The following is a 57,671-nucleotide window of genomic DNA, read 5'->3' as shown; positions in this document are numbered from 1 at the left end:
GGACGCATCACGCGAGGGAACACCCGGGCTTTCCTTGGCGCTGATGATTCGATTTCACGCCGCCCTGGTAGTTCGCGAGCCGACGATGGTTCCCATTTACCAGGGACAGCAGTCCGCGCTTCCGCCTGAGGAACGCGAGCGTTTCCGGCGACTTCTGYGTTCCTACCTGGCGATGTGGACCAACGCGCTCTTGGAGCTGAACCCCGCTCTCGCTCCTGGTGTCGCGCGGACCACCGTGGTCGCCGCCTTCGGGACGATGAACGGCATCGCCTACCACTCAAGCAGCCTCTCTCCTCGCGCGCTCGAGCGACTCGTCGCCGAGCTCGCCTGGCGCACCCTCGGACAACCACAGCTGGCGCCCGCCACCGATGCGCCTGATCCCGCTCGTGTGGGCCCGGTTCGGCCAGAGAAACTCAGGCCGAACCGGACCAGTTGACGTCAGATGGTCAGAGCCACTCCTGGAGTACCTCCTCCGTGTGTTCACCCGGGCGGGGCGCGCCGCGGGAGACGGAAGCGGGCGTCCGGCTGAACCGCGGCGCAGGCGCGGGCTGGATGAGTCCGTCGACGTTCTGGAACACATCTCTCGCCATGTTGTGCGCATGGGCTGGGGCGTCGCGCAGCGACAGCACCGGGGTGCAGCATGCGTCCACTCCCGCGAACGTCTGCATCCACGCGTCACGGGTCCTCGTCCCGAAGATCGCCGCGAACCGCTCGCGGAGCGCCGGCCACCGCGTTCGATCCCACTGAGGTGCCGCGGCCATGGAAATTTTCAGACCAGCCAGCAAAGCGGCGTAGAACTGGGGCTCGACGGCGCCGACGGCGAGCCACTGCGCGTCGGCTGTCCGATAGGTGTTGTAGAAATGCGCTCCCGAGTCGAGGATGTTGGTTCCGCGTTCGTCGGACCAGAGGCCCCGGCCAAAGAATTCGTACACGGACGTCATCAACAGCGCGGTGCCGTCGACCATCGCGGCGTCCACGATCTGGCCCTTCCCAGAGCGCGCGGCCTCGACGAGCGCAGAGACTACACCGAGGGCCAGCAACATAGCGCCGCCGCCGAAATCGGCGACGAGGTTGAGCGGAGGCACGGGGCCGCTGTCAGCTGTTCCCACGGCATGCAGCGCCCCGGTGAACCCGAGGTAGTTGATGTCGTGACCTGCGGACTGGGCGAGAGGGCCGGTCTGGCCGAATCCGGTCATTCGGGCGTAGACCAGCCTCGGATTACTTTCTGTGCAGACCTCGGGGCCGAGGCCCAGCTTCTCCATGACCCCGGGCCGGTACCCCTCCATGAGAGCGTCAGCCCGACAGATCAACTTCAGCGCGGTGGCTCTCCCCCCGGGAGTCTTGAGATCGGCGAACACCGACCTTCGACCGCGGCTGATGACCTCGGTGAGGTCGACAGAACCGTCGGGTGCCGGGCGTGCGGGACGGTCGATCCGCACGACGTCGGCCCCGAGGTCGCTGAGCAGAAGTCCGCAGAACGGCACTGGACCGATCCCGCCCATCTCGACGATCCTGAGCCCGCTCAACGGGCCCGAACGCACCGCGGTCACCGACGCGACCCGAAGACGGGCACGCGTTTCTCGGTGAAGGCCGCCAATCCCTCGCCTGGATCACCGGCAGCAAGGTGCGCTTCGGTCAGTGTCAGCTCCCGCCGGGCGGCCAGGTCCCAGGTAACCTCGCCGCCTTCATTGACCATTTGCTTCATTCTCGCGAGGCCGGACGGACTCCGCGTCGCCAGCGTGGCCACCAGCGCCGAGGTCACCGTGTCCAGCTCCTCAGCCGGCACGGCGCGGTTGACCAGGCCCAGCTGGTGGAGCTGCTCACCGGTGAAGGCCTCGCCGAGGAACAGCATCTCCTTCGCCCGGTAAGGCCCGAACGCCCGAGTCAGGGCATTCGCTCCGCCTATCGCCGGCAGGAGCCCGAACCTGGAGTGCCCGTCGGCGATCCTGGCCGTGGTTGCGGCAAGAATCAGATCACAGCAGAGCGCCAGCTCCAACCCACCGGCGACACAGTGACCATTAATCGCTGCGATCACAGGCTTTGATAGATCTCGAATCGAGCGGAGTACCTTGGTCAGCGGCTGTAGAAAGTACTCGACAATCGCCGCCGGGCTGTCCAGTGACTGAATGAACCTGAGGTCGGCGCCGGCGCAGAACGCATCCTCTGTGCCGGTCACCACGACGGACCGAGCCCGGCTGTCGCGCTGCGCCGTATCGATGGCTGTGCCGAGGTCCGAGATCAGGTCAGGGTCTAACGCATTGCGTCGCTCGGGTCTGGTGAGAATGATCCATGCACCGCCGTGCCGGATCTCGTACCGCAGCGTGCCGAATTGGCCGTCGGACATGCTCAACCGTCGATCAGCTCGAAGCTGAAGTCGGTGATACGTCCCTCGGGGCTGTCGACGAACTTGACCCTGACGCGCGTTCCTGGTGCCATGAGAAGCATCGCGGCGTCCAGATCGGAAAAATCAATTCCGTCGACATAGTTCGCGATCGCAGAGTCGACGCCGTCGAGTCGGACGAACGCGATGGCGACCGGCGGAGGTCGCTTCCCTTCGAAGCCGCGCACCACGATGGTCGAAGCCTCGATGGTGCCTTCGCTGCCGGCCTCCTTCCAATCGTCGCAGGGCTCGAAGGTACGTTCGCAGAACGCGCGTGGCGGCAGGTAGCTCATCTTTGATGCAGAGCAGTGAGAAGCGAGAATCCTGCCGTCCCGCAAGCCCTGGAAGAACTCCCCGGCGATCTCGCCGACCGCGTAGTCGTAAGTGAGGATAATCTCGTCATGCACTACCGGGTGGAGATCGCTCCTGTTTGTGTTCATCCGAGCTCCTCGCTATTTGTGGCGATCATCGAAGGTCGTCGCCGAAGACGGTGAAATTTGCAAACTGTGCCATCCCGCCGAGTGCGGAGGAAATGGAACGGTGAACTCCGGAAACCTGTAGATCGCCTGCGGTGCCCATTACCTGGTTGGCCGCCTCAATGGCCCTGATCAGCCCGGTGACCCCGATCGGATTGCTGCACAGGGTACCGCCGGACGGGTTGACCGCGACTGCTCCGCCGTGCATGTCCCACATACCGTCGGCATCAAGGAGTGCGGCCTTGCCCTTCTCGCAGAATCCAAGCTGCTCGAGTTGCGCGTACCCGAGCAGGGTGTACGGGTCGTAAAACTCTGCGACTTGGATCTGGTGAAGAGGGTCGGTGATGCCGGCACGCCGCAGGGCTTCGGCCCCGGCCGGGCCTGCGACGCCGAGCTCGCCGCAGTCGGAAAACGCGGTCGGCACCATCCTGTCGCCCAGCCAGTAGGTGTCCGATCGACTGCCGATCCCGTTTATGAACGCCGGTCTCGACTGGAAGGCCTCGATGATCTCCGCGTTCCCGATGACCATCGCGGCGCTTGCTGACGAGCGCGGGCAGATGTCGTAGAGCTTCAGCGGATAGGCGATCATCGGTGACGCCATGACGTCGGCCACGGTGATGTGACCCTTGAGATGCGCGTTCGCATTTGCTGTGGCATTTCCTCGCTGCCGGACTGCGGCCCGCGCTAGATCCTCCTGTGTGATCCCGTACTTGGCCATGTATCTGCTGCACATCAGGCCGACTGTAGTATTGGTCGACAGCGGCATATCGCGTTCGTAGAACACGTCGAACGTGAGGTTGAGGATTTCCTGAGCGTCAGGCGTCTCATCGAGGCGTTCGGCGCCGACGATGAGGACCGATCGGTACATTCCTGAGCGCACGAGTGAATATCCGGCGTGGACTGCCGATCCACCTGTCGATCCGCCGGTGTGGACGCGGAAGAACGGCTTGCCGGCGCTGAAGACGTGATCGATCGACCAGCGATCCGCGTCGGCCACACCCATGAAGAACGTCGGCGCCATGGAGAAGACAACGGCGTCGATGTCATCCGGTCGCATGCCGGCGGCCCTCAGCGCACCGGCTGCGGCCTGCTGTGCCTGCTCGACGTAGGTGACCTCGGGGTGCCGTGACCTGGCCGGCGTCTGGAAGGTTGAGATCACTCCCACTGGAACCTCTTGGGCGACCGTGGTCACAGCTCACCAACCCCGTCCATGATCACGAAAACGTTTCCTTGCTGGGCAAAACCGTGACAGCTGTGGGCGACGGCCCGACGGGCATCCGGCACCTGGACAGCACCGGCCCGCTGGCTTACCTGTAGTACCGCCTCGACCGCGTTGACCAGACCGGTCGCTGTCGCCGGATTCTGCGCGTACACACCCCCTGAAGGAGAGATCACCGCCTGACCGAAGTCGAGGCCGCGGACGTATGCGGCCTCGTGGAACACGGTCGGGCACTCGAGCTCGACGATGTCGGGCGGCCGCGTGGCGCCGGCCATCCGGGTAGCCGCCGCCCATGACGTGCGCGCCGATCCGAGTGCGGCGAGTCGTTCGCGGTCGAGCCGGTAGGAGTCGTTGGCCCAACCGACGCCGGAGATTCGAGCCAGGAGACGATGGCCCCTGTTGCGAGCAACCCATCTGCCGGAGGCGACGACGAGACAGGCGGCGCCGTCGGTGAGAGCTGCGCGATGCGAGCCGCGGATCGGCGTCACGAGGTAGTCGGCGTCCGCCACCTCCTGTGCAGACGGAACGGCTTCGCCCAGGCCGCGCGGATTGCGTTGAGCCCGTCTGTAGCCTGCCCGCACACGATCGGTCAGCTCGGAGGTGCCGATGGCGAATTCCGCGGTGACGGCCTGGGCGAACAACGCGTCGGCGGCCTGGTCGTCCAGCCCGAGGTCACGGGTGAAGAAGGGATCGCTGCGCAGGTTCATCACGGTTGGGAAATCGGTTTTCGACGATTTGCACCAGCTGGCTACGAGTCCGAGGTCGAAGTCGCCGGAGGCATGTCGGGCCGTCGCGAGGCAAAGCGCCGACAGCCCTGCGTCGCTGACTCGGATCTCATCTGTCTGATACGCCCCCGCTGGGGCTGCCATGAGCATGCTCGAGATAGGACGTCCGTCCAGCTCGTCACACGCACCCAGGGTGACGTTGTCGAGGTCGCGACGGCGGACGCCCGCATCGTCGAGGGCGGCTCGAGCGGTGTGGTAGACGAGTTCCTCGAGCCGTACATCGTCACGTCGTGGCGCCGGCGGAGCCATCGCGACACCGAGAACGAATACATCAGGCAAGGCGGAAGTCCTCCCGGAATGCGGACCGATATTGATTCACGTGCCCGCGACGCGCCGATCGTGTCCCTGCCAATGCGGCTCGCGTAGGGACCGACGCATCAGCTTGCCGACTGGCGAGCGTGGCAGCGGATCGCTCTGGAACTCCACTCGCGACGGCTTCTTGTATGAGCCGAGTCGTTCCGCGACCAGATCCTTGATGTCCGTCGCATTAACCGTCGCGTGCTGGGCGACGTTGCACACGGCCATCGGGGTCTCGCCCCAGACCGCGTGCGGAATACCAAATACCGCGACCTCGAGCACTTCCGGATGGCTCGCGATGACGTTCTCGATCTCGCCTGGATAGATATTGAAGCCGCCGGAGACGATCATATCATTCTTGCGGTCAAGAAGGTAGAGATATCCATTGGCGTCGATCCGCCCGATGTCGCCGACGGAGATCCAGCCGTCCCTGATGCGCTGGGTCGTCTCCTCGGGAGCGTTGTAGAACTCGGTGGCGGAGGTGTCACTGCGTACCCAGATCTCGCCTTCGCCACCTTCGGAAATCGGGTTGCCGCCGTCGTCGCGTATCTCGAGTTCGGCCCACGGAAAGATCCGGCCCGCCGCGCGGAGCGGCGTCGAGCCGGACACGTCTGCGAACCATTCACGGGGGCCCATTCCTGCTGTCGGACAGGCCTCGGTTCCTCCGTAGAGTTGCCAGAGACGGGTGTCTCCGAAAACCGCCCGTGCTCGGCGGATCGTCTCCTCCGAGATGGGGGCCGCGCCGACGAACAGGACCTTGAGCGCGGAGAATTCCCTGCGTTCCACACCTGGAACCCGTGTGAGACGGCTGAGCAGCGTCGGCGGCACGAACGCATAGGCGATGCCTTCGCGCTCGAGTACGTCGACTACGTGCTCCGGGGTGGTGTCGTTGGGAATCACCTGTGTCCCGCCTGCGGCCCAGACCGGGAGCAGGGTATATCCCGATGCGTGGGAGATCGGCCCGACATGCAGGATGGGATCCCCCGCGCTGGGGGCGGGGAAGAGATAGAACCAGTCGCGGGCGCCACGCCACCATCGCTCGTGCGTGAACGCGACCGCCCTGGGCAGTCCGGTGGTCCCGCCGGTGTGCCGGATCACGAACAGGTCGTCCGGGTGCACCACCGGGTTGGGGTCGATCGGCGACTGCTCGGAGAGCCAGGCCTCATAGCTGTCATCGTGGATGATGACCTGTTCAAGCGTAGGGACAGCCTCGAGCACGCCGTCGAGTTCATGTGCGTGTGCCGCGTGGACGATCACCGCCCGGGCTCCGGTGTTCGTCAACATCTGGACATGACTCTCGACCCGATTCCGCAGATACAGCGGTACCCGGCATAAGTTGGCCGCCGCGGCACCGAGATACATGTCGATCGCGGCGATGCTGTTGTTCTCGAGGACCGCTACCTTGTCTCGCTCCTTGATCCCCTGTGCTGCCAACCCGTTGGCCAGCCGGATCGCTCGGTCCCAGGCTTGGCCAAAAGTGATCCGCTGTTCGCCTTCAACGATCGCAACACGGTGCTCGTTGTGCCAGACACTACGTCGTAAGACGGTCCGAACGTCCATGGAAGTCACCCATCACTCGTCGGTGAGTCTGGCCAGAAGGTTAACCGCTGTTCGCATAGACGGGAAGAGCTTCGGTAGGAGACGGGCTGCGCCCCTGCGGTCGAGTCGCTGGTCCGCGGCGGACTGATGATCGGGGAGAGAGCAGTTTCGGCGGAGCCGCCGGCGATCCGCTGGTGGCATGGCTGACCCGTACCGCATGCATGGCGCGCCGAGCAGCGGACCGGAGTACGAGCGCGGTGAGCTCGGCGGTTGCGGCGAGCCGGGAGTGCGGCGTGGACTACTCCCGTCGACACGGCGTCCACCCGACTCCAGCGGTCCTGATCGATTCTGCGACCAGCGACTTCCAGGTCCGCTCCCCTGGGGCGCAGCCTCCGCCCGACCGGACGCCGCTGTCCCGATATCCGGGACGCGCGTATCACCGATCTGCTCACGAGGCCTCTAATTTGTCGAGGAGGCAAGCGGAGCGATCAAGGTGGGAGGCGGTTGCTTGAGCACGGCGCCAAGGGCTCACGGGGGACGAAAGGTGGAGCCACGAATGGGGCCGGTGACGCTGTGAACTCCGGGCCCTGGATCTGCGTGTGGTTTCTGCCTCTCTCCGTGATCGACCGCGGGCGGCGTGCCCCAGCTGATTGAGATTCCGCTGTGGAGAAATGTGGATGGCTGGCCGGAGCGTTGGCGTCGCGCCGGTCCGGAGTTTTTGTCCGTGCCAATTATTCTTGCCGGTGCCTCCTCGGGTGAGCTTTAGTCTGTCGGGGTGGCCGACATCAGGGGGGTTGTTTCAGTGGCAGGGTCTGATGGAAGTTTCTTATTCGGTGCGTCGCCTCCTTTGCGGGTAGTCGCGACGGTGATCAGTGCGGCGACGCTGGCGCTGAGTCTCACGAACTGCCGGAGCAACGAAGAGGAGAGTAATTCCTGCCCGCTTCGGGTGCCCGGAGTGACGTCGACGGAGATCGCTATCGGTGCGGTCCTCAGTGACACCGGGGTAGTCGCTGGACCTACAGAGGGATTCCGGGCCGGAATCGATGCGCGTCTGGCGCTCCAGAACAAGGATGAAGGTGGCGTATATGGTCGCCAGATTTCCTATGAATGGCTGGACGACGGTTCCAAGCTGAACCTCAACAGGGTCGCGAGCGAAAAATTTGTGAACGACGGCAAGGTCTTTGGATTGATTGAACCGCCGATCACCTCCAGTGATTCGATTCCCCTGCTCAGCCAGAAGGGAATACCGGTCACCGGCCTCGGGGGCACCCCCTACTGGAGTGACGCAAGTAACATGTTCTCATGGTACTACGTCGGCAATGGTTCTTCCACGACCTGGGGTGAGTACATACGTAGCATGGGAGGTACCCGTCTCGCGCTGATCACCTCGTCGTTGAAGACCGCCCTTGCGGGCGTCAACCGCCAGTTGCTCGCGAGTCTAAAGGCGAGTGGAGTCGAGATCGTGAAAATAATTGATCTCGACAATTCTCTCCACAATTACCGCGCGCTCGCAGAGCAGATCAAGGCGGCCGACGTCGATGCGATTGCAGGGGTGTTGCTGCCTGAGGTGGCAACGCAGCTGCTGCCGGAGTTGAGGCAGATTGGTATTGGACTCGGCGGGAATCTGAAGGTCGTGCTTTCGGCGGCAGGCTACGATTTAGACCAGCTCGGCTCGGGTGCACAGGCCCTTGTTGGCGTGTCGCTTGCGACCGGGTTCAAGCCGTTCGAGCTGAACACGCCGGGACAAGTACGATTCTCGAAGGCGATGGTCGACTATTCTCCGGAAGTCCGGTCCACAGCAGAGGACAGTGCGATCTACGGTTGGCTYGCCGCTGATCTTTTCATCCGAGGCCTCGAGGTCGCCGGTCCCTGTCCGACTCGGCAGTCGTTTATCACGAATCTACGCCGCGTGACTGACTATGACGGCGCCGGGCTGACCCCGGACGATCGGATCAACCTCTCGACCAACTACCGCGAGACATCCACCTGCCACCAGTTCGTTCAGATTAGTCCCGACGCCTCTCGATTCGCACCAATGAACGAAGGCAGGCCTTACTGCGGTACCGCGATCAGCCCGCAGCAGACAGACATGCTGGTTGGGACGTCGTGAGCTCCGCGGATTCCACGGCGGAAGAGTCGAGGAGAGGCCGAAGTCGGAACGTCCGCACCTTTGCCAGCTGATCGACCAGGCGTCTGGCGCTTTCTTTGAAGGCGCCGGAGTCATCGGGCTGGATCAGACCGGTGTGGACAGTGTCGTCGTCGCCCAGCCGGTCGTGGGCGAGGCGATGTCGGCCGGCCTGGCCGCTGCCCTCGACGGCGGCGGCCCGGGCGCGGGCGAACGGCGGGCGCACCCAATCCAGCCGGCTTACCGAGGGCGGAGGTACCGCCTGTGAGTTCGCCTCCCTTCCAGCGGGAGTCGGACGTGCGGCAGGTGTGGCAGGTTACAAACGGGAAGACTCGACGGAGTTTTCACCGGATGCTAGCCTGCGAATCGAATGTTAGCGATGACTAACCGGATTTGCGTTGTGTGAGCGTTCACTGAAACTCCAGGTCGGAGGGTCAGGTGGGCGCTGGTCACGACGCGCTCGGGATGCTTTTTGTGTTCGACGGATGGCTGGTCGGAGTCGTGCGGTCCTGACCGCATCGTTTGTGTGGTGTTCGTAAAGTACGGTCTCTCGCCGGAAAAACGCTGAGTCGAGCCCGGCGAGAGGAGCGAGCGGCTTCCATGAATACCACTGCCAGTGCCGTCTGGTGCGCAAGGGCCCGCGGGACGAGAGCAGGGAAGAAGGCCAACGGTGGAGACCAGTTTCGACCTGTACCAGCTGCCGGACGAGCACCTCGCGCTGCGCGCGGCGGTCCGTGACCTCGCTGACAAAGAGATCGCTCCGTACGCGGCCGACGTGGACGAGGAGGAGAGATTCCCGCGGGAAGCCTGGCAGGCCCTGACGAAGGCCGGTTTCGCGGCCGTGCACATTCCGACCGAGTACGGCGGCCAAGGGGCCGACGCGGTCGCGGCGTGCATCGTGATCGAGGAGGTCGCCCGCGTCTGTGCGTCCAGCTCGCTGATTCCCACGGTGAACAAACTCGGCACCACCCCGATCATGTTGTCGGGCTCGGAGGAGCTGAAGAGGCAGGTCCTGCCGTCCATCGGAGCCGGCGAGGTGAGTGCCTCCTACGCGCTCTCGGAACGGGAGGCCGGTTCTGACACCGCATCGATGCGGGCCAGAGCCAGCCGCGACGGTTCCGATTGGATTCTCAACGGCACCAAGTGCTGGATCACGAATGCCGGTGTCTCGACCTGGTACACCGTCATGGTGGTCACCGACCCGGACGCCGCCCGCAAGGTCGACGGCATCTCGGCCTTCGTCGTGCACAAGGACGACCCCGGCTTCGAGGTCGGTTCGAAGGAGCGCAAGCTCGGTATCAAGGGGTCCCCTACTCGGGAGATCCATTTCGTCAACTGCACGATCCCCGGTGATCGGATCATCGGCGAGCCCGGCACGGGTCTGCGCACCGCGCTGCGCACCCTCGACCACACCCGGCCGACCGTCGGCGCGCAGGCCGTCGGCATCGCGCAGGGCGCGCTGGACGCGGCGATCGGCTATGTGAAGGAACGCCGCCAGTTTGGCCGCCCGATCGCGGACAACCAGGGAGTTCAGTTCATGATCGCAGATATGGCGATGAAGATCGAGGCCGCCCGCCAGATGGTCTACGTGGCCGCCGCCCGCACCGAGCGCGGCGAGCCGAACCTCGGGTTTATCACCGCCGCGGCCAAGTGCTACGCCTCCGATGTCGCCATGGAGGTCACCACCGACGCCGTCCAGCTCTTCGGCGGCGCCGGCTACACCCGGGACTTCCCGGTCGAACGAATGATGCGCGACGCGAAGATCACCCAGATCTACGAAGGCACCAACCAGATCCAGCGCGTGGTCATGTCCCGTCAACTTCTCAAAGGCTGATCAGGTGGTACACCGCGAACGGGCGGCGGATGGGCCCGGAGAGCCCGCCGTTGGAGCCCGTCAGCTGGGCTGAGATCCGATCGACTGGCACCGTCGGCTCCACCGCTGATGAGGGACGTCGCGTTGCCGAGCGCTCATCGGCGGGCTGTCGAGGCGAATGACGAGACACTCTGCGTTTCGCGTTGCCGAGCCCTCTACAGCGCAAGGGAGGCCTCGGCCTCTCTCCCGGCTGGGACGGGGCCCGCGGTGGCGCGTGCCGGGAGCAGGAGGCAGAGCGGGACGGCGGCGGCGGTGAAGGCGACGGTCCACCAGAAGGTGTCGGCATAGGCGCTGGCGAGAGCGCCGGCGGTGTGGGCGCCGCTGGCGGTGTGCTGGAGGATCATGGCGAGCACGGCCGTGCCCATGGAGCCTCCGATCTGCTGGGCGACGCGGGTGATGATGCTCGCGTGAGGGATCTCCTCGTGACCGAGGCCGACGTAGGCTGCGCCGGTGAGCGGGATGGTGGCCAGACCCATGCCCGCGCCGCGGATGAGGAGCGCGGCCATGAGCAGGATGTTGCTGGTGTCAGCGGTGACGAACGCGAAGGGCACCGTGGCGACGGCGACGGCCGCGAAGCCGGTGAGGGCGACCCAGCGGGGCCCGAAGCGGTCGGTGTATCTGCCGGCGATGCCACGGGAGAGCAAGGTTCCGACGCCTTGTGGGATGAGCAGGAGCCCGGCCCCGAGGGCGTCCTCACCGCGGACCTGCTGCCAGTAGAGGGGAAGCAGGAGCATCGCCCCGTAGAGGGTCGCGCCGGTCAGGAATCCCAGTGCGGATGAGGACGCGAGGGCTCGGTGGCGGAACAGGCGCACGTTGACGACAGCGGCGCCGGCGCGGGGGRGAGCCCAGGCGATGAAGGCCGCGACCAGGACGAGCCCGGCGAGCAGTGGCACCAGGACCTCGGCGCTGGCGAACCCGCCTGCCTMGGTCACCTGGGAGAGGCCGTAGATGACGGCGGCGACACCGGGGGAGAGCAGGAGCAGCCCGACGGCGTCGAGGCGGGTGCGGCTGCCGGGGGCGGGCCGGTCGTCGGGGAGGTTGCGCAGGGCGAGCCAGCCTCCGACGACGCAGAACGGGACGTTGACGAGGAACAGCCAGCGCCAGTCGGCGAGATGCAGGATCACTCCGCCGAGGACCGGGCCGAGGATCGGGCCCAGCGTGGCCGGAAGAGTGATCGTGGCCATGACCTTGCCGATGTTCTGGCCCCGCACGGCCTGCATGATCAAAGTGATCATGAGTGGCATCATCACGCCGCCACCGATGCCTTGGACCACGCGGAAGGCGATGAGGCTCGGTGCGTCCCAGGCGAGCGCGCACAGGATCGAGCCGGCGAGGAACACGCCGAGGGCCGCGATCCACAGCCGCTTGCCGCCGATCGCGGACTGGGCCCAGCCCGCGATCGGAATGGTGACGAACATCGCGAGCAGGTAGCCGGTGCTGACCCACTGGATGCTGGAGATCGAGGCGTGGAGCTCGCGGCCGAGGTCGTTGAGCGCGACGCTGACGATGGTGGTGTCGAAAACGACGGCCAGTGCGCCGACGATGATGGTGAACGCCATCCGCCACACGGCGGGGTCGATGTCCGCGGTCGCGGTCGCGGCCGGGGTCTCGGTCTGGCCAGTACTCACAGGCAGCCACCTAAGATACAGAGGTGTTTCCTAGCGACTTCGAGGATAGGTCGCATCTATAAGACACACAACTGTGTCTAGTGGGAGTGGGGGAAGTCATGACCGAGCGGCGACGCGGTGCGGCCCTCGAGGCCGCTCTGCTCGAGGCGGCCTGGGACGAACTGGCGGAGAACGGCTACGCCAGCTTCACGATGGACCGCGTCGTCCAGCGCGCGGGCACCAGCCGTCCGGTGCTCTACCGCCGCTGGCCCGACCGACGTGCTCTGATCCGAGCTGCGATCGTCCACATCACCAGGCGCAACCACATCGAGACGCCCGACACCGGCAGCCTGCGCGGCGACATCCTGGCCGTCATGCGCGAGGCCAACGCCACCCGCCTCCAGCTGGCCACGGCCATGAGCGTTCACCTCGCCGGGTACTACCAGGAGACGGGCACCAGCCCCGCCGACCTGCGTGACGCCATCACAGCCGGCCGGGAGGGATCAACCGAGGTGATGTTCACCCGCGCCGTAGCTCGCGGCGAGATCGAACCCGACCGGCTCACCGACCGGATCAAATCGCTGCCCTTCGCGCTCCTGCGCCATGAGTTCCTCATGACGCTCGCTCCGGTGCCTGACGAGACCCTCGAGGAGATCGTCGACACGATCTTCCTGCCGCTGGTGCGCCGCGGCGCACCAACCGAGGTCTGAGGCCCGAGACACGGGCAGTCGGACGGTGCCGGGATCCTACGACCGGTTCACTCGCCGGTGAACCGGGGCTGGCGCTTCTCCAGGAAGGCGAGCGCGCCCTCGCGCAGGTCCCGAGACGACGGGCAGCGGGCGATGGCCTCGGTGGCCAGCCCCCGGGCCGCGGACTGATTATCCTGCCCGGTGCCCTGACCGCGCACAGCCCGGATGGACGTCTTGGAAGCGCGTACCGACAGCGGGGCGTTCGCGGCGATCATGGCGGCCACCTCGTCCACGACCGGTCCGAGATCGTGCGGTTCCACGACCCGGTCGACCAGCCGAATCGCCAGGGCCTCACGGGCCGTCAGGCGTCGTCCGGTGAACAGCATGTCCCCGGCGGCCGCCGGGCCCACCGTCTCAACGAGGGCGGCAGTCTGATCGAGTGGGTAGCCGACCCCCAGCCGAGCAGCGGGGATACCCAGGACGCTCTCGGTGTCCGCGAAGCGGAGGTCGGCGCCGAGCGCCAGCGCCATGCCCGCCCCCAGGCAATAGCCATGAATACGGGCGATGATCGGCATCGGTAGCGCCGAGAGCTGGGCGAACAACCTGCTCGCCGCCGCGTCCACGATCGAGAAGGCTCCTTCCTCAGGCCCGGTCGCACCGTGCGCCGGGCGGCGAAACTCGCCGATGTCGGCGCCGGACGCGAACGCCTGGGTACCGGCGCCACGCAGGACGACGACCCGTACTGACGGATCGTCACCCAGCGCGCCCAGGGTCCGCGCGAGGTCGGCCATGAGCGCCGCTGACAGCGCGTTGCGCCGGGCCGGATTGCTGAACTCGACGGTGGCGACGGCGTCCCGGATCTGTGTCCGCACCTCCGCCGGCGTCTGCGTGGCCGTCATCGCGACTTCTCATCGACGAAGCGGTTCCGCAGCGAGCCGACGCCCTCGATACGGACCTCGAACTCGTCGCCATGGCGCAGCAGGACCTTGGGGTCGCGCACGAAGCCGACGCCCGAGGGGGTTCCGGTGAGGATGAGGTCACCGGGTTCCAGAGTCATCACAGTGGTGATGTAGCTGATCAGCTCGGGGATGCCGAAAAGGAGACTGGACGTGCGGTCGTCCTGCATGACCTGGCCGTCGAGCAGACCAGTGATCGCGAGGTCAGGACGGCTTCCGCCGAGCTGAACGGCGGGCACGACGACGGGGCCGAGTGGCGTCAGGCCGTCCCACGCCTTGCCCGCGGTGCGCTGGGCGGTGTGGAACTGGAAGTCGCGTACGGACCCGTCGTTGGCCGCGGTGTATCCGAAGATGACGCTGCCGGCTCCCTCCGCCGGCACCCGCCGTGCGCGGGCGCCGATGACGACGGCGAGTTCGCTCTCGTAGTCGACCTGGTCCGACTCCGGCGGCAGCGGTACCTCGCCGAAGGGCGCGGCCAGGCAGGTGTGCCACTTCGCGAACAGATCCGGGTAGGCGGGGCCGTCCTGTCGGCCTCCTTCACGCACGTGGTCGAGGTAGTTCTGGCCGATGCAGATGATCTTTCCGGGTCGACCGACGGGGCTGAGGATCCTGTCGCGGGCGGCGTCAACGCACGCGCCGGCGAGGATTGTCGCCGGATCGCCCGAAGCGGCCTCGATCAGCGCGGGTAGATCATCGAAGGTCTGCCCGCCGACCAGGGCGAGGTGTGCCTGAGGATCGCCGTCTCGCCACAGCACGGCCACGGGACCCGCGGCGGTGAGAACGCGGGTGAGGCCGAGGCCGTCGGTCCAGACGGGTGACGTTGGCTGCGTGGTGCTGTCCACTGCTGGGCTCTCCTGGGGTGCGTGGCGGTGGCTCATGTGGGGCTGTTCGTGGCGTGCGGCTTCAGCCCGCTCCGCTGGGGCTCGTCATCACGGCTGCAGGCGCCGACGACGCCGCGCTCGATCAACGTGGAGATCCGTTCACCGTCGTATCCGAGCCCGGAAAGCACCGACAAGGTGTCCTGCCCGAGCGCGGGAGCTCGGCCACGGGCACGTGGCGCTCCGTCGGAGACGATCGGCGTGTTCACCACGGTCGGCTGGCCGAAGCGGTGCTCGTCATGCTCGAAGAGGCCACGCACGGCGAACTGTTCGTCCGTGAGAATCTCGCCGATGCGGTTGACCGGGCCGCAGGGGACACCGGCGGCGCGCAAGGTGTCGATCCAGTGGTCGCGGGTGGCGGTGGCGAAGCGCCCCTGGAGGATGTCGGCCAGGGGCGCACGGTGGACGAAGCGTTCGTACTCGGTCGCGAAGCGGGGATCGTCGGACAGGTCGATGCCGAGCACGCCGCAGAGGGCCAGCCAGGCGCGGTCGACCGCACCGATGACCAACGTCGCGCCGTCCGAGCACGAAAAGGCCTCGTAGGGTGCGGCCAGGCGGTGAGCTGTGCCCAGCGGAGCGGGTTCGACTCCGGTGGCGACGAAGTCGGCGACCTCCCACAGCGACCACGCCGCCACCGAGTCCGCCAGAGCGACGTCGATGTACGCGCCGCCGCCGCCGGCTCGCGCCCGCAGCAGCGCGGCCAGCACGCCGATGGCCCCCCACATGCCGGTGCCCACATCGGACACGGGGAATCCCGCCTTCGCCAGCTGTCCGTCCGCGGACCCGGTGACTGACATCATGCCGCTGTACGCCTGCGCGATCAGGTCGATGCCCTTCGCGTCCCGCATGGGTCCGTACTGACCGAAGCCCGAGATCGAGCAGTAGACCAGGTCCGGGCACTGGGGCCGGAGATCCTCGTAACCGAGGCCCAGCCGGGCCATCGCGCCCGCCCGGAAGTTCTCCACCAGAATGTCGCTGCGCTGAGCCAGCTGACGCATGATCGTGGCACCCTCCTGGGACTTCATGTCCACAGCGAGGCTTTTCTTGTCACGGTGGACAAGGTCGAACGGGATCGGTCTGCGCTCAGGCCCCAACCGGCGCCCGCGCAGGTTGTCCCCCGTCACGGGCTCGATCTTGAGGACGTCGGCGCCGAGATCGGACAGGATCGTCGTGCAGTAGGGGCCGGCCAGCGCCCCCGTGACGTCGAGCACCCGCACCCCCTGCAGGAACGGCGTGCCGCGCTGGGCGGGAGGTGCGGTCGCGGACTGTGGAGTCGTGTCCTGCGTAGGTGCTGGCATACTCTCCTCCGGCCGGTAGGTGGTCCGTATTACGGACCGATGGACCGTAATGGGGACCGGTGGCAAAGTAAGGCGGGCGTCCCAGGAGCGTCAAGCGATCGGTGTCCGATGCACCGTTTCCAGAGCGGCCGGGCGCCGCGAGCCGACGCGGTCTCGTGCCTACGGAATTCAGGAGGCGGCATGGCCGGTGACTTCCGCGATCACCTGTACTCTCCAGAACACCCTCGGCTGAGTGACTTCCGCCAGTGCGACCCGTACACCTACGTCGACGCGCTGCGGCGGGTGCCGCCCTTCGACGAGGTACTCGAGGCGTGGACGAACCTGTTCGAGTCCACCCGGTTCCGCGGCATCACCGCCGACGGCGACCTCACACCGGGGCTGTTCACCGCGGGTGGCGACGAGCGGGCACCGACCGCGCAGGCGGTGCGAGCCGCGAGCGTCTTTCTGGAAGCCCTCAGTCCGGACGAACGCGAGCGTGTGCAGCATCCGCTCGACAGCCGGGTGTGGCGCGCGTGGATGAATCCGGAGATCTACCTCAACCGCTTCGGGGTCAGGCTGGAGGAGACACGCGAGGAGGTACGCGAGTATGCCCTCGAACTCGTCGCCGCGTGCCTGAGCCCCACCGGCTACCGCAAGGTGCGCGATCTCATGGCCGTCAACGGCTTCCTCGGTGAGCTCGTCGAACTCCCCGCGCTACTCAACGAGAACAGCTACAACATCAATGTTTTCGGTACTCCGTCGGCGGAGGAGCCCTGGGGCTGGAACCTGTGGGGACATCACCTCGCCGTCAGCTGCCTCCTGATCGGTGGCCAGCAGGTTCTCACGCCGGTCTTCTTCGGAGCCGAGCCGAACGCGGTCGACGCCGGGGAACACGCCGGCCTGACCCTCTTCGACGAACAGGAGCACGCGGGACTCGCCTTCGCGCGGAGCCTCACCGGCAGCCAGGCCGAGCGGGCGGTCCTTTACCACCGGAAGCGCGACCCCGAGATGCCCCCTGGGCGGCTCCACCCCGGGGACGAGCTGCACCTCGGCGGCGCGTTCCAGGACAACCGCGTCATCCCGTACGAAGGCCTGCGCACGACCGAGCTGACCCCTGAGCAGTGCGAGGCGTTGGTCGACCTGACGGAGCTCTTCCTCGACTACCAGCCCGAAGGCGTCCGGCAGGCGCGTGTGGCCGACATCCGCCGCCACCTCGACGAGACGTACTTCTGCTGGATCGGCGGGCGGGGCGACCAGGACCCCTTCTACTTCCGTGTGCAGAGCCCGGTGATCCTCATCGAGTTCGACCACCATGCGGGCATGTTCCTGGCCAACCCGGAACCGGAGAAGTTCCACATCCACACGCTGGTGCGTACTCCGAACGGCAATGACTACGGGGTGGAGCTCGTGCGTCAGGTCACCGGCGCGCCGCATCGGCTCGACGGACCAGCCTGATCCGGCCGTGAGCGATGCCCGGCCGACCGCCTCGGTCGGTCCCGCGGTCGTCTCGTAACTCGGCAGGCGCCGAGCGTGTCGCCGAAGGTCATGTCCAGATCGCCGGCGGGTGAGTCCGGGAAGCCGTAGCTCGCCGACCGCGCCAGGAGCAGGGCGGACGTCGACCGAACGGGTCGCACGTCGGGTCGCGGACGACCCGGGCGTTCACGGTGAAAGGTGTACCGGAAAGCGGGATTCGCATTGCCGCGCGGGCTGATCTCCTCGGTATCCTTCTCGCGAAGGTCGTATAGACGGGCGAACTCCCTCCGAATTGGCGCTGTCGCGGGATCCGGGAACTTTCCTGTTGAGCACCAGGCGTCGACGATCGGCCTGCTGCGACCCTTCTCTGTCGACTGGCCACGGACCCTGGTCGCCGATCCAGATGACGAAATTCAACCAGAATCTCGGGGGAGCTTCGGTCGTGGTGTTCCCGGACACGTGGACTGCCTCTGAGTGCGCCCTGGGTGTTTATCCCGGACGGAGGACCTGGACCACCAATGACATTTTGTCGAAAGTTCTGTAGTGGGCTGTCCGCGGTTCTGATACCGGTGTTGCTGGCCACCTGCGGGGGCGGGAGTGCTGACGATGGTGGCTCCGCGGAGGCGGGTTCGAACGCCAGCGGATCTCCAGTCTCCATCGGGGTCATCGGCGCATACTCGGGATTCGCGGCCTCGACGGCCGGTGGGGGAGCCAGGGCGACTGACGCCTAGGTGAAGTCGCTCAACGCATCCGGCGGTCTCGGCGGTCACCCGGTAAAACTGATCGTCAAGGACGTCGGCAGTTCGACGACCGGTGGTGGGATCACAGCGGCCAAGGAGCTGATAAACCAGGACCACGTTCTGGCGATCATCGACCACGATCTCCAGGACTCGAAATGGGTCAAGATAGCTGAGGCGGCGAAGGTTCCCGTGATCGCCGGCACTCCCGGCCAGGGAGCGCTCATCTCGCCGAACACCTTCCCGGTCATTCCTTCGACGATAGCGCTGGGCTATGGAACCTTCGGCTCGGCGAAGCAGCTCGGATCGACCTTCGGATTCGTGTATGCCAGTGAGTTGGCGGCTACTTTCTCCATCGACACCTACAAGGCATTTGCAAAAGCAGCCGGCGTGTCGATGCCGGTCGCCCTGGCTGTCTCCGCCACGTCGCCGGAATACACCGCGGTGTGCCAGCAGCTGATCGACGCCGATGTCGATTCCTATGAGGTTGGAGGGGCCTCGGCGATGATTGAGAAGATTGCCCGCCAATGTCATCAACAGGGGCTGAAGGCGCCGCAGGTCCTTCTCGGGGCCAGTTTCATCAAGAGCTGGTTGACTGACCCGGCCTTCAATAATTCCATTGTCGAGGACATTGGACCGGGCGCGTACGACTCGGACCTTCCGGGGCAGAAGGCCTACCGGGCGGCCCTCGAGCAGTACGAGAAAGATTTCGTCGGACAGGTCACCGACAACGCCTTCGCCCAGAGTGGCTGGACGGCGGGGAAAATGATCGAGGTCGGCGTCGGAAAGATCACCGGAGATCTGACCCCGGTCAAGCTGCAGAGCGCGCTCTACACGATCAAGGGGGAGACGCTTGGCGGCCTGGTCCAGCCCACCACCTACACCGCCGGGCAGATCACGACAAATTCCTGCTGGTTCAACTGGAAGATTCTTGACGGGAAGTCGGTCCCTGTCAACGACTCGAAGCCCTTGTGCGCACCCGCTGAGGTGATCAAGCCTGTGATCGAACGGGTCGCGAAGGCGCTCGGCGGCTGAGGCCGGAATAGGGCTCGATCGCCCGCACAATGGCGAAAAGAACTGTGGCCAGAATGTCGGGTGACATTCTGGCCACAGTCATTGTGTGCGACCTTGACCTGGCAGCCGCGAGCGGGCGTCGCTGATGATGCCGCAGGGCTGCTCCTCCTCAGGCGCGGGCCACCTGGTTCAGTCCTCGCCTGAGGAGATCGACGGTCCTCGCCCAGGCGGCGGCCGCGGCCTCCGGCTCGTACACCGACGGCTCGGTGCCCTGGAAAAGGAATCCATGATTCGCCGCGGGGAAGACGTCCACCACCGCACGGTCGCCGAGTTTGTTCAGCTCGTCAATCAGCGGCTGCTGTGTCGCGACGGGGGAGATCTGGTCGGCGCCTCCGAAGGCTCCGTATATCGTGCCCTCGACCTCCCTGACCAGCAGATGCGGTGAATCTGCCCGGTCAGTCACGGTGAGAAAGGGATGCATGAATGAGCCGGCAGCGAAGACGTCGGGATTCCTGGCCATTCCGTGAATCACCGTGCGTGCGGTATGGCAGAATCCGATGCAGCCGACCGGTCCCTGGTCGGTGGCCGGATTCCTTCGTATCGCGTCGATCAGAACGAGGGCGTCAGAGACCATGATCGCCGGCGTGGTCCGGTCGATGATGCCGAAAAGGCGCTCCCGCTCGGAAGCGCGCACCGAGGGGTCGCTCATGTTGAAGCTGATCTCTTCGCCCTCGCGGTGGTAGAGATCCGGAGCGGCGGCGAAGAAGCCCTCCTCGGCCAGGTCGCGAGCGACGGAGTAGATCTCCTCGCCGAGTCCTGGCCCATGGTGGTAGCAAAGAACGACGGGGAACGGCCCAGGTCCCGCCGGCCGCCAGGTGCGTGCGCCCATGGGGCTGACTTCGGTGTCTGCGATGACTCGGCTTTCGATCAACAATTTGATCCCCATGCTGGGTCGAGATCCGTGATTGGGGCGGCCGCGGTGTCGATCCCCGCGGCTCGCAACGAAGCGGCGAAAGTCAAGTGACCGTCGGGGCCACATCGCCGGTGTGGCCCCGACGGTCACGCTTTCGCCCCGCCGGAGGATGGCTAGGCCGCTACCTGTGGGTCTGCTGGTCGGCTGTCTCTCGGATGACGCCCTGCGCGATCAGGTCATCGGTCCGGGCTCCCAGCCCGAGATCCTCGATGACGGCCCTGCTGTCGCATCCGGGAGGACCGACCGGCGTCCCGAGCCTCATCGGGGTCAGTGAGAGGCGGGGAGCAGGACCGATGAGGGTTCCCCGTCCGATGTCGCGGAAGTCGACCTCCTGGACCAGACCGTGACCGCGAGCCCAGTCATCGGACATCACCTCGCTGAAGGTCGCGGCGATCCCGGCACCGATGCCGGGATCGCCGCCGTTCAGCTCCGCGACCCAGGCGCTCGCCGGCTTGCCCGCGAACCGTTCGGCGAGTTCGGCTTCGAGAGATTCGGGCGCGACCGTGTCGACTCCGTCGAGCCCCGCGACCGAGGCCAGCACGGACAGATCGGTCGACGGCTTGACGGAGAGGTAGAACCAGCGGCCGTCACTGCCCTTGTAGACGTGCTCAAGCGGGCTGTAGCCCCGGAAGTCCAAGCCGCCGGGGTCGTCCCAGTCGCGTGCCCGGTGGTCAATCATGTAGGGCGTCTGCCAGGTCACACAGGTCTGGGCGAGTGAACTGCCCACGAACTGGCCAACGCCGGTACGCATCCGATGAAACAGCGCGACCATGATCCCGAAGGCGGCCAGCTGCCCGGTGCCGCTGTCGTTGATGAGGTGGAACTGCATGTTCCCAGCCGGTGTCTTACTGAATCGCAGGAGCGCTCCGGTGACTGCCTGTCCGATCTCCTCATGCCCGCGGTACTCGGCGCGAGGCCCGAATACCCCGTGAGCCGASACCCTTGAGTAGATGACGTTCGCGTTGTATTCACGGATTGCCTTCTCGCCGACTCCCAGGCGATCCCCGACCGACTGAGAGTAGTTGGTCGAAACAATGTCGGCGCTCTCGGTCAGCCTGTAGAAGATATCAAGCGCGCCGGGCTTCTTCAGGTCGAGCAGTGTCGTACGCTTGCCACCCTGGGTCTGGTAGTGGAGCGTGGTCATACCTCGCCAGTTGGGGTTACCCACATGAACGACCTCGGCGCCGAACTCCGCGAGCAGGCGGCATGCCGCCGGGCCGGCCAGAAGCACCGTCGTGTCGACCGCACGGATGCCTTCCAGCGCGGATCCAAGCGGTATCGCCTCGCCCCCCGGGACCGTTGCCTCCCGGCGCGACCCACCGGATTCCAGCTCCGCGAGTATCTCGTTCCGGTCCGCGTCCAGCTGGTGCCTGGAGGTCGGCGTCGCAGGAGTGGCGGTCAGCGTCACCGGGCTGCCGGCCTGTTTCGTGACCCCCAGTTCCGGGTCCACCAGCTCCACCGAGCCGCCGATCGCGTGCGCCTGCACGTCGTACAGGAGCCATTCACGGCTCGTACGGATCACCGTAAGGTCGGCGATGAGGCCGACCTCGCGCTCCCAGTGGTCGGCCGGCTGCGTCATGAATGCCGCCGAGATCTCCGCGGTCATACTCTCGACGAGTTCCGGATCGGCCTGGATCCGTTGGACTCCGGCTTCGAGGAAGCCGAGGGCCTTCCAATCCTCGTACTTCCCGACCAGCTTGCCGAAGTCGGCGACCTGACGCCCTTCCAGCCAGGTGATCCGTACCCAGCGACCGTCAGCGCACTCATAACTGCGTGCGATGGGGTAGATCGAAGAACTACCGAACCCTCTGGGGGGCGCGTGCCCTGTCTTGCTTCCCGGCGGAATGTCTCCATAGACGCGGGTCAGTTCATAGGTCGCGTCGTAGAGTGAGACCTCGATCCGCTGGCCCAGCCCGCAGCGCTCTCGAGCGATCAGCGCCGCGACCACGGCGTTCACGGCCGTGAGAGCACCCGAGACCGACGCCAACGGGAGAGTGTTCACGACCGGAGCGGCGCTCCAGTCCAGGTCCTGTGGCGGGTAGAGACCGGCGACTGCCGCGACGACGCCCTCGCTCGCGTAGCAGGTCGCTCGCGGGTCGTCGGCGGCGAAACCCGGTATCGAGCAGTAGACGAGGCCGGGATTACGCGCCAGTGCCTCGGCCGAACCGAGACCCAGCCGATCCATCACTCCAGGACGGAAGTTCTCGATCAGCACATCCGCGGAGTCGACCAGCTTCCGGGCGATCTCCGCATCGTCGGGATCCTTGAGATCAAGGGAGATGCTGCGCTTTCCTCGCTGCAGGATCGCGTTGCAGTCGTTCTTCCAGACCGGACCGCCGGGGGGATCAACCCGGATCACGTCCGCTCCGTAGTCCGCCAGTAACTGGGCCACCAGCGGACCGGCGATGTACTGGCCAAAATCGATCACTCGTACACCGGAAAGCGCGTGACCTTCCTGCTGTGCCATAAGTRCCACCTCCATGGCGGGCTCTCGTCGCGACCAACAATCAGGCCGGACAGGGCGTGGCTCAGCTGTAGATCGGGGAACCCGACCTGCCGGAATCCTGGGCCAGCCAATACCGGCCTGGACCCATCTTCGGGCGGCCTCGATACCGTTTCCGAGGACAGTGGTTCCCGCGCGAAGACAGATCCGTCTCTATCTGGTCGCTGGTAGATGATTCTTTGTCAATGAACCGGAGTGCCGTCGTGAAAGATCGACACCCAGGACGTGGGTAGCTTCGTCGACATCGCGGTCGCCGTGCCTGCGCCGATGGCTGGTAGCGGCAAGAACATCTCGCGTGGTGGAGGAGGTGGAGAACGCTACAGATCGCTCCGCGGCCGTCGCATGCCGCGAAATTTTGGGCAGAAGTACAGCCGCCGAGGAAGCAGTAGCTGAAGGTATGCTCCGGATGCCTGGTCCGCCGAGATGGAGCCGATGATTCCCTCCGCGCCGCGCCCCCTCAAGATGCTTTCGCTGGGCTGGTCCAGGTTCCGCCCGCCCAGCACTGGCGGCGGGTCTCTCTCAACTCGATCAGCCGCAACGAACCCGCGCATGTCGATGCTGCTCGGCCGGCCCCAGGCGCACCTGCGGCACTGAACGTCTGTGCAGGTGCACATTAGGTCTGTAGTTCGCGCCCGGTCAAGTGATCGCGTTCGGTTGGCCGTCGCGATCGGTGAGGCGATTGCCGCCCGGACCTCGGGAGGGCGCCTGCGGCGATCTGGCGCTTGACACCGGCGATGACGTGGCTACGATCGCTGCACAGTTGTTCAGGGTTTCTGTCGGCTTGGCCAGTGTGCCAGCCGGCGTGCCAGGAAGTCGCGTAGCTGGCTGGCGAAAATCACACTCCGTCATCGACCGGCGATCCGTGGTCAAGGCCGGTCATCGACCACTGTAGGGAGAAGGACAGCAGCGATGATCGAGAGCTGGGGCTTCTACATCATGACCCCCGAGGACTACGTCCGCACGGCGGCCGAACTCACGCCGGCGGCCATGGAAGACGCGTTCGAGCACTGGATGGACATCCTGGCCCGGACCGAGGAGTGGGGCTTCGACGGCCTCTCGTTCGCCGAGCATCACTTCCTCCCGGACTCGCTGATCCCGTCGCCGCACATCGCGATCGCCGCGCTGATCAGCAAGACGACACGGCTACGTTTCACAACCGCGGGAAGCGTGTTGTCCTTGCATCACGGCTGGAGGTACGCGGCAGAGGTGGCGATGTTGCGTTACCTCTCGAAGGGACGGTTCGAGCCCGGCGTCGCGCCCGGCTCCGGGCCGACGGAAACGATCCTGGCCGGATACCCCGGCGAGGAGGCTCGGCCGCGGTACGAAAGCGGAGTCACCCTCCTTGAGCTGGCACTGACTGGAAAGCCCGTCACGCTTCACGACGACTTCTACAAACTGGACAACCTCGAAATCGTGCCCCGCTGGGAGCCGACAGGACCGCAGGAGCCCGTCTGGGCGACCGTTCTCTCGCCCGAGTCGGCGGTGAGGACGGCGGAGCGCGGCTGGAAGCTCCTCACCGGCTGGGTCCCGATCAACATGGCCAGTGCCATCGCGGCGCGCTACTGCGAGGCCGCGGAAGCGTGCGGGCACTCGACTGATCCGTCCATGCTCGGCCTGCGCAGGCGCGTCTTCGTCGCCGAGACCGACGCCGAGGCGCGGGAGAAGTTCGAGGCGGCGCAGAATCTTGTGCCTGTCCTGCTGCGCATGGAGGGCAGCCAGATGGAGCTCGCCGACCCGCGCATCCGCAACCTGCTCGACAATCCCGAGGACTACGTGATCGGCTCGCCGGAGACGGTAGCGGAGAAACTGATTGATCAATGTCGGGTGGGCGGCTTCGGCGCGCTGTTCGCCTGGGCGGACTTCGCCTCCTTCCGCTGGGCGGATCTGGCCCGCTCACACGAGCTCTTCGGCACGCGGGTCGCTCCGTTGCTGCGCTCCGCGCACGTCGACTCGGCCGCAACACGTACACGCGATGCCGAGACTGACGAGGCGGCGGCGCTCGCCTTTCAGGTGAATCGGGCGGGGGTTCAGGGTGATATCACCCAGGTGCGACGTGGCGGTGCCTAGGTGCGAGCCAGCGACTACCGGGGCCGAGTTGACTTTTTTTGATTTGGAATTCGTCACCGACTGAAGGTGAGCCGCAATGATTGAAGATCGCCTTGTAGTGCGAACGGTTGACGGCTCCATGTCGGCACGCATATGGCACCCCGACGAGACCGGGCCATTTCCTGTAGTCCTGTGCTATCATGCAGGGCCTGGCCTCGGAGAGAACATCTACTCGGTAGCCCGTCGTTTCGCCGAGGAAGGCTATTTAGCCGCAGTCCCTGACCTGTATTATCGCCATGGTCAGGAAGTAGCGTTCAACATGGCTGAGGTCATGAAGCCGGACAGTGCGGAACGCGCCTGGTTCGACAGCATCATCGACGCGACCACGCCCGAGCGTATGGTTGCCGACTCGGTGGCCCTCGTACAGGCTCTTCGGGAGGGCTCCGCGGCTGCTGCCGGCCCGTTCGGATGTATCGGTTTCTGCCACACGGCCCGAACCGTGATTCGCGCGATGGCCGAGCACCCCGATGTCTTCGCCGTCGGTTCCATTCTGCATCCGTCCTTTGTCGTCACCGACTCGTCGGACTCGCCGCATTTGTCGGTCAAGGACATCAAGGGTGAGATCTACGCTGGATTCGGCGGCGTCGACGTCCTCGCGCCGTTGGCGGAGCAGGAGCCTATGATCGCGGAGCTGGAGAAACTCGGCTCGCGGGCCACTGTCGAGATCCATCCGGCGGGGAATCACGGGTTTCTATTCCCGGGTACCCCGGTATACGACGAGAACGGCGCTGCGGCCGCATGGAAGAAGACGCTGGAGATCTTCGGTCGGCGGCTGAGGTAAAAGAGTTCGAGACCAATGCCGCGTCGAGATCCATGGTGATCACAGTGTGAACCTCGTGAGTGCTGCTGCCGGTGCGGGGCCTTATCTGTTTGCAAGCCGATATGGCCCCGACTCGGCGGTGCCGCGCTGTCGCGCCTCGGACCTGCTGGACGAAGTCACCGGCTGGAGCGCGCCGTCCCGAGTGTAGCGAGGGCCGCCAGCGGCCGCTGGGGCGGTTGGTCGAGGCGCAGTTCTTCGACGACACGGGCTTCGCCGAGGACAGCTCGGCCTCGGCCGGGGGGGCGGACGTACTCCGGAGCGGTCGGGAAGGTCGGGAACCGTGAGGTCGGCGGCTCCTCGGAATGGATGTTCGTGGCGCTGGACCGGCCACTGTTCCTGCCCTTCTCGTGCGACGACGCCGTACTCGACGACCCGGACGATGCCGTGGCGGGTGCGTGCTCGCATGCCCGGGCGTTGTAGTGGACGACCGCTGATCGCAAGCGCATCGCGGCGAGGTGCCGAGAGACCCCATCAGTCCGAGACGATGACCCGTTCGACGCTCGTTCCCAGTGTCTCTTCAAGGTGCCGGTCTCGCGACCGGCGCCTCGCGACGCGCCATCGCGCGGCAGGACGATGGTCCGCGTCGGTGCCTAACACGATCAGCGGAGCACGGTTCTGCCTGCAGACACGGGCCAGCAGCGAAGTCGACTGGCCCGTGAGTTCGAGCCAACGGAGCGGTACTCCCGACAGACTGGCCAGAGTGACCGCGCGGTCGCGCAGCCCTGGGTCTTCGCGGAGGGCCGAGAGCATCTGCGGTGGAGTGATGGGAACAACCAATCCGTCCGGTATGAGCCAGGAGGCAACCGAGGGCGGGCTGAGGTGGACTAGGAGCAGATCTGTCCTGAACCGCTCGGCGTGTACTCCGGCAACGAGTACGACGGGAAGGTCACGTAGGGACTTGATGACGGCCACGACCGGCCCGGGATGCGGCTTTCGGTCGCCCCCGAGGTCGGGAAAATCCTCGGTCGTGGACATCCGGAATCTCGTCCTCTCGAAACGTGGCTTTCCTGTTGTCGCCACGAGGTTCTCGGTATCCGCCGGAGAGTGATGACATCGACTCCACACGGTCACTGCTCGAGCGGCAGGTCGGCGGTCCGGCAGAAGCTACGGCAAGAACCGGGCGGCAGGAAGGTTCATGTCCCGGAATCCGGGATGCGTGGTGTGTGATCGCGAGATGCAAGATCCGCGGTCAATGCGGGGCGATATGAACTATGCCTGAAATGAGTGGTTCGGTGACATAAGCGGGAAATGCGACCTGCTGGCTGGTAAGGCTTGGCCGTAGTACGTACTTGCCCGATGTGCGCGCGCGACCGGGCGGCGCGATGCTGTTTGTGGTGCGAGCTGTCACGGAAGGAGCTCATGTATGCGTCACGCCGGTCGTGTCGGGTCGCCGACAGAGGGCGTCGGGGTTCAGAGCGCCGAACGCGGCCGGACTGGGCCTGCGCGTGGGAGCCGACCCGTCAGCGAGCGTGCCTTCCGATGGATCTCAATGGGAACAGCGGGTCTACTTCTCGCCCTCATCGTGCCGCAGGCGCTCCTCGGTGGTCGAGCCCTGGCTGCCCTCGAGCTGTGCGCGCCGGGTGTCAGCGCCCTGTGGGGCTGCACGCTGGCAGCCGTCGGAGTCGCGCGCAGCGAAGGCGCGGAGCGTCACTGGCGCCTGTTGATGTCCGGCTTTCTCGCTGTGGCCCTCGTGATTGGTGTCGAGTGGATCGTTCTTTTCGGGATCCAGGGTGATCGGCCTCAGTTTGGGCTCGTGAACGTCGTGCTCCTGATCGGACCTGTTCTTGCTCTACGGTCCGTCCTCTACCTGCCCGATCGGCCGGAACGGAGCGGGCCTGGGACCAGGGGCCCACCCGGTGCGGCCGGAGTACGGATACCGCGCCGATTTCTGGTGGTGATCGATGGTCTGCTGATGGCTGGGTCGATTCTGCTGATCATCTGGGTGGCATTCCTGGAAAGGCTTGTCGACGCCGGCATCAATGGATGGCCTTTCGCGCTGGCGCTGGCTTTGCCGTTGAGTAATGCTGTCCAGATCGTCGCGCTTTTGCTGGTGCTGACTTTCGGTAGGCCCTACAACACGAGGGCAGTGGTTCTGCTCCTCTTCGCCTTCGTCGCTCTGACCGCGTCCGGGATCCAGAACGTACATTGGGTAGTGGCGGAGCAAGTGGTCGTGAACCAGGCCACGTCTCCGTGGATCGGCGGCCTTGTCGGGATCACGCTGCTTGGGCTGGCGCTGGTAGTTCCGCCCCGAGAATCGAACGGCCGCTACGCGCTCCGCGACGCAGTTGTTTCGGTGTGGGAACACGTCTACCTGCCCTATTTGCCCTTTTTGGCTGCGGTCGCGTTGATGACCGTGTTGATCGTGCGCGACGATCCGATCGCTCGGGTCGAGCTCGGGCTCTTCGTCGCCTTGGCCGCGATTGTGACGATCCGCCAGATGATCACCTTGCTGCAGAACACCCGGTTGCTTGCCAAGGTCCAGGAGACGCAGCGGTCGCTTCGTCATCAGGCCCTGCACGATCCTTTGACTGGCCTGGGTAACCGTTTGCTGTTCGATGCCGAGCTCGCCGAGGCTGTGGACCGTCAGCGCGACGGGGGTCGCTCGGTCGTCCTGCTTGTCTGCGATCTCGATGACTTCAAGGGAGTCAACGACACGCTCGGGCACGCCGTCGGCGACGAGCTGTTGTGCGCGGTAGCTGGCCGGATGCGGTGCGCCGTACGTGAGGAAGACCTAGCGGCCCGCTTGGGTGGCGACGAGTTCGCCGTCCTTCTCGGGGATTCGGGAAGTGATCCGTGGGTTACCGGCGAGGAGGCTGCCCGGCGGCTCGAGGACGCAATGCGACCCCCGTTTCGAATTCATGGCCATGACTGGGCCGTCGGGGTCAGTGTCGGACTCGCCGTGGCCGACGCGCGTGCCCTCGTGGGTGCTGATGACATAACGCGACGGGCTGATCTCGCAATGTACGCCGTGAAGAAGCGGCGGCGCGCCAAAGCGCAGACCCAGGCTGCGGCGACGTTCGTGAACAAGCGATAGAACTCCCGACACGCTGAGCGTGCGCGGGCTACTGCCACGCCTGGCGATCCCGCTCGGACTCGATGAGGCCTGAGTGATTCACCGTCCGCGATCTTTGCTGACCTTATGAAATCCTCGGGTCACGTTTCGTGCTGCTCGCCGTCTGCCTGGAGATCGTCCCTCAGGCCGTTTCCGGGATCTGGCTCGCTGCCCCCGCCGATGGTGGACGGACCCTGCCTGGGCCGGGGGAGCTCTGCAGCTCCTGACCTGCGCGGCCCCGTGGCGCGAGGCGTGGCAGTGCCGTCCAGCTTCTCGGGACGGCGGCCTTGTAGCGCACTCCTCCTAGCGCCACGATCCGACTCCGGCGTGAATTCAACGGAGGGATGATTGATGGACAATGCCGCGTGGAACGAAGTCCTCGCGGGCTACGTCGCCGACCTCGAAGCCAGCGACCGCTCGTCCCGCCCGGCACCGAGTGAGCCAGAGGGTGCGTACAGTTTTCCGCTCGCGAACACGACAGTCACGGCGGACCTGATCCGTAACTTCGCCAACGCGATCGGTGACCCCAATCCGCTCTGGCGTGACCCGGCATATGCTGAGGCGAGCGCTGCGAAGGGAATCATCGCGCCGCCGCTGTTCGAGATCTGCGTGGCCGAGTTCCCGCGGACGCCGGAACCGCCGGACGTGCCGTACTGGCGCCCCTTCAACGCAGGCACCAAGCGCACCTACCATGCCCCATATCGTCCCGGGCACATTGTGCATGCCACCGACCGGTTCGTCGGCATCGAGGAGCGCAGCAAGCCGGGGCGCCCGTACCGGCTGTTCCTGACCCGCTGTGAGCGATCGTTCTACAGCCAGGACGACGAGCTTCTCAGTACGGTCGAATCCCGCACGCTGAGTACCGCCTTCCCGCCGGGAATCGACGACGACGGCGCCGGAGTGGCGTACGGCGCGTATGAGATCCACGGTCTTTCGCCGGATGAGATCCAGAAAATCCACGACTACTACGAGAAGGAGCTCGCCGGTAAGAACCGGCGCGGTTCCGAGTCGCGCTACTGGCAGGACGTCCGGCCCGGCGACTCGATTTCGGATTTGTACATCGGGCCGTACGACCTCAGTGATGGCATTGCCCTCTGGGGTGTCATGGGGAGCGCGGCGGCCTTCGGCCTGAAATGGGACCAGGCGCGACATGTCACCAACGCGACGGTCGTCGACCCGGTGACCAACGAGCTGCGCCACCCGATCGAGTGGCACCTTACAAACGAGGTGGCGCGAGTGGCGGCCGGAGTGCCGTTCGCCCCGGCCTTCGGATCGCATACAGAGTCACTGGCAACGCACGCTGTCACCAACTGGGCCGGAGACGACGGCCGGCTCGTCGAGATCGACAGCCAGGTCCGGGCGATGCTTTTCCACGGCGACGCGGCCAGGACGACCGGGGCGGTAACCCGTGTGTTCACCGGTGACGCCGGCGAGCACCTTGTCGAGCTGGACCTTCGGACGGCGACCTTCCCTGCGGGGCGGGTGGTCGGCACGGCACGCGCGACGGTCGAGCTCCCGTCGAGGCCGTGAGGGGAAGGCGAACCAACCGAACCACCCCAGGCCGGCCCGACCATGCGCGCGCCGAACTGCGACGACTATGCCGAGGGCCCGCTCGACTGGCGCCCACGCACGGGACGGACGACAGCCGACGAGGCCCCGCCGGCAGGTGGGGTCTCCTCGCTGCATATCGAGGAAGTTGACGATGAATTCTATCCGCCGAAGAATCGCCTTCGGGTTAGCCCTCGCCTCGACTGCCGTGCTGGCCGCCTGCGGCGGTGGCTCCTCCGCAGATCACTCATCTGACAATGGGACGGGTCTGAAGGGCTCGACGGTCTCCATCGGCGTGCTGGGGGTTTTCAGCGGATTCGCCGCGGCGTCGAGTGGCGGTGGCGCGAAGGCCGCCGAGGCGTGGGGAAAGTACATCAACGACAATGGCGGTCTGAACGGCCACCCCGTCAAACTGATCGTCAAGGACGTCGGAACAACCACTGGCGCCGGTCTCCGTTACGCGCGCGAAATGGTCAMACAGGATCACGTGGTCGCGATCATAGACCAGGATCTGTCCGACACAAGCTGGCTCAAGATCGCCGAGACCGCCGGGACGCCGGTCATCGTCGCCAACCCCGGGCACGGCCAGCTCATTTCGCCCAGCGCCTTTCCGGTCGTGTTCTCACCGGCTACCGGGGTCTACGCACTGCTCAACGAGGGCAAGCACTTCGGTACGAGGTTCGGTCTGGTGTACGCGACCGAGCTCGCCGCGATCACCCCTCTGCCCATCTACAAGACCATGGCTGACGCACAGGGCATGACAATGCCGGTGATTTCCGGCGTGTCGATCTCGGCGCCGGACTTCACCTCGGTCTGTCAGCAGCTGCTGAACGCCAAGGTCGACTCCTACACGGTCGCCGGTGGGCCGGCGTTCACGCGGAACGTCGCCGACCAGTGCCGCCAGCAGGGGCTCCAGGCACCGCAAGTGCTGCTCGGTCCCAGTGCGGCGGGCTTCTGGAAGACCGACCCGGCCTATGACCAGGCCCGGGTGATCGACTTCGTCGCGCAGGACTTCACGTCACCGTTGCCCGAGCAGAAGAAGTACCGGGCGGCTCTCGAGAAGTACGTGCCGAGCTTCGTCGGCTCGACCACCGACAACACGTACGCCAGTTCCACGTGGCTGGCCGGCCAGGTGATCGCGGCCGCCGCGAAGAACGTGAAAGGCGACCTGACGGGCCCGAGTCTGAAGACCGCGATGTACACCCTGAAGGGCGAGACGCTGGGCGGTTGGAGCCTGCCGCTGACCTACAACGAGGGCAGGACCACCTCGCTGCCGTGCTGGTTCGACTGGCGGATCTCGGACGGTACGTTCGAGACGCAGAGCGGCGCGAAGCCGGTGTGCGCTCCGACCGCCGTCATCACCGCGGCCGACGCCCAGCTCGCGAAGGCGGCAGGCGGCGGCTGAGCCGATCCGCGGGTCCGGCGGACGAGCGGTGACGGGACCAGCGCCGCTCCCGGGGCGAACCCGCGGGAGGGCGGTCGATACCAGCCCTCGCCGTCAACAGAACCCAGTGGACGGGTGGTCCCGAAAGCCGACGACTGACACGGAGTTTCCAGCGTGCTGCCATACCTAGTAGCGGGTCTCACAACCGGCTCGATCTTTGCGCTCGCCGCCGTCGGCCTGGTGCTGACCTACAAGACCTCGGGCATCTTCAACTTCAGCCACGGGGCGCTCGCCAGCGCGTCCGCCTTCGGCTTCTACTTCCTGCACGAACAACACGATGTGCCCTGGGCGCTCGCAGCGGCGATCTGCGTGTTCGTAGGCGGGCCGCTCCTCGGCCTGCTCCTTGAGCTTGTGGCCCGCCGGCTCGACGGTGCCCCACTGGCCTCGAAGGTTCTCGCGACCRTGGGCCTGCTCCTGGTCATCCAGGGCGCCGTCGAGCTCCTCTACAAACCCGGCGAGCCGCGGGAGGTCCGGCAGTTCCTGCCGACGGGCTCGTTCCACGTCGGGGACACCGCCGTGGCTGCGAACCAGGTGATCACGTTCGCGGTAGGGCTCGGCGCTGTCGTCGCCTTGACCATCTTCCTGCGGACCAGCCGTACCGGGCTCGCCATGCGGGCCGTCGTTGACAACTCCGAGCTGCTCGACATCACGGGTGTGCCACCGGTGCGGGTGCGGCGCCTGGCCTGGATGCTGGGTTCCGTCATGGCGTGCGCGGCCGGTGTGCTGCTCGCGCCGCTGCTGCCCCTCGACGCCACGACCATGACCTTCCTCGTGGTGACCGCTTTCGGCGCCGCGGCGATCGGCGGCTTCACCAACCTGCCCGCCACCTACCTGGGTGGGCTGGCGATCGGTGTCGGGCAGGCGCTGCTGCAGAAGCAGTTCGTCGGCTCGACCGGGCTCGGCGCCGGCCTCGCGAGCAGCCTTCCGTTCCTCGTGCTGTTCACCCTGCTCGTGGCGGTACCGCGGCTGAAGAATCCGAGTGCGACCCTCTCCAGATCGGGCGTCGCTCGCGCGACATGGCGACCGATCTGGCAGGTGCGGGCCGGGTTCTCGCTGGCCGCACTAGTCGTGCTGCTGTTCGTCCCGAGTTTCGCCGGGTTGCGGCTCACCGACTGGACTCATTTCCTCGCCTATGTGGTGCTGTTCCTGTCGCTCGGGTTGCTTGTACGAACGTCCGGTCAGGTCTCGCTGGCACATGTCACGTTCATGGCCATCGGTGTCGTCGCGTTCGCGCACGTCGCCGTCGATCATGACTGGCCGTGGCTGCTCGCGCTGGCGTTCGCGGCCGCCGTCGCGGCGCCCATCGGCGCGGTCCTGGCGATCCCGGCGATTCGTTTCCCGGGCCTGTACCTCGCGCTCGCGACCCTCGGTTTCGGGATCCTGCTGCAGCAGATGTTCTACAACCAGAGCTATATGTTCGGCAGCCTGGGCGTCGGCGTCACGGTTCCCCGACCGCATTTCTGGGGGATCGACGCGACAGGTGACCGGGGCTACTACTACTTCGTCCTGGTCTTCGCCGTTCTGGTGGCGTTGCTCGTCTTCCTGATCGGGCGCAGCCGTCTTGGCCGTCTGTTGYGGGCGATGTCCGACAGCGCCAGCGGCCTGGCCTCCAGCGGTGCCTCCATCAACGTCAGCCGGGTGCTTGTCTTCTGCCTTTCCGCGGTGCTCGCCGCCATCGCCGGCGTCCTCGACGCGGGAACCCTGGGACTCGTCGGAGCGGACGGCTACCAGCCTCTGCTGTCGTTGCAGTTGTTCGCGGTGGTGCTGCTCGCGCTCGGAACGGCGCCCTGGTACGCGATCATCGCTGCCGCCGCGCAGGTCCTGCTGCCCTCCTACATCTCGGTGGGGGAGAAGGTCACCTACGCCCTGACCCTGGCCTTCGGTCTCGGCGCGATCGTGATCGCGACCTTTCCCATCAGCGTGGCGTCTCTGCCAGCCCCGGTCCGCCGCCTGTTCGACCTGCTCGGGCAGAAGCCGGACGAGCACGTGCCTGCTCTCGGAACGACGGGCGCCGCGGCGGCCGGCGATGGCCCGGAACCGGAGACGGCACCCGCCATCGTTCGTTCCGGCGGTGGGGGGAGCCTTCGGGTCGACGACGTCACCGTGCGCTTCGGCGGCCTGGTCGCCGCCGACGCCGTCAGCCTCACCGCGGATGCGGGGCGCATCACCGGGCTCATCGGCCCGAACGGCGCGGGAAAGTCCACTGTCTTCAACGTCTGTTCCGGCTATGTCCGTCCCGTTAACGGCTCGGTGAACCTTGACGATCGGCCGATCGGCAGGCTTGCTGTCCCAGCACGCGCACGGGCGGGGCTGGGCCGCACGTTCCAGCAGACCGAGCTCTTCGACTCCCTGACCGTCTGGGAGAACATCGCGATGGGCGCCGAGGCCGCGTTTGCCGGATGGAACCCGTTCGACCACATCCTGAGTTCACGGTCGCAGCGTGCGCGTGTGCTCGCGGCGACGAACGAGTCGCTGGAGCTGTGCGGTCTGGGCCGGCTCGCGGGCGCGGACGTCGGAACACTCACCACCGGACAACGCCGGCTCGTCGAACTCGCGCGCTGCCTGGCCGGGCACTACGAGGTGATTATGCTTGACGAGCCCTCGTCGGGGCTCGATCACATCGAGACCGAACGCTTCGGCGAGATCCTGCGGCGGGTCACCACCGACCGTGGCGTCGCCATCCTGCTGGTCGAGCACGACATGGCGCTGGTGAACCAGGTGTGCGACTACGTGTACGTCGTCGATTTCGGGAAGTCGATCTTCAATGGCACTGTCAGCGAGGTCAGCATGTCGGCGGCGGTGCGTCAGGCCTATCTCGGCGACGCCCTGCCGCCTGTCGAGCGCGAGATCGAGGACGCCACCGCATGATTACTCCCATCGAGGTCTCGGGGACGTCGAGTGCTCCCGAGGAGAGTTCTCCGGTTCTCGCGTTCGCCGGGGTCAACGCGGGATACAGGTCTGTGCCTGTGCTGCGTGACGTGTCGTTTCGTGTCATGCCGGGGCAGATGGTGGCGCTGCTCGGCGCCAACGGCGCTGGCAAGACGACCACATTGCGCGCTGCCGCCGGCCTGCTGCGCCCGACGAGCGGCCAGATCGCGCTGTTCGGCGCCCAGGCCCGCAGGACGAGCGCCAACATCCGAGCGAAAGACGGTGTCTGCCTGATCCCGGAGGGGCGTGGCATCTTTCGCAGCCTCACGGTCCGCGAGAACCTGCGCCTGCATGGCGCGGTCGTCAAAGGACGGTCAGACGACGGCGTGGCGGCCGCGATTGAGGCCTTCCCCGCCCTGCGTGACCGGCTCGGAGAGCCGGCGGGCCGGCTCTCCGGCGGGCAGCAGCAGATGGTCGCGCTTGCCCGTGCCTACATAGCGCGGCCTCGCCTCATCCTGCTCGATGAGGTGTCACTGGGACTGGCGCCGAAGGTCGTCGACGAGATTTTCGTGGCACTTGGCGCCCTGGCCGCGACCGGCGTGGCGATGGTGCTGGTCGAGCAGTACGTGCAGCGAGCCATGGCGATGGCCGACGAGGTGATCCTGCTGCGTCGAGGAGCGATCGAGTACTCGGGGCCGCCGAGCGGGCTTGACGAGGAGGCGGTCGTACGAGGCTATCTCGGTCATGCCGACGACGCCGGCGCCGACGGCTGACCAGGCGGGGAGCGACGGTGGCCCAAGCTGCCGCCCGGTCGGCGTGGTCGCCTTCGCGGTGTACCAGATTCCGGGATGAATCTGTTCCGCGGACGTCCCGCTTCGGCCCATCATGGCGTGCCCGCCTGGCTCGCGAGCTGTAGGTGGAGCAGGAGCCTGGACCGGCACGGACAGTGCGGTCTTCGCCCGGCCGCTGGACTCGAGCGTTTCCGGCGGCATGACGCCTCGGAAGGAAGGGCGTTCGTGAAGTCACTGAAGGAACTGCTGCTATGGACCGAGTCGGGCTTCGGCGCGAACGACGCCATCATCGACCTCGACCGCGGGGTCCGCTGGACCTACGCGGACCTGAACGCGGCGAGCCGAAGCGTCTGCGCGTCGTACGCCGAGGGCGGGATCGTCAAGAACGACCGCGTCGGCTGGCTGGCCATGGCTCCCGGGGCTGACGTCACCGCGCTGAGCTTCGGTGCGCGCAAGATGGGCGCGATCCCGGTCGGGATGAACGGCCGGGCCGCGCCCGAGCAGGTCGCCTGGATGATCAACAATGTCGGCCTGTCCGCGTTGTCGTATTCGGGGGAGTGCGTCGACCTGCTCGATCGACTGCTTGAGATCGGTATTCCGACCGTCAGGCATTTCATTGCGATGGACAAGCCGCATGATGACAGTCATGCCACGCTGAGCACGGTCTACGAGCGGTACGCCGGTGCCGATGAGCCGACAGCAGATATCGCGCCGGACGACATCGCTCTGATCATCTACACGTCGGGCTCGACCGGACGCCCCAAGCCCGTCATGCACTCGGAGGCCAACTGGCTTGAGACGATGATGGTGTCGGCTTTCGCCTGGGGCTCGAATTTCACCGACCGTTTCCTCAACATACTGCCGCCACATTTCGCCGGCTGGGCTCACGTCACCGGCGCGACGCTCCGGGCCGGCTCGGCCGCGGTCTGCCTGCGTTTCGACCCCGCGTCGATCGCCGCGTCGATCGTCAGCGAGGGGGTCACTCAGGTCGCGCTCACACCGACCCTGGTGCGGATGATCCAGGAGGCGGTGCCCGACCTCGTCGGCTTCGGTCAGGGCAACAACGTGCGCACCGCGATGCTCGGCGGGGAGTTCGCCAACGACGAGGTCCTCGAGACGCTCACAAGGCTGTTCCCGAGAATGCGGCTACTCGGCTCGTACGGCGCCACTGAGGCGGTGGCGCTGTACACGGGCGTCGGTAACCCGCGAATCGGCAGTGACGGCAGGCTAGTCGGCAAGCCGCTGCCTGGTGTCACGGTCGAGCTGCGTGACACCGAGAGCGGCGAGGTCGTCACCAAGGCGGGGCGTCCAGGCGAGATGTTCGTCCGCGGGCCGGTTGCTGTGGGCATCTGGGGCGATGAGGCGGCCACGGCCAAGAACTTTCCGGATGGGTGGTGGCGCTCCGGTGACCTCATGGAACGCGATGAGGAAGGTTATTACTTCATCGCCGGGCGCAGCGACAACGTCTTCAAGAGCGGTGCCATCAAGATTCAGTGCGAGGAGGTCGAGGCCATCCTCAAGACGCACCCGAGCGTGCTGGACGTGGTGGTAGTCCCGGTACCTGACACCCGCTTCGGCTATGTACCGCACGCCTTCGTGCGAAGCGATCACGAACTGACCGGCGACGAACTCGAGCAGTACTGGCGTGGCCGACCGGACGCCGCGCCCTACGCGCGCCCGCGGCACTGGACGATGTGGGGCAGCGCGCCGTTCCCGATGGTCACCGCCGCGAAGGTCGATCGGCATCTCCTGCGCGGCCGGGCCCAGGAGGCGTGCCCGGTCGGGTGACGCGACCGCGCCGACCTCGAGCCCACTTTCCCGGGCCAGCTGGCGGTGCGCTGCTCAGGTCGCGCCCCTCACGTGGCAACGCGGGTGGCAGTTGTGGAAGGCGCCATCGCCTCGTCCACGGCTGGCAGAGCCCGGCACCTGATCCGAACAACCAAGGAGGTGGTCGGCGTGGCTGCCGACCCGCTGCGAGTGCTCGCCACAGGCCTGCGGTTTCCGGAAAGCCTGCGGCTGCGTGAGGGCGCTGTCTGGTTCAGCGACGCGACTCGAGTCTGCTCGGTGGTCCCAGGCGAGCCACCGCGGGTTCGCGGCAACATCCCGGCGAGGCTCGTCCTCGGGTTGTCGTTCCTGCCCGACGGCCGCGCGATCAGCAACGCCGTGCAGGAGCGGGTCGTCTACGCGATCGACAACGGCAAGGCCGAGCCGCTGGTCGACGTGAGCACCCACACCGACTCGTGGATCAACGAGGTGGTGGCGACCCCCGACGGCGGCTTGGTCGTCGGCCCGACGGGTTTCGACATGCTCGCCGGTGAGGCGCCCCGGACGACCCGGCTGCTGCGGGTCCACGCGGACGGGCGCATCGAGCCCAGCGGACCGGACCTGCTGTTTCCCAACGGCATGTGCCTGGCGGACGACGGGAAGCGGCTCGTGATCGCCGAGTCACTGCGAGGTCGTGTCGTGTCGATCGACATCCTCGCCGACGGATCGCTGTCCCCGGACGCGGTCGTCGTCGCCGATGCAACGGGGTGGGAGGGCCATCCCGACGGAATCTCCTACCTCGCCGACGGCAGCGTCTGGTATGGCGACCCGCTTTCCGGCGAGGCGGTCCATGCCAGCGGTACGGAGCTCATCCGGCGTGTCAGGACCGGCTACGCGCACATCCCTGCCTGCGTCGTCGATGAGACTGCGGGCATCCTGTATCTCGCCGCGACCGACGCGATGCCGGCCCCGGGCCTGGAATGGGACGGCAAGGGAGCGCTGCTGGCCGTTGATCTCACGGCATGAGGTTCGGGTATGAACGGGCCGTCCGACACCAACCCGGCGGTCCGGCGCACGGTCATCGTCGAGCGGCCGGCGCAATGATCTGCGGCGGCATTGCGAAGTCGTCGCCCGACTCATCGAAGCGCTGTAACACCATCAACTTCGCCAGAATTATGGAGATCGACATGGTCGAGTCAGACGTGTTCCGCGCGCAGTGGGACGGCGTGGGGCCAGGCAGGGCGACGGCCGTTGTCCGGTCGCCCAGCCTCTGCCTGCTGGACGGAATCATCGAGACCGTGACGGCTGGGGCGCTGTGAGCGCGGCAGCGCGCGACGCCGTCATAGTCGCCGCGGTGCRCACGCCGGTGGGCAGGCGGAACGGAGGCCTGTCCGGCATCCACCCCGCCGACCTGTCAGCACACGTTCTGGACAGAATCGTGCGGCGCACCGGGATCGACCCGGCGTCCGTCGACGATGTGGTGTGGGGCTGTGTCAGCCAGGTCGGCGAGCAGACCTTCGACATCGCAAGGACAGCGGTGCTGTCGGCCGGGTGGCCGGAGTCCGTGCCGGGCACGACCGTTGACCGGCAGTGCGGGTCGTCGCAGCAGGCTGTGCACTTCGGCGCGGCGGGGCTGGTATCCGGGCAGTACGAGGTCGTGGTCGTCGGCGGTGTCGAGAGCATGTCGCGGGTGCCGATGGGATCCGCCGCCTCCGGCGGCTTCCCGCTGGGAGAACGCTATATCGAACGCTATGGTCCGGAGTTCCCCAACCAGGGGATCGGAGCGGAGATGATCGCCGAGAAGTGGGCGCTGTCGCGCACGCGCCTCGACGAGTTCGCGCTCGACTCGCACGCGAAGGCGGCGGCCGCGGCGGATGGCGGCCTCTTTGTCGACGAGATTGCGCCGATCGACATCGACGGCACGACGGTCTCGATCGACGAGGGCATCCGTCGTGGAGGAACCTTGGAGGGCCTTGCCGCTCTGAAGCCTGCCTTCCGGCCTGACGGCACGATCACCGCCGCGAACTCCTCGCAGATCTCCGACGGCGCGGCAGCCCTGTTGATGATGACCGCCGAGGCAGCGGCTGCGGCCGGACYGACCCCGCTCGCCCGGGTCCACACCGCGGTCATCGCCGGCTCCGCCCCGATGCCGATGCTGACCGGCCCAATCCCAGCGACGGCGAAGGCCCTTCAGCGGTCGGGACTGCGGCCGGACGACATCGGAGTCTTCGAGGTGAACGAGGCCTTCGCCTCGGTGGTACTCGCGTGGGCGGCGGAGTTCGAGATCGACCTGGCCAGAGTGAACCCGCGCGGAGGCGCCATCGCGCTGGGGCATCCGCTTGGTGGCTCGGGCGCGCGACTGATGACGACGATGCTGCACCACATGCGGGCCGGGAACATCCGCTACGGCCTACAGACCATGTGCGAGGGCGGCGGGCAGGCGAACGCCACGATCATCGAGCTCCTCTGACGAAGATAAGATCGCATGGGCAACCTTTCTTACAGCTTCTCGGAACGGACCGTCGTCATCACTGGCGGTGCTCAGGGAATCGGCCTGGAATACGGACGTTCCTTCGGTGAAGGAACTGGCGCGGTTCGACGTCACCGTCAACGCGATTTCGCCGAATGCCGAGACCCGAATGGACGTCTCTATTCAGGAGGGCAGGATAACCGAGCTCGTCGCGGGGATCCCGATGGGGCTCTTCGCTGATCCGACGGAGATGTGCGCGGCAGTGGGCTTCCTCATGCGCGAGGAGGCCGGCTACGTCACAGGCGTGGTGCCGCCCGTCGACGGCGGAATCTCGATCTAGCTTCTGGCGCCCGGCCGCGGATCGCGATCGAGCGCGATGCGCCGGCCGTGCCGGGTGCGATGGGCTTGATCCGGCGCCGGGCGGATCCCTGGGATCACGTGCCCTTCGTCGAGAGTTGCTGTGGAGCGCCGAGTAAGCGAGGTAGGACTCATGGATAACGGCACGTGCACGACCTTGGCGGGGCGGACCCTGCTCATGTCTGGAGGTAGCCGGGGGATCGGGCTCGCGATCGCCGTCCGGGCTGCCAGGGAGGGGGCGAACATCGCTTTTGTCGCCAAGACCGAGGTTCCCGATCCGCGGATTCCGGGTACGGTGCACTCGGCTGCGGCGGAGATTGAGGCGGCGGGCGGCCATGTTCTCCCGATAGTGGGTGATATCCGTGATGACGCCGCTGTGAAGGCCGCCGTCACGAAGACGGTCGACCGCTTCGGCGCCCTGGATTTCGTCGTAAACAACGCGTCGGCAATTTCCTTGAAGGGGCTCGGGGACCTCTCGATCAAAAATTATGACCTGATGCTCCATGTCAACGCGCGCGGGACCTTCGCATTGATCTCCGCGGCCTTGCCCCACCTGCTCGACTCGCAAGATGCCCGGGTTATCACTCTGTCCCCGCCGCTCAATCTCGATCGTCAATGGCTCTCTCGGCATGCACCGTACACGGTCAGCAAGTACGCCATGACCATGCTCACGCTCGGCCTCGCGGAAGAGTACCGCGACCGAGGTATCACGGCGAACTGTCTGTGGCCGGCGACCCTGATCGCGACTGCGGCTGTTCGGAACGTGGTTGCCGGCGATGCGGGCATGCGAGCCTCCCGGAGACCGGAGATTATGGCTGATGCTGCTGCGGTGCTGCTCGCCCGGCCGGCGGAGGCAGGGACCGCCGAATGTTACCTGGATGAGGATGTTCTGCGGATTTCTGGGGTGACCGACCTGTCACGCTACGCAAATGACGCAGCATATGGGGCGAACCTCGAACCGGATCTTTTTGTGTGACGCCTTCTGTCCGCCGGATTTCGCGTCGACCTGGTGGGTCATCGTGACGACGCGGAAGCCCGGTGGTCGGGCCGCGGGGAAGCCGGCGCTCCGCCGGGGTGATTCGACCGGTGGAACCGCCGGTCGAGACCGTCGTCGAGTCCTTGGAATCCTTCTCGCCTCCCGTGGGGGCCATACTGAGGCACACGGCCATCGGCGATCTTCGGGAATCCACACACCCTGAAGAGCACCGGTGGCTTCTTTCGTTCCCAGGTCGGAGCCCCTGTCCCCACCGTCCTACCATGTCCCACCAGACCGGACGTCCCAGGCGTTCGGCCGGAGTGCTGGCGCGATGGACTGGCCGACTTCAGCGGGCGGTCCATCGCCGTTTGTCAATGTATGGGCTCAGGACATGCTTGACGTTTTGTCGTCAGTAGATGCTTGACGCTCGGCTGGTTGGACGCCGGCGCCGGTGGTGTGGAGTCGGGTGATCGGTCCGGTGCTTCGTCGCGGGCGGACGGCAATCTGCTCGTCGCCGTGCAGGATGCGTAGGTGGGTGTCCTCGATGACGACGGTGACGATTTTCCCGCGGTGGGCGAGGCCGAGTTTGATGTTCTGGCCGGCGACCCTGATCCGTCCGGTCGCGTGGACCTTGCGCTGCGCGCGCAGGGATCCGGCTGACAGCGGCGGCGGTGGTAGCGGGGTCGCGGGCAGTCGGGCGCCGCGCAGTTGGCCGAGGCGGTCGGTGGGGATCGGGCAAGGCCAGGTGCCGATGAGGGCTCCGTCGGTGATGGCGTGCAGGAGGTGGCCGTCCAGGCGCAGCGTGATTCGGCGGCCGGCGAAGGCGAACCCGACGAGGTGGTCGGCTCCGCCGATGGCGACCAGGCCGTCCTTGTTGACGGCGCGGTCGATCTCGACGGCCTGACCGGCGGCGAGGACCGCGGTGCCGTTCGCGCGGCGCAGCGCGGGCCGTTCTGGTGCCGGGCCGGCGGGTCGCGCGCCGCGCATGGCGAGGTAGCGCAGGTCGTCGGGCAGGAGCCGGGAGGCGATGGTGCGGATCACGTGGCCGTCGTGGCTGAGGTGGATGCTGCGCTGGTCGGCCCAGATGGTGACGGTGCGCCCGGCCATGCTGTGGTGCAGCGAGACGAACTGGCGCCCTTGGCGGATCGTGATGCTGCCCGAGGGTGGCACCCGGCGCTCGGACTCGACGGCCGCGCCGTCGCTGATCGGCCCGGCTGGCGGTTCGATCACTCCGACGACCAGTGATGACGGCCCAGTCTCCGGCTCGGACCCGGGCTCGGCTTGCCGCAGGGCGGTGTCGAGGCGGGTCGGCCCGTTCGGGCGGAAGAGGCTCGCGGGGACCGCCATGTCCAACGCCTGATGCGGACGCTGCTGGTTGTAGCTGGCGACCCAGGCGTCGACCGCGTCCTGGGCGACGGCGATCGAGGCGAACGGGACGACGTGGTCGAGGAACTCCGCGCGCAGCGTCTTATGGAAGCGCTCGATCTTCCCGGTCGTCGTCGGTGACCGCGGCTTGGTCAGCCGCTGTTTGATGCCGTTGTCGAGGCAGACCTTCTCGAACAGCACCTGTACCGGTAGCGGTTTCAGATGCCGGCCGGTGAACTGCCCGCCGTTGTCCGTGAGCACCTCCGACGGGACGCTGTACCGGCGCATCGCCGCGGTGAACGCCTCCGCGACCTCTCGGGCGGACGGCGTGGCCAGCACCGTGGCGATCACGACGAACCGGGAATGGTCATCGATCCCGGTCAGCAGCTTGCACTCCCGGCCCTCGGCCAACGGCACACCCCCGACGATGTCGAGCTGCCACAGATGCATCGGCGTCTCGCGCTGCCACCGTTTGTACTTCCGTGTGTGTTCCTGGGCCTGCGGGACGATCATCCCGTTACGGGTCAACACCCGATGCACCGTCGCCCGCGACGGCACCACCGCCAGATCGTGGCCTGTGAGCTCGTGGCAGATCCGGCGTGCTCCCCACCGCGGATGCTCTCGGCGCAGCTGGCAGATCAGCGCTTCGACCTCGGCGCCCAGCCTCGTCGGGCTCGCGTGCGGACGCCGGGAACGGTCCGCCAGACCCGACTTCCCCTCCGCCGTGAACCGCCGCCGCCACGTGTCCAACGACTGCCGTGACGTGCCGTACCGCACCGCGACCTCACCGATCGGCGAACCGGCCAACACCTCGCACACCGCCCGATACCGGTACTCGACCACCGCCAGATGATCCGCAAACCCGCCCATTCCGCCACCAACAAGAAGCAGAACAAGATCATGGATGGCTACTTGTCGTCAAGCATGTGCTGAGAACGAACCGTCAAGGATGTCCTGAGGCCTCACAGCGACAGCCGTTAGCCCCGCGGCCGGCCGGGCACTCATCGAGGCGACCAGTAGTGCCCACGATCGAGCCCAGGTAGGTCCCCGATCCCAGCTCCCGATGCGAGGCCAAGCTCATCTCGGCCGTCCGGGTTCATCGGGTTGGGGCGATGCGTCGGGGCTGCCTACCGCCTTGGCGGTAGGCAGGGTGAGCGCCGTGGCCGTGGCCGTGACCAGGCCATAGCGCCGACGGCGGAGACTACTGGTGATGACGCCGCCGCGGCGCGCGATCCCGAAAAGAATCTTCCCGTCCACGGTTGACCTGAGGTCTACCGTGATGCTCCCCTACTTCCGATGCACGCGAGCGGACGGTAGGCGGTGTCGCCTGCCGCCGATGGGTTCGGCCGTGTGTAACGCGGTACCGGGGTGGAGACGATCGTGGCGTGACAAGGCCCTGCCCGGAACGCTCGTGAGGTCGAGGTCCTTGACAACCGGAGGCAGGGCGCCGGGTCGGAAACTTCTGATCATCATTGCCCCGATTGGACGGTCCAGTTTGCGGACCAATGGACCGTGTGGTGGACCGTTGGTAGGCTATGTGATCAGTTGGCCGATCGTTCGGCGCTGTTTGGGCGCGGATTCCTCGGCGGGGCGGAGGTAACGGTGAGTTTGACTCTTCGAGATCATCTGGGCCGTCCGGGGCATCCCGGATTCGACGCCCTGGATCAGTGTGACCCCTGTGGTTGCAGGGAGTCATCGGGCTACCGTGGCGGCCCGGCATGAGTGTGCCGACTTCGTTAGAGGCGTCCATTTCGTGCCGTGAGTTGATCGTCGCTTTCGCGCATCACCTGGACCATCGCGAGTTTGACCAGGTCGCAGCACTCTTCAGCGAGGATGGCGTATGGGTGCGTCACGGCGAGCACCTCGCCGGACGTACGCAGATCCACGATCTGCTTTTGCGGCGGCCCGCCAATCAGGTCGAGCGTCATGTCATGACTACGATGCGTGTCACTCAGCGGTCGGCGACCAGGTGTGACGCTGTCAGCTATGTGATGATCTTCCGGTCCGACCGAGGATCGGTGCCGCCGGCCGTCGTCGCGGGCCCCTCCGCGGTCGGCGAGTTTCATGATCGGTTCCTGTTGACCGCCGAAGGTTGGAAGTTCACTCACCGGTCGTCCGAGTCGGTGTTCGTCATCCAGCCTCCGGTCTGACCGGCTGCCGCGCGGCCCCGGATGCCGACCGTGTATGGCCAGCCAAAGCGCCGAAAAGCCCGCCCCGGGCGATTATTAAGAGACAACGAAGGAATGACCATGCGGAGCGTGCGGACGGCGATGCAGGTTCTGGAGGCTGTCGCTCAGTTACAGCCCGTGGGCCTCTCCGAACTGAGTCGGAAGCTGGGCTTGCCGAAGACCACTGTGCAACGTGGGCTCACCAGTATGGCTGAGAGCGGGTGGCTCGAGAGCGATCCTGTGGATTCGACGAAGTGGATCGTGAGTGTCCGGGCCTTTGTCGTCGGCAGCACAGTCAGTGATAGAGGCGGATTACGGGCACAGGCGCTGCCCCGTATGAACGCGCTGGCCGCCCAGGTCAAGGAGACGATTCATCTCACCATCTTCGATGGTGAGACGGTCCTTCTGATAGAACGCATCGACAGCGTGCATCCGGTTCGAGCCTTCACCCCGCTGGGCCAACGCGCGGAACTTCACGCCAGCTCAAACGGAAAATCTGTCCTGGCCTACCTGCCMCCAGTGGAGATCGACAACTACCTGAAGACCGACCTCGGAGCGATTACCCGTCATACGGTCACCGATCCGGAGATCCTCCTCAAGGAACTCGAGGAAATTCGTACCCGTGGGTACGCAATCAGTGCTGAAGAACTGCAGGAGGGAGTCGTCTCGGTTGCCGCGTCCATTCGGCCGGGTGGCGGCCGGCCGGTTGGGGCATTGTCCATATCGGGGCCTGAGCCGAGGATGCCTGCGGTGCTCCATGATGACTACGGTGAAAAGGTTCTTGCGGTTGCCGAGGGTATTGCTGCGGCGCTCCCGGTCCGTGTGCTCGACTGAGTAGTTGTTACGGTGCGCCTCAGGTCCGCGGTCGATGGGAGTCGGCGATCTTCGACAGACAGCAAAGGCAGGATTCGGCCGCTGAGGGGATCGCTGGATGCCAGCCTTCCAGCGGATCTGAGACGTCGATGCGAAGGCTCGCTGAGAAATCCCCCGATCGAGCGGACGTCGAATCCTCGGAAAGATCGAACGGTGCAGATGGTGGGTGTTTATCATGACAAATTTAGCTCGCGCGACTATTATCCTTGACGCGTTGGCCGACTCGACTCGACCTATGACGCTCAGTGAATTGACGGTGCGCACGGATCTTCCGAGATCGACCGTCCACCGGGTGATCCAGGGCCTCGAGCGCAATCTCTATGTGCTGAGGGTCGCGGACCGCCCCGGTTACGTTCTCGGCCCTGGAGCCCTGAAATTTGGGCTGAATGGGCATCTCCGGTTGCTGGCTGCGAACCGCCGCCGAATGACGGCGCTTGCGCGCGAGGTCAATGAGGGCGTCGGGCTCGCGGTGTTCAGTGGCCGAGAGGCTGTTCTCGTCGACGAGGTTTTCTCACCCGCGAGGCCGTCGGAGCTGGCGAGCAAAGTCGGTAGGAGCGCGGCCCTTCACGCGACGGCGACCGGACGTGCGCTCATCGCTCAGATGTCGGACGAGGAGATGCCGCGGATCCTGCAGGGCAAGGCGGTCCGCTATACGGAGTGGACGGTGACCGACGAGGAACAATTGGCGAATCTGCTCGACGATACGCGGCAGTCGGGGATCGCGACCTGCGTCGAGGAGCATGATGTTGGTGTCGGCGCGGTTGCAACAGCTCTGACCGGATCGGTAGGTATCCTTCAAACGATCTGCGTCGTACTGCCGATTCAACGACTGCGCGCCAAGAGCGAACTTGTGATAGGTGCCCTGCGACGCGTGAATCCGGATGTGGATGTCGACTTGGCGGTGCGGCAACTACAGACGAGGTTGACGCGCACGACAGCGGCGGCGGCGGGCGCACGCCGAGCATGTGGCGGGAGCGGCTGGACTGCCTCCGGCCAGCATCGGCTCGCGGGTTCGGCCACGACGAGCAATGGCGCGGCACGCCCACGGTTCGACTGGTAGGCCGGTTGGCTGAACAGAATGGTCAGGGCGGAGGGCGGTTGTCTCGTGCGGGCGGGCTTGGCGACGGGCCGCTCACCGCCAGGTGTGGGTTGTCACGCGCGCCGCGAAAGTGATCGTGGGCGGCTTGCCGATGCGTCGCTCGACGGCGAGATAGTGGCGTTCCCGGCGCCGCGAAGGCCTGGAGGGCGTCGGTGGTGACCGGGCATGGCGACACCGGAGGCATGGCACCTGACGGCCGCAGTGAGGACGAAGAGAGAGGTGGGCGGTCACCGTCGAGCCGGACCCGGGCGCGCATGGAGGCGGTGTCGGTGCCGGTGCCGGCCACCCATGCGGGCAGGAGGCAGAGGCGGTCGGCTGTCAACTGGCGATCGACGGCAGGGCCAGCTTCTTCAGGTCCTCCGAGCCGGACAGCAGGATCGGCTCAGAGCCGCCGTCGTTCTTGGCTCGGTCGGACCGGCGCCCGGCACGGATTGAGGAGACCAGGCCGGAGGCCGGTGCTCCGCCGGGATGCTGCTTCGTCCCGAGCCGCTCGACATTCGCGGACCGGCGGATGCAGACTGCCTGACCTCTCCTTCGGTAGATATCGAGATCCTCGGGTCGTGGTCGATGGCCCGCGGTTCTGAGTCTGGTGGAGTCGTCCGAAATCAAAGGAACCCAACGTGCCCGCTTGGTCCCACAGACCCGGATAATTGAGTGCGGAAGTCGGCGACGGTGATGCGGCCGGACCTGGACACCCTTCTGTGCCGAATCTGACGCATGCGGGCCGCATATTAGTGCGACCCTGAACAAGTGTCAAGGGATGTCTCAGTGATCGTGTCGAAGTGAATGCGGACCAGGCTCCGTCATCCATGATCGCCGATGGCGGGATCCGGGATGGTCGTGGCGGTCGGCCCTTGATCGATGACAGGTGGTGGCCTGTCGAAAATCTCACTGAACGATCGTGTAGTCTTGAGGTCGGTTGCATCTATTGTCGTTAAAAGATCGGGCGTGATGCCCGGGCGTGTGCTGCGCGTCGTGGCCGTGATGATCACGGTCAAAATGTCGTGAGCCTCCGGAGGTAACGCGCTGGCTGGCTGGACGCCACGCCGGTCAGACCGAGGTTCGACCGATGCGCGTCGCAGCGCGGTCTCAGAACCCTCCGGCGATTGCGCCCGGAGGAGGGATGAACTGCTTGATGGCTGATGAGGGAGTTCCTGTGCCGCTCGACGAAGCGTCGCGACGCCTGTTGTTCACTGAAGCGCGGACTGCCAAGAATTTTGACCCCGAACCCGTCGCTGAAACGACGTTGCGCGAAATTTGGGACCTTGCCAGGTGGCCACCGACTTCAGTCAACACCAATCCACTGAGGGTTCTGTATGTACGCGGCGAGGCGGCTAAGAAGCGGCTGCTACCATATATGGCAAAAAACAATCGCCCAAGCACCGAGTCGGCACCGGTCTCTGCAATCATGTCGGTCGATATGGCATTCTATAATTACATGCCAAAACTTGTCCCTGATCGACCGCACCTTCGGAAAATACTGGCTGACGAGGCTCGTAGTGAGAGTACGGCACGTTTCAGTGGAACACTGCAGATCGGCTATTTTCTGCTTGCCGTGCGCGCCGTAGGCCTGGCCGCCGGACCTCTCGGGGGATTTGATCACGAGGGTGTCGACGCGGAGTTTTTCGCCGATTCCACCTGGCGTTCTCTGCTTGTTATCAACATCGGAAAGCCAGGTCCCGACGCCTGGCGCGAGCGTGGCTCTCGGCTCGACTACGAGGAGGCCGTGCGTTTCGCCTGAGGATAGGCGCGCCCAGAGCTGGCCGACCACTGCTCTCTCGGAAACGGTCCGCTCCGAATAAGGTCCCTTGTCGACGGAACCGGTCGTGAGGTCGAGCGCGCCTCCGGTCATGGCCTCGATGATCAAAAGGGTATCGAGCCCGGGTCGCCCGTCTCAGGCTCGGAGAAGACCCCGGGGAAGCGCACCCATCCGGGGCAGGACGGACCGGGTACATGCACCGATGATGTCCTGCCCCGGAATCCAAGGCGTACGGGGGAGGAGATCCAGGGTGATCGCGCGCGCCTCCGCGTGCTCGCGTGTCCCGGCCACCGGCTGGTCGGACCGCCATGCTGCAGGTACCGGTCCGCGAGAGCGGTGAGATCTTGCCGGTGGATGTCGCCCATGCCGGCGGGGACCTCTCGGCGGGCGGTGCCGGGTCCGAGTCCATTTCGTTCCGGAGGTAGACCTCGGTCGGATCGGGCACGTCCGTCGAGGTCCTCGGCGCTGTCGTCAAGCAGGTTTTCGGCGCTCCCGACGCGGCCGACGTCGTGACGTTCATTGGCGATACCCGAGATGGTCGAGAAGCGCGGTGTCGCGCTTTACGGGAGTACTCGCCATCGGGCTGACGGTGCGCTTCGGCGCTGGCCCGACCAGCTGCGGTCGCCCACTCGAGACGGTCGGCTGCGATGTATTCGTACATGCAGAGTGCGGCCTGGAAGCTCTTCGTGGAGCCGACGGTCGACGGTCGCCCGGGCGACCGTTCTTCACCGATCAGAAGGACGACACCAACTGATTCGTCAGTCAAACCGCCGGTGGTTAGCGGAGTTCGCGTGGAGCGGCGATGCCATTGGGTGAACCGAATTTCTCTGATGACTCACAGTGGTGGCGGAACAGTATGAGTAGCGCGTGGTAACAATTACTGCGTAGCCTCGGATAGTTCTCTCGCCAGTCCGGATCTTGGAGCCACTGCAGCATACCGCCCTCCACGATCGAGCGTGCCTGGCGCACGGCGAGGTCGACGTCAACGACGCGGAATGCGCCGGCCTGGACTCCTACCTTGATCACGGTTGCGTAGGAGCTGTTGATATGGGTACGGAGAAGATCGGTCAGGCCGATGAAGGACGGATGGCGAATCGAATACTGGACTAGATCCATATAGACGAGCTGGAAGTTCCGACTCCTTTGCGGGCTGGTGAAAATGGCTTCGAGGAGCGCGTCTAGCGCCTCCTCCGGGTCGCTAAGCTCCTCGATTTGCTGCTGAATGCGGCGAACGGTGCTTTCCAGGACCCATCTCATGGTTTCGATGAGAAGTTTTTCATGGCTGCCGAAATGGTAGATCAGCAGACTGGGGCTGACGTTTATCTCGCGGGCTATCCCGCGCAGTGAGAGCTGCTGCGAGCCGATCCGCGCAATGGCGTCGTAGGTCGCTCGCACGAGCTTGATCTCGTGTGGGGAGAGAGGCCCGTCCGCGGCTCGTCTCGGTTCGGTCGTCACGGCTGGCAGGATACCTTGTCTGCGGTGCGCAGGCTGGTTGGTTCGCCTGCACGTTGACAGGTCAGGCAGGGTGGACCTACCATCCTGCACAGTTGTTTAGTCCTGGTGATGTGGAGTGACGTGACACCGGGTTGATTGCTGCCGCGAACCAGCGAAGACATCCTGCGGCGGCTGGCGGAGCCAGGCGCCCGGCGGGTGGTCGGGGCGGTCGAGGAGCCGCGCGCGGTAACGCCGCCACTAGAGGGCGTCCTGCGATTAGTCGATGGCGGTCATCCGGTTGGAAGGGATTTCCTGATGGCGGTGCGAGGAACCGGTGTGCTGGACGGAGTGCGGGTCGTCGATTTCGGCCAGTACATCTCGGGTCCGCTCGTGGCTCAATGGCTGGCTGACTTCGGTGCGGATGTAATCCGGGTCGATCCGCCGGGAGGGCCGTTCTGGCGGTCCGAGGCGAACGCGATGCTGCAGCGGGGTAAGCGCAGCATCGTCCTTGACCTCAAAGAATCCCGGAGCCAGGGGATCGCCCGTAGATTGATCGACTCGGCCGACGTGGTGATCGAGAACTTCCGCCCCGGGGTGATGGAGCGTCTGGGCCTCGGTGCTGAAGCGGCGCTCGCCCGCAGTGATCGGCTGATCTACGCCTCGATTCCGGGCTTCGCTTCCGATGACGCTCGAGCCGGTGTGTACGCGAACGAGGGCGTCGTGGCGGCTGCGGCCGGCCTCTACCCGGCCCTTGGCTTCGACCCCGACGGTGAGCCGGTGGTCAACACACTGCCGCTGGCGTCGGTAGCCGGTGCGATGGTGACGGCGAACTCGATCATTGCGGCACTGATCGCCCGTGAACGGACCGGGATGGGGCAGCGGGTCGAGGTTTCCCTCTACGACGCCGCCTACGAGGTCACCCGGCTGTACACGGACAGGCCGCCGGACGGCTTTCGCCCGCCACGCCAGATGGGCAGCGGCAGCCCGGTCCCGATTGCGCGCAGCTATGAGTGCGCCGACGGCAGGTGGGTCAGAGTGACGTGGCTGGAGGGTCATCAGACCGAGGACTTCGCCCGGATGGTAGGCAAGTACGACGAGTGGAATGCCATGGGCATCCTCAACCTCGACCGTCAGACCACGCTGACTGACCCGGAAGTGGGCGGCAGGCTGATGGCGGAGGTTGCTGCCGTCTTCCGTACCGCCCCCGCGGAGTACTGGGAACGTACGGTCGGCCGGATCGCGGACCTGGCGGTGATCCGATCGACGGAGGAATGGCTGCTGTTCGACGAGCAGTCGTTGGCGCTGGAGGGCTCGGTCCGACTGGTCGACCCCGATCTCGGTGTCACCTTCCAGGGAGGCATCCCGGTCACGCTGACCGGCACTCCGGCACGGCCGTCAGCGAGGCATGAGCTGGACGCCGACCGCGACGCGATCATCGAGGAGCTCGACCGGCTGCCCACACCGGAGCCGGCTACGACCGACGCCGTTGTGGGCGGGATCTCGTCCGCGCTGCAAGGCTACCGCGCGGTGGACCTCACGGTGCTGCTGGCAGGCCCGACGGCATGCCGTCTGCTGGCCGAGTACGGCGCCGAGGTGATTCATGTCGGCAATCCGAACTGGAAGGGTATGGACCATTTCCACTACGCGGTCCATACCGGTAAGCGCACGATGCTGCTCGACCTGAAGAAGCCGGGTGCCGATGAGGTGTTTCATAGGCTTGTGGAGAGCGCGGATGTGATCTCGACGAACTTCTCGCAGTCCGTCGCGACCCGCCTAGGTGTAGCCGACAGTGCTGTCCGTGAATATAATCCGAGTGTTGTCTACTCGCGGATCTCTGCCCATGGAACGATTGGTCCACGGGCGGAATATCGCGGGCACGAGGAGATTGGACAGGCAGTCACCGGCGCGCTGACGCGATTCAGCGGGACGCCTGAGGGCAACATGCAGTTCTTCGTTCTCAATGACGAGGGCACCGGCCACGTCGGGGCGTTCGGGATCCTGCTGGCGCTGTACCACAGGTTGCGTACGGGCAAGGGGCAGTTCGTGGGCAGTTCGCTGGCCCAGACCTGCATCGCCTGGCAGGTCCCGTACATGGTCGCGCACAAGGACCGGGACTGGAACGACCCGGGCGGCTTGGACTTCCGCGGCTACGGACCGCTCGAGCGAGTGTACCGGGGTGCTGACGGGCGATGGTTCTTCCTCGCGGTCAGGCCTTCGGCGGGCGCGGCGGCGCTGTCCGGCGTCACAGGTCTGGAGGGGATCGACGAGACGGAACCTGCGTCGCTGCAGGCCGAACTGGCCGGTCGCTTCGCCACCGAACCCGCGCACAGCTGGATCGAGCGGATCAACAAGACCGCGGATGCTGGCGCGGGCCTGCAGGCCACCATGGACGAGATCGTCGACGATCCGTGGAGCAGGAACCATGGGCTTGTCAACGATATGGACTTTCCTGAAGTCGGAGAGGCGATGCTCATCGGCCCCGCCCCCAGACTTTCTCGCACTCCGATGAGGATCGGCAACCCGGTGCGCCCCGCGGGTGCCGATGGCCGCGCGATCCTCGATGACATCGGTCTGGGTGACAAGGCGGCCGAGCTCATCGAACAGGGCGTTGTCGTCGAGGCGCGGAAAGCGGGCGCCTGATGGAGCGGCCGATGAGGTCGGGAAAGCCGGCGGTGAACGCGACCGCCGCCTGGGCGAACCTGACAGGGCGCCTGCGACTACCCCTCATCGTCGCTCCCATGCTCCGCGTATCAGGCCCGGACCTCGTCGTAGGAGCATGTCGGGCTGGTGCGATCGGTGCCTTCCCTACGGCAAACGCGAGGAGCTGCGAGCGGTTGTCCGACTGGCTCGCCCAGATCGGTGAGCGACTCGCGGGGACAGCGGCGGGCCCGGTCTGCCCGAATTTGATCATCCGACAGCCGAAGCTCGACGAACATCTCGAGGTGCTGGTCAGACACCGTGTCGAGATGGTCATCACCAGTGTCGGCTCGCCCGCGGAGGTGATCGAACCCCTGCACGGGGTGGGTGCCGTCGTCCTCGCCGACGTCGCCTCCCTGCGACACGCGGAACGGGCTCTGGATGCGGGTGTGGACGGGCTCGTCCTGCTCGTCGCGGGAGCAGGCGGCCAGACCGGCTGGATGAACCCGTTCGCGTTTGTGCGGGCTGTCCGGTCGTTCTTCGACGGCCCGCTCGTCCTGGGCGGCGGGATCTCCGACGGTGTCTCGTTGCGCGCCGCGCGGGAACTCGGATGCGATCTCGCCTACATGGGCACCCGCTTCATCGCCACGAGGGAGAGCGAGGCGGGCGACAGGTACAAGCAGATGCTCGTCAGTAGTAGCGCCGACGACGTGATCCTCACCCGGGCGTTCACCGGGCTGCCGACCAGCATTCTTCGGCCGGCGGTTGTCGAGGCAGGGCTTGATCCGGCACGGCTCGACGAGGGCGTGAGCGTGGATGCGGCGAGCGGCATCTACGGAGCGGGCGCGGAGGGCTTCGGTCCGAAACGCTGGACCGACCTGTTCTCGGCTGGCCACTCGGTCAGCGGAGTGCGCGACGTCGTCGGCGTCGCGGAGCTGATCGACCGGATCGCCGACGAGTATGCGCCCCAGCGTGTTCCCGCGACCACCACTGGCGAACGCGGAGGCGTGCCCACATGAAATGCGGAGGTCCTGCGTACTTTCCCCGCGGTGACTTCGTGGCGTTCCGCTGTGGCGATTCAGAGCGTCTGCCCGGGTCTTTCGGTCCGCAGCTTGCTCTCAGATTCCGACGAGACCTTCGGTCTGCATTGGGATCGACGGCCAGATCAGCCTTGTCGTGTGATCCTCGCCGCCGATCGTGAGAAGAAAACAGAATCGACATCTCGTATTCGCTGCTGGAAACCATTGGCCGAATCTGGCTCGACTTGAGCCGGGTGCTCTGTATACCGCCCTGCACCGRCCCTACCGTGAAAGGACTCCACGGTGAGTTCATCGAGCGCCTCGTCAGCCCTGCAGACCCGGTTCCGTGAGGTCATGGCCTCGGTATGTACACCGGTGTCGGTGGTGACAACGGTCTCCGCCGGTCTTCCGCATGGCACTACCGTGAGTGCCTTCACTTCGTTGTCCATGGACCCCCCGATGGTGCTGGTTTCGCTGGACCGCAGATCAGATCTGCTCGCACTCGTTCGCGAGACCCGCAGGTTCGGCATCAACGTTCTTGGAAGCACGCAGTTCCAGCTGGCGTTGAACTTTGCGCGCAAAGGAGGGTCTGCGAAGTTCGCCGACGTGCGCTGGCGGAACGAGGGTGAGGTGCCGCGCATCGTCGGTGCGGCGGGCTTCCTGGCCTGCGAGGTGAATCAGCTGGTCGAGGGGGGCGACCATGTCGTGGTCCTCGGTTCCGTCGTCCTCGCTGACGTCGTCGAGGGGTTGCCGCTCACCTACCATGCGCGGGCATTCGGCACCTATACCGCGCTCGCTGACGCCACGCAGTGAGCGCTGCACCGAATCGGTGCCGAGTCGCATGGCTCCATGTCCTCGCTCGCGGTGCATGAACCGAGCACCATCGCGTCTCGACCTGCTGGCAAGCAGCAGGTTCGCGGAGCCCCATCTGCGGGAGCCGTATGGTGCTTCTGGCGGTACGGAGCGTCATTGCTGATTCCGGATTCGGGATACACGGACAGCCGCTGCTCCCTCTGCGTCAGTCTCGGCTGAGACACCCGCTCGGTGCGGGTTGGCTAAAGAGGGCGTGATCGGAGATCCTCGTGTTCATGGAGCCAGTGTCGCAGGAGCGTCCGGGCGGGCCCTCGCCGTCGCGGCGGGTGTTCAGCACGGCGTGCAAGCTGCGGATCGTCGCCGAGTACGACAACTCCCCGCACGGGGAGAAAGGTGCGATCCTGTGCCGGGAGGGTTTGTTCTCCTCGCATGTGGTGGAGTGGACCCGGGCGCGAGACGCAGGGGCGTTGGGTGGATCCGGCGGCGCGGCTCGTTCTCCGGAGAAGAAGCCGGGGAAGTCGGCGGAGCAGATCGAGCTGGAGAAGCTGCGCCGGGAGAACGGACGACTGAAAGCGAAGCTCGCGACGACTGAAGCCGCTCTGGATATCATGGGAAAAGCGCGCGGCGCACGTCGCCTGGCGTGCGGACTGTGAGATCCCAGTTGTCGTTCTAGGGGATCCGACCGGGCCGACCAGCTCGGGCGCCAGCTGCGAACCTGACCAAGTACTGGAGCGGATCACCTTCGCGGATGGCTCCTGGACCGTTACTTTAATTTGAATTAACCTTGCGGTCGCCGGCCGCTGTCAGTAGCCGGCGAAATATCCATGGCCTGCGCCCGAGCTCCGCGGGTGCTGTTATGGCAACGCTGTCGGGAGGTGGCGATCGGTGGACAAGGTGGTGGCGTCTGCGTCGGACGCGGTGGCGGACGTTGGCGATGGGGCGTCGCTGGCTGTCGGCGGGTTCGGCCTGTGTGGGATTCCCGGTGCATTGATTGGCGCGTTGCACGCCGTCGGTGTCTCGGGGCTGCGGACGGTGAGCAACAACTGCGGCGTCGACAGCTGGGGGCTTGGCGTACTGCTGCGCGCGGGGAGGATCGCGCGGACGACGGGTTCTTATGTGGGGGAGAACAAGGAGTTCGAGCGGCAGTTCCTCGCAGGGGAACTGGAGGTGGAGCTGGTGCCCCAGGGAACGCTGGCGGAGCGGCTGCGTGCTGGCGGGGCAGGCATCCCGGCGTTCTACACGCCGGCCGGGGTCGGTACGCAGATCGCTGAGGGTGGGCTGCCGCTGAGGTACGACGGCCGAGGTGGAGTCGCGCTCGCGTCGGAGCCGAAGGAGACCCGGGTCTTCGACGGCGTCGAGTACGTGCTGGAGCGGGCGATCGTCACGGACTTCGCGCTGGTGCACGCGTGGAAGGGCGACCGGCACGGGAACCTGGTGTATCGGGAGAGCGCGGCGAACTTCAACCCGCTGTGCGCGGTCGCGGGGAACGTGACGATCGTCGAGGTCGAGGAGCTGTACGAGCCGGGTGAGCTCGACCCCGCGGAGGTCCACACGCCGGGGATCTTCGTGCAGCGGGTCGTGCACGTGCCGGGAGTCGAGAAGCGGATCGAGAAGAGGACGGTGTCGGCGTGACTCTGTCGCGCGCCGCGCTTGCCGCGCGAGTCGCTCGCGAGCTGGGCGATGGCCAGTACGTCAACCTGGGAATCGGCCTGCCGACGCTGGTTCCGAACTACTTGCCGGCCGAGGTGACGGTCGTGCTGCATTCGGAGAACGGCGTCCTCGGGGTCGGCCCGTACCCGACGGAGGAGAACGTTGATCCGGATCTGATCAATGCCGGGAAGGAGACGGTGACGGTTCTGCCGGGGGCGGCGTTCTTCGACTCGGCGACCTCGTTCTCGATGATCCGCGGTGGGCATGTCGACGTTGCCGTGCTCGGCGCGATGCAGGTCTCCGCCACAGGCGACCTTGCCAATTGGATGATCCCCGGGAAGATGGTGAAGGGGATGGGTGGGGCGATGGATCTTGTCCACGGTGCCCGGACGGTCATTGTGATGATGGAGCATGCCGCGAAGGATGGCAGCCATAAACTCGTCGACACCTGTTCCCTGCCGCTCACCGGCAAGGCCTGCGTCCACCGGGTCATCACAGATCTTGCTGTGATTGACGTCGTCCCGGGCACTGGGTTCGTCCTGCGCGAGCTCGCGTCCGGCGTCACCGTCGATGACGTCCGTGCGGCCACGGGCTCGGAACTCGCGATCGCCATCAGCTGAACAGTGTGGCGAAGGCTGCGACCGTGGCCGCGAATATCAAGATCATCGAGATGGTGCAGCACCATGTAAGAATTTCAGGTTCCTGATCACATGCGTTGATCGGCGACGCATCACTGGATCGCCGACCTGATAGAGGAGCTTTCGGAAGTATGCCGTTGCGTGCTCGCCGGTCGTGTCTTGCAGTCCCGGCTTCCAGTCCGAAGATGTTGGGCAAGGCGCAGGGGCTGCCTGCCGACCAGATCTTCTGTGATCTTGAGGATTCCGTCGCTCCCGGCGCGAAGGAGTCCGCGCGAGGCAATGTCGTCTCGGTCCTGAACGAGGGTGACTGGGCGGGCAGGACCCGGGTCGTCCGGGTCAACGACCTGACGACGAAGTGGACCTATCGCGACGTGGTGACCGTCGTCGAGGGCGCCGGGGCGAACCTGGACTGCGTGATGCTGCCGAAGGTGCAGACCGCGGCGCAGGTGCAGTGGCTGGATCTGTTGTTGACGCAGATCGAGGAGGTGATGGGTTTCGAGATCGGTCGGATCGGTATCGAGGCTCAGATCGAGAACGCGCTGGGTCTGTCGAACGTGAAGGAGATCGCGTTCGCGAGCCCGCGGATCGAGACGATCATCTTCGGGCCGGCGGACTTCATGGCGTCGATCAACATGCCGTCGCTGGTGGTCGGTGCCCTCACGCCGGACTATCCCGGTGACCCGTTCCACTACGTGCTGTTCAAGATTCTCGAGGCGGCGCGGGCGCGCGGGGTGCAGGCGATCGACGGGCCGTTCCTGCAGATCCGCGATGTGGACGCCTTCCGGGGCGTGGCGAAGAAGTCGGCGGCGTTGGGTTATGACGGCAAGTGGGTGCTGCATCCGGGGCAGATCGAGGCGGCGAACGAGATCTACGCGCCCCGGCAGGAGGACTACGATCACGCCGAGCTGATCCTGGACGCGTATGCCTGGTACACGTCGGCGGCCGGTGGTCTGCGCGGTGCGGCGATGCTGGGTGACGAGATGATCGACGAGGCGAGCCGCAAGATGGCGGAGGTGATCGCGGGTAAGGGCCGGGCCGCCGGGATGGCGCGCACGGCCACCTTCGAGCCACCCACCGCCTGACCAGCCCGTTCATCGCCGAGATCAAGGACACCAGGAGCTGCCATGGGCAGGGTTGCGCAGACCGACGGGTTGACGGATGTCCAGGCGGACATCCTGGCCGCGGTGCGGTCGTTCGTGGACAAGGAGATCCTTCCGTA

At 66.0% G+C, this 57,671-nt stretch carries 44 protein-coding genes and 1 pseudogene (1 of these 45 running past the window's edge); 29 read left to right on the top strand and 16 right to left on the bottom strand.

The window, feature by feature from the left end; genetic code table 11:
* Positions 1 to 436, top strand: partial view of a TetR/AcrR family transcriptional regulator gene (locus CcI49_RS11630; RefSeq protein ID WP_158230756.1) — the 3' portion only. It extends 233 nt beyond the left edge of the window; the window shows 436 of its 669 coding nt (coding positions 234-669); its start codon lies beyond the left edge, outside the window; the stop codon is at positions 434 to 436.
* Positions 437 to 446: 10 nt separating this feature from the next.
* Here the strand turns inward: CcI49_RS11630 and CcI49_RS11625 are convergent, their stop codons facing one another.
* The 6 genes from CcI49_RS11625 to CcI49_RS11600 form a co-directional block, all read right to left on the bottom strand.
* Entirely contained in the window at positions 447 to 1,550 is a 1,104-nt protein-coding gene (locus CcI49_RS11625) for a CaiB/BaiF CoA-transferase family protein (RefSeq protein ID WP_277872713.1), read from the bottom strand.
* The gene (locus CcI49_RS11620; RefSeq protein WP_076826365.1) at positions 1,547 to 2,344 is read right to left on the bottom strand and encodes an enoyl-CoA hydratase/isomerase family protein; all 798 of its coding nucleotides are present in this window, start codon (positions 2,342 to 2,344) and stop codon (positions 1,547 to 1,549) included. Before CcI49_RS11620 ends, CcI49_RS11625 begins: the two co-directional genes overlap by 4 nt.
* 2 nt (positions 2,345 to 2,346) lie before the next feature.
* On the bottom strand, positions 2,347 to 2,820 hold the full coding sequence (locus CcI49_RS11615) for an OB-fold domain-containing protein (protein ID WP_076826363.1): 474 nt from the start codon (positions 2,818 to 2,820) through the stop codon (positions 2,347 to 2,349).
* Between the two features lie 25 nt (positions 2,821 to 2,845).
* Complete coding sequence (locus tag CcI49_RS11610; protein ID WP_116437384.1) at positions 2,846 to 4,048, bottom strand: thiolase family protein; 1,203 nt, start codon at positions 4,046 to 4,048, stop codon at positions 2,846 to 2,848.
* Entirely contained in the window at positions 4,045 to 4,944 is a 900-nt protein-coding gene (locus tag CcI49_RS11605; protein ID WP_158230755.1) for a thiolase family protein, read from the bottom strand. Before CcI49_RS11605 ends, CcI49_RS11610 begins: the two co-directional genes overlap by 4 nt.
* Positions 4,945 to 5,175: 231 nt before the next feature.
* Positions 5,176 to 6,717: a class I adenylate-forming enzyme family protein gene (locus CcI49_RS11600; RefSeq protein WP_076826359.1), complete on the bottom strand. Its 1,542-nt coding sequence runs from the start codon at positions 6,715 to 6,717 to the stop codon at positions 5,176 to 5,178.
* Positions 6,718 to 7,651: 934 nt separating this feature from the next.
* Between CcI49_RS11600 and CcI49_RS11595 the strand changes: the two genes are divergently transcribed.
* Complete coding sequence (locus tag CcI49_RS11595; protein WP_241840013.1) at positions 7,652 to 8,806, top strand: ABC transporter substrate-binding protein; 1,155 nt, start codon at positions 7,652 to 7,654, stop codon at positions 8,804 to 8,806.
* Between the two features lie 685 nt (positions 8,807 to 9,491).
* On the top strand, positions 9,492 to 10,655 hold the full coding sequence (locus CcI49_RS11585) for an acyl-CoA dehydrogenase family protein (RefSeq protein ID WP_076826351.1): 1,164 nt from the start codon (positions 9,492 to 9,494) through the stop codon (positions 10,653 to 10,655).
* Positions 10,656 to 10,849: 194 nt separating this feature from the next.
* Here the strand turns inward: CcI49_RS11585 and CcI49_RS11580 are convergent, their stop codons facing one another.
* Positions 10,850 to 12,322 carry an MDR family MFS transporter gene (locus CcI49_RS11580; RefSeq protein ID WP_076826349.1) on the bottom strand — a complete coding sequence of 491 codons (1,473 nt, stop codon included), beginning with the start codon at positions 12,320 to 12,322 and terminating at the stop codon, positions 10,850 to 10,852.
* A gap of 98 nt (positions 12,323 to 12,420) precedes the next feature.
* Here CcI49_RS11580 and CcI49_RS11575 point away from each other — a divergent pair, with 98 nt between their 5' ends.
* Positions 12,421 to 13,011: a TetR/AcrR family transcriptional regulator gene (locus CcI49_RS11575; RefSeq protein ID WP_076826448.1), complete on the top strand. Its 591-nt coding sequence runs from the start codon at positions 12,421 to 12,423 to the stop codon at positions 13,009 to 13,011.
* A gap of 47 nt (positions 13,012 to 13,058) precedes the next feature.
* Here CcI49_RS11575 and CcI49_RS11570 read toward each other — a convergent pair whose 3' ends face one another.
* From CcI49_RS11570 to CcI49_RS11560, 3 genes are read right to left on the bottom strand one after another with little or no spacing between them, the layout of a single operon-like run.
* Entirely contained in the window at positions 13,059 to 13,889 is an 831-nt protein-coding gene (locus CcI49_RS11570; protein ID WP_076826347.1) for an enoyl-CoA hydratase-related protein, read from the bottom strand.
* A complete protein-coding gene (locus tag CcI49_RS11565) occupies positions 13,886 to 14,788 on the bottom strand; it encodes a fumarylacetoacetate hydrolase family protein (RefSeq protein WP_076826345.1) in 903 nt (300 codons plus the stop codon). Before CcI49_RS11565 ends, CcI49_RS11570 begins: the two co-directional genes overlap by 4 nt.
* 32 nt (positions 14,789 to 14,820) lie before the next feature.
* Positions 14,821 to 16,122: a CaiB/BaiF CoA-transferase family protein gene (locus tag CcI49_RS11560; RefSeq protein ID WP_083749445.1), complete on the bottom strand. Its 1,302-nt coding sequence runs from the start codon at positions 16,120 to 16,122 to the stop codon at positions 14,821 to 14,823.
* A gap of 180 nt (positions 16,123 to 16,302) precedes the next feature.
* Between CcI49_RS11560 and CcI49_RS11555 the strand changes: the two genes are divergently transcribed.
* Together CcI49_RS11555 and CcI49_RS11550 are read left to right on the top strand one after the other, a co-directional pair.
* A complete protein-coding gene (locus tag CcI49_RS11555; protein ID WP_076826343.1) occupies positions 16,303 to 17,556 on the top strand; it encodes a DUF3500 domain-containing protein in 1,254 nt (417 codons plus the stop codon).
* Between the two features lie 749 nt (positions 17,557 to 18,305).
* Entirely contained in the window at positions 18,306 to 19,346 is a 1,041-nt protein-coding gene (locus tag CcI49_RS11550) for an ABC transporter substrate-binding protein (protein WP_076826341.1), read from the top strand.
* Between the two features lie 148 nt (positions 19,347 to 19,494).
* Here CcI49_RS11550 and CcI49_RS11545 read toward each other — a convergent pair whose 3' ends face one another.
* Together CcI49_RS11545 and CcI49_RS11540 are read right to left on the bottom strand one after the other, a co-directional pair.
* Positions 19,495 to 20,388: a dienelactone hydrolase family protein gene (locus tag CcI49_RS11545; protein ID WP_083749444.1), complete on the bottom strand. Its 894-nt coding sequence runs from the start codon at positions 20,386 to 20,388 to the stop codon at positions 19,495 to 19,497.
* Between the two features lie 31 nt (positions 20,389 to 20,419).
* On the bottom strand, positions 20,420 to 22,765 hold the full coding sequence (locus CcI49_RS11540) for a CoA transferase (RefSeq protein ID WP_158230754.1): 2,346 nt from the start codon (positions 22,763 to 22,765) through the stop codon (positions 20,420 to 20,422).
* Between the two features lie 945 nt (positions 22,766 to 23,710).
* Here CcI49_RS11540 and CcI49_RS11535 point away from each other — a divergent pair.
* Positions 23,711 to 24,868 (top strand): LLM class flavin-dependent oxidoreductase, encoded by a 1,158-nt coding sequence (locus CcI49_RS11535; RefSeq protein ID WP_076826334.1) that lies wholly within the window; start codon positions 23,711 to 23,713, stop codon positions 24,866 to 24,868.
* Between the two features lie 76 nt (positions 24,869 to 24,944).
* Positions 24,945 to 25,688, top strand: coding sequence for a dienelactone hydrolase family protein (locus CcI49_RS11530; protein ID WP_076826332.1), 744 nt, complete (start codon positions 24,945 to 24,947; stop codon positions 25,686 to 25,688).
* Between the two features lie 510 nt (positions 25,689 to 26,198).
* Here CcI49_RS11530 and CcI49_RS42035 read toward each other — a convergent pair.
* Entirely contained in the window at positions 26,199 to 26,702 is a 504-nt protein-coding gene (locus CcI49_RS42035; RefSeq protein WP_158230753.1) for a hypothetical protein, read from the bottom strand.
* Between the two features lie 514 nt (positions 26,703 to 27,216).
* On the opposite strand from CcI49_RS42035, the gene CcI49_RS11525 reads away from it, so the two are divergent.
* The 11 genes and pseudogenes from CcI49_RS11525 to CcI49_RS11475 all read left to right on the top strand — a co-directional run bounded on the left by CcI49_RS11525 (position 27,217) and on the right by CcI49_RS11475 (position 40,997).
* A complete protein-coding gene (locus tag CcI49_RS11525; RefSeq protein ID WP_076826330.1) occupies positions 27,217 to 28,761 on the top strand; it encodes a GGDEF domain-containing protein in 1,545 nt (514 codons plus the stop codon).
* A 369-nt stretch (positions 28,762 to 29,130) separates the two neighbouring features.
* Complete coding sequence (locus tag CcI49_RS11520; protein ID WP_076826328.1) at positions 29,131 to 30,309, top strand: MaoC family dehydratase N-terminal domain-containing protein; 1,179 nt, start codon at positions 29,131 to 29,133, stop codon at positions 30,307 to 30,309.
* A 226-nt stretch (positions 30,310 to 30,535) separates the two neighbouring features.
* On the top strand, positions 30,536 to 31,732 hold the full coding sequence (locus CcI49_RS11515) for an ABC transporter substrate-binding protein (RefSeq protein WP_076826326.1): 1,197 nt from the start codon (positions 30,536 to 30,538) through the stop codon (positions 31,730 to 31,732).
* A gap of 153 nt (positions 31,733 to 31,885) precedes the next feature.
* Positions 31,886 to 34,639, top strand: a complete 2,754-nt coding sequence (locus tag CcI49_RS11510; RefSeq protein ID WP_076826324.1) for an ATP-binding cassette domain-containing protein — start codon at positions 31,886 to 31,888, stop codon at positions 34,637 to 34,639.
* Between the two features lie 98 nt (positions 34,640 to 34,737).
* Positions 34,738 to 35,412, top strand: a complete 675-nt coding sequence (locus tag CcI49_RS11505) for an ABC transporter ATP-binding protein (RefSeq protein ID WP_241840012.1) — start codon at positions 34,738 to 34,740, stop codon at positions 35,410 to 35,412.
* A gap of 243 nt (positions 35,413 to 35,655) precedes the next feature.
* A complete protein-coding gene (locus CcI49_RS11500; protein ID WP_076826320.1) occupies positions 35,656 to 37,218 on the top strand; it encodes a class I adenylate-forming enzyme family protein in 1,563 nt (520 codons plus the stop codon).
* 168 nt (positions 37,219 to 37,386) lie between these two features.
* On the top strand, positions 37,387 to 38,220 hold the full coding sequence (locus tag CcI49_RS11495) for an SMP-30/gluconolactonase/LRE family protein (RefSeq protein WP_158230752.1): 834 nt from the start codon (positions 37,387 to 37,389) through the stop codon (positions 38,218 to 38,220).
* 161 nt (positions 38,221 to 38,381) lie between these two features.
* On the top strand, positions 38,382 to 38,513 hold the full coding sequence (locus tag CcI49_RS44125) for a hypothetical protein (RefSeq protein ID WP_277872712.1): 132 nt from the start codon (positions 38,382 to 38,384) through the stop codon (positions 38,511 to 38,513).
* Positions 38,510 to 39,664: an acetyl-CoA C-acyltransferase gene (locus tag CcI49_RS11485; RefSeq protein WP_076826314.1), complete on the top strand. Its 1,155-nt coding sequence runs from the start codon at positions 38,510 to 38,512 to the stop codon at positions 39,662 to 39,664. The genes CcI49_RS44125 and CcI49_RS11485 overlap by 4 nt, the downstream gene beginning before the upstream one ends.
* A gap of 103 nt (positions 39,665 to 39,767) precedes the next feature.
* Positions 39,768 to 40,004: pseudogene (locus CcI49_RS11480) on the top strand (SDR family oxidoreductase); the annotation flags it as partial.
* 150 nt (positions 40,005 to 40,154) lie between these two features.
* Positions 40,155 to 40,997 (top strand): SDR family oxidoreductase, encoded by an 843-nt coding sequence (locus tag CcI49_RS11475; RefSeq protein WP_076826443.1) that lies wholly within the window; start codon positions 40,155 to 40,157, stop codon positions 40,995 to 40,997.
* Positions 40,998 to 41,381: 384 nt separating this feature from the next.
* Here CcI49_RS11475 and CcI49_RS11470 read toward each other — a convergent pair whose 3' ends face one another.
* Both CcI49_RS11470 and CcI49_RS43225 read right to left on the bottom strand, forming a co-directional pair.
* Positions 41,382 to 43,232, bottom strand: coding sequence for an IS481 family transposase (locus CcI49_RS11470; RefSeq protein ID WP_076826312.1), 1,851 nt, complete (start codon positions 43,230 to 43,232; stop codon positions 41,382 to 41,384).
* A gap of 866 nt (positions 43,233 to 44,098) precedes the next feature.
* On the bottom strand, positions 44,099 to 44,428 hold the full coding sequence (locus CcI49_RS43225) for a hypothetical protein (protein ID WP_241840011.1): 330 nt from the start codon (positions 44,426 to 44,428) through the stop codon (positions 44,099 to 44,101).
* Between the two features lie 183 nt (positions 44,429 to 44,611).
* Between CcI49_RS43225 and CcI49_RS11460 the strand changes: the two genes are divergently transcribed.
* The 3 genes from CcI49_RS11460 (at position 44,612) to CcI49_RS11445 (ending at position 48,243) form a co-directional block, all read left to right on the top strand.
* Positions 44,612 to 45,364, top strand: coding sequence for an IclR family transcriptional regulator (locus tag CcI49_RS11460; RefSeq protein WP_076826441.1), 753 nt, complete (start codon positions 44,612 to 44,614; stop codon positions 45,362 to 45,364).
* 214 nt (positions 45,365 to 45,578) lie between these two features.
* Positions 45,579 to 46,463: an IclR family transcriptional regulator gene (locus tag CcI49_RS11455; RefSeq protein WP_083749455.1), complete on the top strand. Its 885-nt coding sequence runs from the start codon at positions 45,579 to 45,581 to the stop codon at positions 46,461 to 46,463.
* A 1,195-nt stretch (positions 46,464 to 47,658) separates the two neighbouring features.
* Entirely contained in the window at positions 47,659 to 48,243 is a 585-nt protein-coding gene (locus CcI49_RS11445) for a malonic semialdehyde reductase (RefSeq protein WP_241840009.1), read from the top strand.
* Positions 48,244 to 49,038: 795 nt separating this feature from the next.
* On the opposite strand, the gene CcI49_RS11440 is transcribed toward CcI49_RS11445, so the two are convergent.
* Positions 49,039 to 49,716 carry a TetR/AcrR family transcriptional regulator gene (locus CcI49_RS11440; protein WP_158230751.1) on the bottom strand — a complete coding sequence of 226 codons (678 nt, stop codon included), beginning with the start codon at positions 49,714 to 49,716 and terminating at the stop codon, positions 49,039 to 49,041.
* Positions 49,717 to 49,851: 135 nt separating this feature from the next.
* Here CcI49_RS11440 and CcI49_RS11435 point away from each other — a divergent pair, with 135 nt between their 5' ends.
* The 7 genes from CcI49_RS11435 to CcI49_RS11405 all read left to right on the top strand — a co-directional run bounded on the left by CcI49_RS11435 (position 49,852) and on the right by CcI49_RS11405 (position 57,534).
* Entirely contained in the window at positions 49,852 to 52,335 is a 2,484-nt protein-coding gene (locus tag CcI49_RS11435) for a CoA transferase (RefSeq protein ID WP_131831061.1), read from the top strand.
* A gap of 98 nt (positions 52,336 to 52,433) precedes the next feature.
* Positions 52,434 to 53,351 carry a nitronate monooxygenase gene (locus CcI49_RS11430; RefSeq protein ID WP_083749454.1) on the top strand — a complete coding sequence of 306 codons (918 nt, stop codon included), beginning with the start codon at positions 52,434 to 52,436 and terminating at the stop codon, positions 53,349 to 53,351.
* A 354-nt stretch (positions 53,352 to 53,705) separates the two neighbouring features.
* Positions 53,706 to 54,164, top strand: coding sequence for a flavin reductase family protein (locus CcI49_RS11425; protein WP_076826296.1), 459 nt, complete (start codon positions 53,706 to 53,708; stop codon positions 54,162 to 54,164).
* Between the two features lie 284 nt (positions 54,165 to 54,448).
* Positions 54,449 to 54,817, top strand: coding sequence for a hypothetical protein (locus CcI49_RS11420; RefSeq protein WP_158230750.1), 369 nt, complete (start codon positions 54,449 to 54,451; stop codon positions 54,815 to 54,817).
* A 232-nt stretch (positions 54,818 to 55,049) separates the two neighbouring features.
* Complete coding sequence (locus tag CcI49_RS11415; RefSeq protein WP_076826294.1) at positions 55,050 to 55,796, top strand: CoA transferase subunit A; 747 nt, start codon at positions 55,050 to 55,052, stop codon at positions 55,794 to 55,796.
* A complete protein-coding gene (locus tag CcI49_RS11410) occupies positions 55,793 to 56,434 on the top strand; it encodes a 3-oxoacid CoA-transferase subunit B (RefSeq protein WP_076826292.1) in 642 nt (213 codons plus the stop codon). The genes CcI49_RS11415 and CcI49_RS11410 overlap by 4 nt, the downstream gene beginning before the upstream one ends.
* Before the next feature lie 149 nt (positions 56,435 to 56,583).
* Positions 56,584 to 57,534 carry a CoA ester lyase gene (locus CcI49_RS11405; protein WP_076826290.1) on the top strand — a complete coding sequence of 317 codons (951 nt, stop codon included), beginning with the start codon at positions 56,584 to 56,586 and terminating at the stop codon, positions 57,532 to 57,534.
* Positions 57,535 to 57,671 lie beyond the last annotated feature (137 nt).

This window comes from Frankia sp. CcI49 (genome assembly GCF_001983215.1).
Classification (GTDB): Bacteria; Actinomycetota; Actinomycetes; order Frankiales; family Frankiaceae; genus Parafrankia; species Parafrankia irregularis.
The sequence above is the reverse complement of the archived record's forward strand: the minus strand, read 5'-3'. Positions and strand labels throughout refer to the sequence as shown.

What these genes read in the sequence shown, in the direction of transcription:
- CcI49_RS11620 (WP_076826365.1), bottom strand. Translation starts at nt 2,344, where the DNA reads ATGTCCGACGGCCAATTCGGCACGCTGCGGTACGAGATCCGGCACGGC.
- CcI49_RS11615 (WP_076826363.1), bottom strand. Translation starts at nt 2,820, where the DNA reads ATGAACACAAACAGGAGCGATCTCCACCCGGTAGTGCATGACGAGATT.
- CcI49_RS11605 (WP_158230755.1), bottom strand. Translation starts at nt 4,944, where the DNA reads ATGGCAGCCCCAGCGGGGGCGTATCAGACAGATGAGATCCGAGTCAGC.
- CcI49_RS11600 (WP_076826359.1), bottom strand. Translation starts at nt 6,717, where the DNA reads ATGGACGTTCGGACCGTCTTACGACGTAGTGTCTGGCACAACGAGCAC.
- CcI49_RS11575 (WP_076826448.1), top strand. Translation starts at nt 12,421, where the DNA reads ATGACCGAGCGGCGACGCGGTGCGGCCCTCGAGGCCGCTCTGCTCGAG.
- CcI49_RS11570 (WP_076826347.1), bottom strand. Translation starts at nt 13,889, where the DNA reads ATGACGGCCACGCAGACGCCGGCGGAGGTGCGGACACAGATCCGGGAC.
- CcI49_RS11560 (WP_083749445.1), bottom strand. Translation starts at nt 16,122, where the DNA reads ATGCCAGCACCTACGCAGGACACGACTCCACAGTCCGCGACCGCACCT.
- CcI49_RS11555 (WP_076826343.1), top strand. Translation starts at nt 16,303, where the DNA reads ATGGCCGGTGACTTCCGCGATCACCTGTACTCTCCAGAACACCCTCGG.
- CcI49_RS11535 (WP_076826334.1), top strand. Translation starts at nt 23,711, where the DNA reads ATGATCGAGAGCTGGGGCTTCTACATCATGACCCCCGAGGACTACGTC.
- CcI49_RS11530 (WP_076826332.1), top strand. Translation starts at nt 24,945, where the DNA reads ATGATTGAAGATCGCCTTGTAGTGCGAACGGTTGACGGCTCCATGTCG.
- CcI49_RS42035 (WP_158230753.1), bottom strand. Translation starts at nt 26,702, where the DNA reads ATGTCCACGACCGAGGATTTTCCCGACCTCGGGGGCGACCGAAAGCCG.
- CcI49_RS11525 (WP_076826330.1), top strand. Translation starts at nt 27,217, where the DNA reads ATGGGAACAGCGGGTCTACTTCTCGCCCTCATCGTGCCGCAGGCGCTC.
- CcI49_RS11520 (WP_076826328.1), top strand. Translation starts at nt 29,131, where the DNA reads ATGGACAATGCCGCGTGGAACGAAGTCCTCGCGGGCTACGTCGCCGAC.
- CcI49_RS44125 (WP_277872712.1), top strand. Translation starts at nt 38,382, where the DNA reads ATGGTCGAGTCAGACGTGTTCCGCGCGCAGTGGGACGGCGTGGGGCCA.
- CcI49_RS11475 (WP_076826443.1), top strand. Translation starts at nt 40,155, where the DNA reads ATGGATAACGGCACGTGCACGACCTTGGCGGGGCGGACCCTGCTCATG.
- CcI49_RS11470 (WP_076826312.1), bottom strand. Translation starts at nt 43,232, where the DNA reads ATGGGCGGGTTTGCGGATCATCTGGCGGTGGTCGAGTACCGGTATCGG.
- CcI49_RS43225 (WP_241840011.1), bottom strand. Translation starts at nt 44,428, where the DNA reads ATGAAACTCGCCGACCGCGGAGGGGCCCGCGACGACGGCCGGCGGCAC.
- CcI49_RS11455 (WP_083749455.1), top strand. Translation starts at nt 45,579, where the DNA reads ATGACAAATTTAGCTCGCGCGACTATTATCCTTGACGCGTTGGCCGAC.
- CcI49_RS11430 (WP_083749454.1), top strand. Translation starts at nt 52,434, where the DNA reads ATGCTCCGCGTATCAGGCCCGGACCTCGTCGTAGGAGCATGTCGGGCT.
- CcI49_RS11425 (WP_076826296.1), top strand. Translation starts at nt 53,706, where the DNA reads ATGGCCTCGGTATGTACACCGGTGTCGGTGGTGACAACGGTCTCCGCC.
- CcI49_RS11405 (WP_076826290.1), top strand. Translation starts at nt 56,584, where the DNA reads ATGCCGTTGCGTGCTCGCCGGTCGTGTCTTGCAGTCCCGGCTTCCAGT.